Here is a 57,197-nt window from a genome sequence, read left to right on the forward strand (position 1 = left end):
AGTTGCAACTTGGTATCGTTGCCTCGACGGTCGATCACTAGGCGGCCATCGACCTTTAGCGTCTCAGCAATCTGCGGTGCCTTGTTCAAGGAATGGATACTGATGGTGTAGTCGTACAGACTCCCGGCCAGCTCCAGAACCATCGAGAAGCTGATCGTCGTGCGCTGCTCCTTGCGATACTTGAAGCAATGGATCTGTGAAAAACCGCCAAACTGCGTACGGGCCTGTAGCGCGCCGAATTTGACCACCGCACCGAGAAAAGCCAGTGCATCGACGATGTTGCTCTTCCCAGAGCCGTTGGCCCCAGCGAACACCAGCAGTGGCGATACGTCCTGCAGCACCAAATTGGCCACGCTCTTGTAGCCCTTGATATGCAATTTGCGGATATTCATTAGGTTTCCTATGGTGCATCTGGATCAATGGCGACCCACGCTTTCGCGCCGTTGTAGTCATCGCCGCCTATTACAATCATCCCTCCACCTTTGCGGCTCGCTCGTCCCAAGTTTCAAGAACGAAAGCGGCAATGGTGTGTGCTGCATGCACTGCTAACCGAGCGTGTCTAGGTTTTAATCTGTAAGGTCGCTTCACCGGACCATGTGCTGAGCTTCCATGCGTGCGCAGCGCACCGATCCCATTCACTGTGGCCATGATTCCACTAATAATCTCCTGAAGATCGCGCTCCTCTATGATCGATGCATCTAGTCCAAGATCTGCTTTAACGACCTTCCACACTGCTTGAAGGTCCTGCTTGGCTGGCATTGAGAGGTGTGAGTGTTCCTCAATATAAATTTTGAAAATCGTTTCTAATATGTTGCACGCCGCTGATACTGCTTCTCTTGGGCTTGCCACGACATTTTTCAGAGCCCGATCGAATTCAAAATCAATCACTTCTAGGTTCCGAGCCTTAACTAGCTCTGCCAGAGATTTTGTAGCAATACCTTGTCCATGGCTAAGAATTCCGCCAGAGCTATATGAGAAACCAGCTCTGGCCAGCGCGTCCTTGATTTTTTTCACCCTCAACTTATGCGCCTCAACGGCAGCTTCGGGTTGCCAAAAGGAGGCACTGGGTTCCGGGGCATCCAGATATTTTTCGACAATTCGCCCAATAATCGAAAGCGCGCGGTCGCCACTCTCCTTGTTTACTCGTCTCAACCAGTCAAGCGCCTTTACCGGCTTGCTTCCCTCGGGAGGATCGCCAGGTGCTTCTGCGTACATAAATAAGCTATCTAAGCTTGCGTGAGTTTCGGCCTCTGCTACCGCGTCAGCGACCGCAGCGAGTACGAAGGCGGGTACCGGAAACTTATTCATAATCAGAGAACTCGGCCATACAGTGGGTGATCGATTTCTTGCCGCTCCACCTCCAGCGCAGGTACTCGGCTTTGAAATCCTCCGGGGTCAATCTTTGAACCAACATCAAATAATTCTCCGCACTATGTCGCCCAGACGGGCTGGATCACCTGCGCATAGCTTCTTGACCGCTTCCAAACTCTCGATGCCCAATATCTCGCTGATGTGCCGTAAGTCGATGCCGCTGCGTTTCAACTTGACCGCAAGTGTGCGGCGTCCAGACTGTGCGCTGGCCCCCTCGATCCCGGCCATGCTGAACAGGCGTGTATAGAGTCGGCTGAGCTGGTTCGCGCTGTAGTACGTTTTACCGTCACGCTTCTGAGCGCTGATCTTCAACCCCTCGCCAGTGCGACCGGACACGAACAACGGCGAGTCAGGATCAAGTCCACGAAAGGCCATCACTCTGGTTGAAACGCCGTGACCACGCGCGAGGCGTTCGGCAAGGTGCGCGTCTATGGCATTAGTCAACTTCTTGCTGGTCCAGCACAACGGCCTGGAGCGATGGTTGTAGGCGATTTCTGCACGCACCAGGGAGTCGATCAGCACAGTGCCGGATTCTGTCAGGTAGTCGCTCACGCGAAGGCGGCAGATCTCTGTCACGGTCATGCCGGTGCCAAAGCATGTAAGCAGTAGCGCCGCATCACGACCGCCATTCTCCGGGCTGCTCACTTTGGCGACCCGTACAGCGTGTTCTAACTGCTCATCTTCGATAACGATCGCCTTGGGCATACTTCACTCTAAATGCTTATTTGCCATCAATCCTGACATAGTACGTCAACAAATAGGCCGGGGATAGCCCGGCCTGCTCGATGTATCTGGTGTACACGGAAATTTGGGATCCCCGTCCTTCTGCAGCTGCTTTCTCGTGAGTCAGTTGTGGCCTTCCACAGAAGGCCCCCAGACTTCACGCAAAGTCCGGAGGCCTATTTAACGGATATGCCGCTACGCGCAGTGAAGACGCAGCAAGATGCCGAAGGGCTGAGCGCGGCTTGAGTCGATAGCCGTCGGCAGTGGATGACCGCTTTCGACCCAAAGCAGCCGTTATCAGGGCAATGGAAATCTGAAGAGTCACGCGTGTCAAGACCTAGGCCACTGCCAAGCCTCTGGGGTCAGCCCGTCGGATGCACATGGGCAGGGGCAAGACCCACCAGATCGATGTGTGCAGCGTTCGCGTCGGCCACGATCAGGTTCTCGGCGGTGAAAGTCTTCTCGACGTTCTTGTCGATACTGATCTCGAACCGGTGGCTATGTCGTTTAACACGCTGGTTGGGCAGTTCAAGCTTTAGAACCGAGGAAAAAATTCAGCCAAACAGTTGTAGGTGCCAGCCTTCTTTCCCAGCCTTGCCTGAATAGAGCAGTGGACGGCACGCAACAAAGCGTACGGACGTTCCACTTCGCTATCTCAGCTGTGGGGAGTGAGCTTGTGACAAAGCTCCCGCAGCTGATCAAGGCCGTACGGCTTTTGTAGCCAATACACGTGATCACCGTCCAAGCTATCAGCAGCGGCATGGAACCCGGATGCCACAACCACAGGCATCAGTGGTAGCAGCGCGTGTACGTTGAGGGCTAGCTGAATCCCATCGATCGTCCCTGGCATTCTGAGGTTGGTAATCAGCAAATCGGCGTTAAAGCCGTAGCTCTGAATGTGATTCCAGGCTGAATCAGCTTCGCAAAACGCCTGGACCTCATGCCCGTCCATTTCCAAGACATCGGTCATGATCGTCTGGCTCTTGCAATCATCGACGACATCGCTGCAATCCTCATCATCGGGCAGAGCAAGAACTCCCACGGCGAACGCGATATCGGTTGCGGTCGGAACTGCCCAACCGTGTGCAGACGCCGTGCCCATGTTGTAAGCAAGGTAGATTCCTGCAGGGACTAGCACACCACCCAGTGCCGCACCTAACGGGAGCGTTGCCAGCTTTGCGTTCGACAGAGCGCCGTCCTGGATCTCTTGACGAATCTCCATTCCGACCACGAGAAAGAAGATGGTCATTAAGCCGTCATTGACCAAGAAGTGCAGCGACTGACCCACGCTAAAGGATCCGATGGTGATGGCGACTGGGGTGTGCCAGAAGGTTTCATAGGAAAGGCTGGGCGAGCTGTTGGCCCAGAGCAGTGCAGCGATAGCGGCGAGTACAAGAACGACGCCACTGAGGGCTTCGATATGACTGAATCGCTCGACCGCAGCCAATGCTCGGCTGGTGAGGATTTGCGGCCGGGGGATAACAGTCGATGCGGGCGTATTTGGCGCAGGCACGGGTATTCCTCACCGGCGGCCCGACCGATATTGGAATTTAACCTGCGGATCAGCACATCGCTTTACGCACCCAGGTGGATTGTACGCACGGGCTAATGGCTATCGCAAAGTTTAGAGAATTCCTGCTTCCTGATTCCTGCAGGAAATTGAGACAATGCAGGTCGGCCATCCGGCTGCATGCTTCTCAACGCACAGGTACACCATGGCGCTTAATTCTGATCGCCGGATTACACAAGGTCCTTGGAACGCCCGTTACAGCCAGGATCTGATTGAACACCTTCCCGTCGGGCTCTATATCTGCGATCGAAATGCCGTCGTTGTTGCTTACAACCTCAAAGCAGCAGAGATCTGGGGAGAGACCCCAGTCAAGGGTGATCCCGAGGTGAAGTTCTGCGGCGCTCACAGACTTTATGCAGGTGACGGCACCTACCTGCCCCATGACCAGACGCCAATGGTGCAGGTTCTGGCCACAGGTGAGCCCGCACTGAATGTCGATGTGATCGTTGAGCGGCGTGACGGTAGCCGTCGCAACGTTATTGCAAACGTCACGCCTCTTTTTGACGAAGGTGGACACCAGATCGGCTTCGTTAATTGCGTGCAGGACGTCACTTTCCTTAGGCAGCGTGAGGCAGAGAGGGTCCAGATGATCAGCGATCGGTTTCAGGCTCAGAAGATGGAAATCGTAGGCCAGCTCACCACGGGCATCGCGCATGACTTCAACAACATGCTGACGGCCGTAACGGGCTCGGCAAGTCTCGCTGAGCATTACCTTAAAAACGATAAGCCCGACCATGCAAAGAAGCATCTGGCCAATGCACTGCGCGCGTCCCAGACCGCGAGTGCGATGACAGCCCGGCTTATGGCTTTTTCCAGACGGCACAAGCTGGGTTCAGAAGTGATCAATGTGAATCCGTTAATCACTTCGCTAATTGAGCTTGGTCGTGGAAGCTTGGGATCAAAGGTCTTATATGAGACTGATTTGGCGTCCAACCTTTGGCTGACGAAGGTCGATCCACACCAACTGGAAAGCGCCGTGTTCAATCTGATGGTCAACGCCCGGGATGCGATGCCAGCAGGGGGCACCATTTCGATTCGCACCTCCAATGTAGATGTCAGTGAACAGATGGCTGCCAAGGGCTCCCTACTGGTAACCGGTCAATCGTGTGTGCGAATTCAGGTGTCTGACACGGGCACCGGAATGCCTGTGGCGCTTATCGAGCGGATCTTCGAACCCTTCTTTACAACCAAAGAAGAGGGAAAAGGCACAGGTCTCGGCCTGACGATGGTCTACGGGTATGTCATCCAGGCGGGAGGATGCCTTACGGTTGAGAGCCAGGAAGGCCACGGCACAACTTTTTCGCTGTTCATGCCGAGAGACGTTCTTCCAGAGGTCGACGCGGTCATCTGAGACAGAGCAGGTTTGCCCGCAATCAATCAGGCTAGCTGGCTAGGCTGGCCTTTACTTGCCAGTGTAAGAAATACGTTATCACCAATAATTGGCCTACCAAGGCATGAGACAGGTTTTGCAGATCTCGGAAGGAGATGCATAAACAAGGTTCATTATTTACCCGTAGAAAATGAGCACTGTTTGGCTGCGGTTTTGATCCAGAGCCTCGGGGGGGTGAACCGTTCCTCCGTGCGGAACGGCAGCTATCGGCCATTAGGTGCCAGTCGCAAATCCTGCGCGTAGGATATCGTCTGAGCACCTCAACCGAGAATGGAGCGAGCGTCCGATGAGTGAGGCAATTCAAACAACGGTGGTTTGCCAGGATCTAGGGGATGGCAGCGGTGACGTCATCATCGATCTCCATCCGGACGTCCTCAAAGCACTGAACATCGGTCTCGGTGACTCGTTGAGGATTGAGTTGGCCGATGGATCGCTGGTCCTAAAGCCAATCCGAGAAGTTCATGCGAAGTCATGAGGCTGGTTTCGGCCAGAAGCGGACGCTCCCGGGGAGAAGTTTTGTTGCTACCACGACAGCAACGTTTGAAAGCTATTCAGAGGCAAGTATTCCGCTTTTACACCCACGTTGGGCATAGTGTCAGAGCGGGATGAGAGCAAAATGCAGTTAATCGCTTGCCCAGACTGGATTTCCGACCATCTGTCGCTATTGTTTAAAGGAAGAGTAGGACCATTCCGAGCCCGCACGATGGCCATTCTTAGTAAGCGCGCATAAATATCGTTAACTGCAAGGATGATCAGAATGGCGGCGGAGAAGAGAGTACGATCGGTTGGCTCTGTAGCTGACGAGCTTATCAAGAAATCCAGGGAGGCGGCCCTCGCCTCTGTGCAGATATTCAATAACCCTGCGCTCACCTTCAAGTCGGAAATATTTATTGTTTTGATGATGATATCTTGGACTTATCTCCTGCACGCATTTTATCGAAAAAATGGAGTTGAATATCGATACTTCAAGATAGAAGGTGCGCGAAAGCGATTTCACAAAACTGCTAAAGGTGCTGTAAAGCATTGGGAACTCGAGAAATGTTTGAATCAACCTGAATCGCCGGTAGCCTTGAGCGCCGCTAACAATCTTCGATTTCTGATCGGTTTGAGGCATGAAATCGAACACCAAATGACAACGAAGATTGATCAGTTCTTAAGCGCTAGATTTCAGGCCTGCTGCCTAAATTATAACGAACTCATAAAATCTTTATTTGGCGCCAGCCTTGGCATAGATAAACATTTATCTTTTAGCCTTCAGTTCTCTTCTTTGAACAAGGATCAAGTTGACAGGTTATCCCAAGCAGACGGCCTCCCTGAAAATATTCGAGCCTATATAACTTCATTTGACCTGGCTTTAACCGATGAAGAATTCAATGATCCAAAATTTTCTTACCGTGTTTTCTTTGTTCCTAAAACCGCAAATCATAAAGGCCAGGCGGATCAGGTGATTGAATTTATCAAGCCAGGATCTGAAATGGCTCAAGGAATGAATACCAAGTATATTCAAATAAAAGAGACCGAGCGCCCTAAATATCTGCCTTCAAAAATTGTCGAAAAAGTTAAGAGCGCTGGCTATCCAAAATTCAATATGATGCATCATACTCAGATGTGGCAAACCAACGAGGCAAAAAAACAAGGCAAAGGTTTTGGTGTTACCGTCATGAATACATGGTACTGGTATGAGACATGGCTGGAAAAAGTGCTAGCCGAGTGTGAAATCCGAAAAGTTGAATTCCTATAAGTATACGCTGCTGTCTTCGATTAGTAGCAGTTGTTCGAATATCGTCTAGGGCTCATCTTCCGTGAAATTATCTAGATATTGGAGTAAAAATTGTTAAAGCTTCATACTCAGTTGATTTGCGTTCATCACATGAACAATGCAGACGATCTTTCTGAAATTGTGCCAGCACCTGACAGACGTGCAAATAAACCAATTGGCATTCACGAGACATCCACGAACAAAACAGCTTTTTTTCAAAAAATAATCAAACCAAAAATTGGTTCAAATACAATAACATTGGCGCTCCCCAATGAGATTACTTTAGCCATAAGCGTCGCAACCAAGGCTTTGCAGCAAGCCCAAAAAATCAAAGTGGATGTCGATCGGCTATCGGAATTCACCGATTCTATATATGACCGCAATGTAAGCCTCGCCTATGATTATCTTGAGAGTATTCAAGTGGCGACGATATTTGCATACAAGGCAGTGGAGTCGTTTTGCAATGCGGTAATTCCTGATACATACACATACAAAAAAACCACGAGCAGATCTACTGAGCATTATAGTAAAGAGCAGATAGAACGATGGATATCAACTTCTGAAAAGGTGGCGTCCATATTGCCACCAATACTGAAGTGTTCGCCACCTCAATCAGAAAATTTCTGGTCTGACTTCAAGAGTCTTGAGCGCTTAAGAAACGAAATTATACACAGCAAGTCAAGTAATACGGATGCAATACAGGAAGAGCTATTCGCGGAGCACGTATACCGATATATACAGTCCGCCATGGCTTTACTCGAACACTTCATCTCTATAGACCCATCTAATCCAATTTTTCCATTAGGTTTTGGGATGTCCATGGTGCGAGTTTTGAACGTAGAAAAGGCGGAAGATATATTGGGTAAAATCGAGGGATGAACCACCCATGGTTTCGTGGCCATTCCCGACTGACTGCTTATGGCCGTTAGCGGCATTGTAGGGCGTCCGCTTATGGCCGGTTTCTGCCTCTCACCACGAGCAGAAATCGGCCAAAAGGAGACGATCAGCCATGACCTGTAGCGGCTAATTCCAATCTGTTATGGCTTTAAAAATTAAGTAATTTCAAGCATGACTCCGTTGTAGGAATTCTTCGAATGTATATGGCCCATGCTCTGGCTCAAACGAATCTGCAAATTCCAGATGGGTGCAATAGGATTCAGCTAGGCTTTCATTTCCTTCTGATGGCATGAAGTCAACGTCCATTTCTCTCATGATTTCGAAAACGGGCGATTTGTAGGGGTTGGGTATGTACCCCTTAATAAAAGCTTGATAGAGGAATACCCACTGCCGATCTCTTTGATACACATCAAGTTCACTTAGGGTTTCGAATGCTAGTTGTAGGTTCTCTGTCCAGCCTGTTATATGCATCAATATACACATTGACAGGCAGTCTTGAGAGTTGATAACCGCCGCCTCAGCTAACGTGTTAAGAGTCAGCCCAAGTTTGCTGATGAAGTATAGAGGCCAGCACATTCCATCCGAGCGCCCATTTTTTGAGTTTTCGATTATGATTTGGTTCAGCCTTTCTTCGTAGTCAGAGTGTTGAACCTCATGTTTTTCGAAGATCATACCCAAATAGGGCAGTAGTAGCGGATAATGCCAACACAAGTTTGTCACATAGTCAGTGGTGACTCTGATCCAATCACCATCAAGCAAGTGGATTAGTTGCTGCATGGCGTATTTTAATACACTGCCATCCGGTGTTTGATTGTTTAATGAAATCGCATACTCTAAAAAGTGTATCGTATCATCCGTGTCGTACTTCTTGCCTTCGCCAACTCTTTGAGGGAGTGCGGCATGAAGTTTTGCTACCCAGTCGGTTTGTATTGCAGCGGGCAATGGTTCGACTTTGGTTTTCGATAGATTTAATGAGAATTTGAACTTTTTCAACTCACTGGCAAGCTTTTGCAAAAAGCGTTCGGCCTCCGATGAATCTTTGCAATAGCACACATAGTCATCAACATATCGGACAAATTCATATTCTTCTTCACGTAGTCTCTCGTCTACTACACCTAGTATGAGTTCGACGATGACTGTCGATGTCGCCGGTCCGATTGTAATGCCCTGAGTTTCAAGGCGTCGTGTATTCCTTTGCCACTTATCCAAATCTTTAGACCAATGCTTGTTGCCGTTGTCCTTAACCCCAAGCTGTCTTTTAGCTTCTTCCTCACCCATTCCCGCCCATTCAATAGCATGCGTATAAACAGAGTTAAAGCAGCTTGCAACATCCGTATTCACCAAGTAACGCTTGCCGAATGATGTCTGGCTTTTCTCCAGAACTTTCTCTCGAAAGCTGTCGTAGTTCATCACTACCAACCGTTTGTCAACATGAAAGTATGGTTTGATTTTGCTACTTTCGTTATCGCAGATTCCCCGCATGTGCTCCCAGTTTTCAGAGATACATTTTGCAAGCCGCCCGTACGCCTGCGGATGGGGAATTCCTAGAAGTCTGGGCACGTTGTTGTACCTAGTGGACGCATATTCAACAAAATCAAAGCCCTTTGAAGGCCTTCCTGTCTTATTGCTCTCTGGGTCCTTTGCACGTTCATCGCATGCGTCTGGCTCCTGAATGATTCGAAGTACCACTTCGGGTGTGAATCGTCTAGAATTGAAGATCGGTGGAATCTCGCCAACGCCCTGCTTTTGATTCGGGAAGTAGTTGAATCGGGTTAGCGCTTCAAACACAAATCGTTCTTCGTCCATTATGTAACCTGTCCTATTAAATGAATTAACTTGTATGGATCCATGCTCGTTTGTGTGCTGAAGGTACCGTGCCCAGGTGGATATCTGGGTTTACCTTTCAGGTGAGTAGGGTAGTCGAAGAAGCTGTTACTCGCAGCGTTGTCGACATTGCACGCCCAGGGTTTGGATCTGCTTGGAAGTAAGCAAGCAGGTGATGTTCTCATCGTGACGAAACTCGGCCGGTTGAAGGTCTGCTTCTGGCCGAAAGCAGTCTGCCCTGTACGGCAGTTTTCGGCCAAAAGCAGTCGTTTAGGACGTGCAGACAGCTGACGTTTTACTCTGGCGAAGAAGAGTGAATGGGATATCTTGTCTAGCTGTCGATCCGTACAACACCAAGGATGCCAATGCTCTGTTCACTCGTATCAAATGGTCAGCCACAAACGCCTGACCGATTAGAACTGACGGCTCCCTGGTGGAGTGTTACGAAAACAGTCTTGGCTTCGACAGCCCTATCGTTAGTGCGTGATGGGCTCATCGGACTGGATGACCCAATTCTTGATCAGCCTTACACGTTACGTCAGTTACTGCGGCATGAGGCAGGTCTGGCCGACTACGGTGAGCTTGCGCAGTATCACGCTGCTGTTACGAACAATGAGCCAGCCTGGTCGGCAGAGGAAATGATCCAACGCCTTGACGGTGCTCGACTTCGATACAACCCCGGAACCGGTTGGCGTTACTCAAATGTTGGCTACCTGCTTATTGGCAGGCTGATTGAACAGCTAACTGATCTGACACTCGATGATGCGGTGACCCAAAGGGTACTTTCTCCTTGGGGCTTGTTGAACGTTCGCTTTGCTAAAACTCGAGCTGATTTAAAAACGACCTACCTTGGAAGCACCTTAAATTATGACCCCGCGTGGGTTTATCACGGACTGTTGATCGGCCCAATTTCGCAAGCAGCGCTATTTCTGGATCGACTCCTCCGTGGAGACCTGCTCTCCACAAGCTTGCTCCAAGAAATGCAGACAGCACGAGCATTAGGCGGCCCGATTCCAGGGCGTCCATGGATTACTCCGGGCTATGGCCTTGGCGTCATGCAGGGTTCAATTGAAGGGGGATATTCCCTATGTGGGCACACAGGCTGTGGGCCAGGCAGCGTCATCGCTGTCTACCATACCTGTGCCGGCGACACATCGGCTTGCTGCGCTGCTTTTGAGGTGGATACTAGTGAAGGTGCCGTCGAAACCATTGTTGTTGGACAGCTGATGCAGTTGCTGGAGCCGTGAGCTGCAACCGGTTAAGTTCTTTTGGTGTCGATCTCATCATTCACCGGATAATCGCTTTGGGTCGATAGCTGCCCGTCGGGGCCGGCCGCTTCCGACCCAATGCTGCCGGTCAGCATCGGCAGAGTTAGGCTACAAGCTGACAGTCGCGGCCGCAATGTGACAACCAAGCCTAGTCGAAGCAATGGCCATTCGATGCTTGAGCGCTCTACGACATATCCTATCGGGAGCTACAAAGCCAACAAGATGATCGACAAGCGCGTCTGCATTACAACTGCAGACCTTGCCTAGGGTTTTATGTCCGCAGTGAACATAGGGTGATAGCCGCTGATAGCTAATTCCCGCCTAGGATCTCCGGGTCCTGCGCTTTGAATAATGTCATCCATCTTGCCAGCGAATAGGACAAACGACGATTCAGGGTAATGCCGCAGGAGGCGCTTCGCTTCATTACGAAACTCATCAGGGATGAGGGCGCTCTTTGACAACTCTCGCAAAAACGATTCTGTTTGGATCACACTTCGCGTGCGTTCACTCGGCATAGTCATCTCAGCCTGCACCTCTTTGAGTTTTTGTCCTACCTCGGTGGAATGCAGCCGAAAGAGGTGTTAAAAAATGGCCTGAGCAGTACCTTGAATGCCGCAAGCGATGAAGTATGTGGCATTTTGCATGGATAACCAGATCCGTATAAGCACCGGCAGTCTCCGACCCCCGCATCCCTGCGTATTCACTCGAAGATACCGCTCAACGTGTTTGTGCCTGAGGAGGTATTAGGGCACAAAGCTTCGTGAGGACTTCGGTCGCTTTCCCGATCAGCATCACTTCATTCTGCATGCCGGTGCTGACATCGGCCGTATTGATCTGAATTACTGTTGCACCAGACGACAGCGCAAGCCTAGGGATGTCCGCCGCAGGGGTTACGATCCCAGATGTACCCACAGATATCAGCACGTCACAGCTTTTCACTCGTGCAATCGCCGATTTCCAAACGTTCAACGGCAAGTCTTCGCCATACCAAACAACCCCAGGGCGAAGCTTTCCTTTGCATCTCTCACAGCGCGGTGGTTCGACTAGTGCTCCATCGGCTGGAAAAGTCGATGGTGGCGGAGGTATCTCTGCTGGTCGGTGGCACGCAAAGCATTTTGGCGTACCGAGGCTGCCGTGCAGGTGCAGTACACCCACCGATCCGGCTCGTTCATGTAGGTCGTCAATGTTCTGAGTGATCACGGAGACTTTACGCCCAGAGCCGGCCAGTTGACTCAACGCTAGATGCGCAGCATTGGGACTCGCTTTCGCGGCTTGGTGGCGTCGCCATAAGTACCAACCCCATATAAGAGGAGAGTTTTCGCGAAACGCCCTTGCCGTTTCCAATGTTTGCGGGTCCTGCCGAGCCCAGATCCCCGTCAATGGATCACTGTAAGTGGGAATACCACTTTCAGCTGAGATACCTGCCCCCGTAAATACTACGGCCTCGCGAGCATTCGATAGGGCTTCGACGGCGCGTTCGAAATCGGACATCTAAAAGGTCTCGCGGAATGAGCTATGCGAATGGGAACCTGATTGACGACCTGCGCCTCAGGTAGAGGGGGGCGTACATCTGGGCACTGCCAGACTGGGGAACCGCCTCTGAGATTCTCGGCCGATGGTTTTCTAGACGTTTTTTCGAGAACCAAACCTGAGATGTCTTCTTCTTTCGAAGGTCCAGCTCTCCCATTTTGTAAACCCCTCCCGAGGTACGATACACAACAGCGCTTTCTTGAGTTGCTACGCCTTGGAAGCAAATGATCTGGTCCAGGTCTTCTAAGCTCCATTTGCCAGAGCGGGTTAGATTCGGGGGACACAGCATCTGCACACGGTTGATCTCCACACCAGAAGCGGTAGTCATGTAGAGCTGAAGCTCATACGCGCAGCCAACCATTGCGGCGCGATCGCACATTCCAGTTAGGACAGAGGTAATGGTGATTAGAAAGCTCATACCTTCTAACTCAAAATGAGTCTGGGTGAATACTGTCCGTTCTGCAGGGTCAAGTACGTAAATCAATTGTTAAACCATTCCCGATTCAGTCGGTGCCACTCTATATCAGCAGTAGAAAAACATTGGGTATCGGCAGGACGCTTCTAGATTGCGCAAGGACGAACCCGCCAAGGGCGCTCGCCACGACTGAATGGTATACCCCCACGATGTGAGGCGTCAAAGCGTGGCTTTATGCTTTCTTTTGTGAGTACACGGAAGAGAGATGGGTTATCTGGAGGCTTTAGGGCAGGTGATAAGGGAGGTCCGAGTTGCGGCCGGGCTCAGTCGAGAGGGCTGTGCCCATGTCCTTAATCGAGATCATCTTGCCAAGGTCGAGCAAGGGCGCCAGGCCATTTCTGTTCTCAGGTTCAATTGTTTATGCGAGTGCCTCGGTGTCTCTCAAAGCTTGCTGCTTATGGCTGTGGAGGCACGGCTGCTGGGCATCGACTTGAAAGCATATCGGCACCAGCAAGAAAGTGATTTAACCCGATTGGTTGAAGCTGGGCTGCTTAGCAATGTGCCCAATCATCGGGCGATTCGCGGGGTACGCGGAAAAAGGGCGGACGATAATCGTTCGGCAATTCAAGCGCTTCAGGTCGCAGGGTTCGCGAAGATGGAGGTGGTTCGTAAACTAGGCGTCAGTCGCGCCACCGTCGACCGTTATTGGCTAAACCAATGAGCTATTAAACACAGCCCCTCGCCGTTCTCACTGTGAAATTTTTTTCAAAGTACTCGACCTCCAAGCCTGATCTGGCTTTGCGTACTCCATGAACAAACGCTTTCTAAGCATGTGACCTATTCAGTCATTAATTCCAGGGGCTTCAAAAAGCTCACTCAAAGCGCCCGCATTGTTTTTTTAGAATCTGAGCAAACACTGAGCGGTTTGACATAGCAGTGCTCAGCTTCGCGTCGTGTTTTCAGGGGGTTCGGTACGTGTTTCTTCAGCGTGACCGTTTGGAGCTCCTTAACGAGGTGCAACCCTCCCCCTATGGACATATTTCCAAATTCCCCGCGACTTTTTCACGGACGCCTATGGACATCGATGGAGACCCCGCAACCGCCTTAAACATTTGGTCTCCAGGGGTATGTCCATACGTCTTTACTAATCTGTATACGAGCGTTTCGATCTGGCCATTGCCCTGGGACTGCTGGCCGCCAGCGCGCAGGTGCCGACCCTCGCTCTTCAGGCCGTAGAGTGCCTGGGCGAACTGGCGCTGTCGGGCGCGATTCGGCCCGTTCAAGGTGTGTTGCCCGCCGCATTGGCCGCGCGGGAAGCGGGACATACGCTGATCGTCCCGGCGGTGAACGCCGAAGAAGCGTGTCTGGCCTCGGGCCTGCGTGTCATCGCCGTCAACAACCTGCTGGAACTGGTGGCGCATCTGAACGGGCGCACCCCGATTGCGCCTTATCAGTCCAAAGGACTCATCCTGCAAACCCGACCGTATCCGGATTTGAGCGAAGTGCAAGGCCAGACCGCCGCCAAGCGTGCGCTGCTGGTTGCTGCGGCGGGTGCGCACAATCTGTTATTCAGCGGTCCGCCCGGCACCGGCAAGACGCTTCTGGCCAGTCGCTTGCCCGGCCTGCTGCCGCCGCTGGACGAGTACGAGGCGCTGGAAGTCGCCGCCATTCAATCGGTCGCCAGCCATACGCCGCTGACCAGCTGGCCACAGCGCCCGTTTCGCCAGCCCCATCACTCGGCATCGGGACCGGCACTGGTGGGCGGCGGCAGTCGGCCTCAACCGGGGGAAATCACCCTGGCCCATCACGGGGTTCTGTTTCTGGATGAGCTGCCGGAATTTGATCGGCGGGTGCTGGAGGTGCTACGTGAGCCACTGGAGTCCGGGCATATCGTGATTTCCAGGGCCCGGGACAGGGTGCGGTTCCCGGCGCGCTTTCAATTGGTGGCGGCCATGAACCCGTGCCCCTGCGGCTATTCGGGCGAACCCACAGGGCGCTGCCGCTGCTCGACGGATCAGATTCAACGCTACCGAAACAAACTGTCCGGGCCGCTGCTGGACCGCATCGACCTGCACCTGACCGTCGCCCGGGAAACCACTTCACTGACCCCGACGCCCCAAAAGGGGGACGACAGCGCCAGCGCATCGATCCTCGTCGCCGAAGCCCGCGAGCGTCAGCAAAAACGCCAGGGGTGCGCCAACGCGTTCCTCGACCTGCCCGCCCTGCGCCAACACTGCGCACTCAGCGCCGAAGACGAAGCCTGGCTCGAAAAGGCCTGCGAACGGTTGACGCTGTCCTTACGCGCCGCGCATCGACTGCTGAAAGTCGCACGCACGCTGGCCGACCTGGAACGCGCCGATGCCATCGCCCGCTGCCACATCGCCGAAGCGTTGCAGTACCGGCCGACGACAAATTGATGAACATCGTTGCCCGTATCTCTAATGAGATACATAGTGTTCATTTTCGGGAGAAATGAAATGGCAACTCACACCTCGATGCTCCATGTTCGAATCGATGACGAACTCAAAGCTCAAGCTGCGGAAAACCTTGCCAAGTTTGGGCTGACAGTGTCCGACGCTGTGCGGATTTTACTCACGCGCGTGGCAAAGGAAGGCGCACTGCCGGCCGGCTTTACCAGCGACACTCAAGCCTACGACGCATGGTTTCGCGCCAAGGTACGTGAGGCCATGGAAGACCCCGAGCCGTCCATTCCCCACGAGCAGGTAATGGCGCAAGCACAAGCCTTGATTGACAGGAAACGCCATGGCGAAAGTTGAATGGAAAAAAGGCCGCCAGCGCGGACCTGTTGGCGATTCTCGAACATGTGGGAAATGAGAATCCGGAAGCGGCGCAAAGGTTGAAAGACGAGATTCAACAGAAAATCGCTCGTCTTTCTGACCACCCACAGCTGTATAGAACGGGACGAGTAAGGGGCACCCGCGAACTGGTCGTGTTGCCCAACTATCTGGTTATCTACCGCGAAAACACAAAAGTGATATCCATTCTGCGGATTTTGCATGCCGCCCGGCAATGGCCGCCGGGCAACCAGGCTTAATCAACGAAACCGATCAACTTCCGTGCGCAGATCCGTCGCCAGCGCGTTCAGCTCCTGGGCGGTGATGGCCAGGTTGGAGACCACTTCACGCTGCTCGCTGTTGGCCAGAGCAATGCTCTGCAGGTTGCTGCTGAGCAGGGTCGCGGTGTCGCTTTGCTCTTGCGTGGCGGTGGTGATGGCGGCGAACTGGTCACCGGCGGAGCGACTCTGTTCGTCGATCTGGGCCAGTGCGGCGGCGACCTTGGCGTTGCGGGACAAGCCTTCCTGCATCAGCGCCTTGCCCTGCTCCATGGTGCTGATGGCGTTGCCGGTTTCCTGCTGGATGCTGGCGATCATGCCAGAGATCTCGTCGGTGGCCTGACGGGTACGCGAGGCCAGGTTACGCACTTCGTCAGCGACCACGGCAAATCCGCGGCCTTGCTCACCGGCACGCGCCGCTTCGATGGCGGCGTTGAGCGCCAGCAGGTTGGTTTGCTCGGCGATCGAAGTGATGACGCTAACGATGCCGCCAATTTCCTGCGAGCGCTGACCCAAGGTGTCGATCACGGTCGCGGTACTGCTCAGCGAGCCGGCGATCTGCTCCAGCGAGGCTGACGCTTCCTGCATCGAAGCGCGACCGATTCGGGTTTGCTGAGCGTTGCCCTGTGCCAATCGCTCGGTGTGGCCCATGTTGTCGGCAATGTTCAACGCCGTGGCGCTGAACTCCTCGACGGCCCCGGCCATGCTGGAGATCTCGCCGGACTGTTGCTCCATGCCTTCGTAGGCACCACCGGACAAACCGGACAATGCCTGCGCCCGCCCGCTGACTTCCTGCGCGGCGATACGGATATGCGACACCATGGTCGACAGCGCTTCGCCCATCTTGTTGAAGCTGCCGGCCAATTGTCCGATTTCATCGTGGCTGGTCACCGTCGAACGCACGCTCAGATCGCCCCCACCCAACGCCTGGGCCTGATTGACCAGATCGGACAACGGCTTGAGCTTGCTGCGCAGCAACCAGATCGCCGCACCGACCGCGATCAGCATCGACAACAGGCTGCCAATGGCCAACTGGGTGCCAACACTCCAGGTCACTGCACTGATTTCCGCTTTCGGCATGGTCGCCATCACCGACCAGGGTCCACCCGGAAACGGCTGGACCACGGTGTAGAAATCACTGCCTGCATCCTGCCAGTAGCGGCCTTTGCCTGGATGTTTGATGAAGCCGGCCAGGGTTTTGCTCGCCTGATCCAGATCCTTCACGCCCGCCGGCGGCACCAGCCACTGATTTTGTTCATCGAGCAGCGCCAGCGAGCCGGTCGCGCCAATGCGGAAGCTTTTGAGGTTATCGAACTGCGCTTTCTGGGCGTCGGTGTAATCGAACCCTACGAACAGCACGGCGATGACTTTGCCCGCAGCATCCCGCACCGGGGAGTATTGGGTCATGTACGAGCGATCGAAAAGCAGCGCGCGGCCGACGTAGCCCTGACCCGCCAGCAGGCGCTCATAAGCAGGATGCTTGTGGTCCAGAACCGTACCCATCGCGCGGGAACCGTCCTGCTTGGTCAGGGAGGTGCTGATGCGTACGAAATCGTCGCCACTGCGCACGAATACAGTCGCCACGCCCGCCGTTATGCTGCGGAAGTCGTCGACCTCGGCGAAGTCGTTGTTCAGCGGGTTACCGTTGAGCAGCAAAGCAGGTGTCTGCAAGGACCCGACCGTGATCGACTGGTCTGCCTGCAAGGTCAGGCCGTTGGTAAAGCGCTTCTCGAACAAGCCGCTCAGGCGCTGGGTACTGTCGCGCAAGGTGCTGTGGAAGGTATTGAGCTGATCGGCCAGCAGTCTTGCCTCGCTGCCCATGTGTTCTTCCCGGATCGCCAGGTTCGCGTTATCCAGTGAGCGCAAGGCGAACAGCGTACTGCCGCTGATCACGACGGCAAGGATGACAGCCAGCGCGACACCTAGTTGGGTTGCGATACGGGCGCGAGGTTTAGACATGACGACTCCCTGACCGAAACACTGGAGTCAATCGACCCCCAGCGCATGTTCGGACTTTCAAATGAACAAGCTTGGTGAGCCGTTGCTGACGCATGACTCTGATAAGACGGATTCGGCCGACGTCGGAAATACTTGAGTCCTACACAGGGACACTACGGCCGATCAGCGGTTACAGGCTATTTCAGGATCGTCACATCCGGCAGCGACATGGCGTGCACCTCGTTCAGTAAGAAGTCGCTCAGCCGGCGCAGGCGCTCTCCGCCAGGACGCGTCCTCGGCCAGACCAGATAGTAGTTTTCACCACTGACCACCGCCGTGCGCCACGGCAAACTCAAGCGCCCTTGTGCAACGTCCTCGGCCACCATCAGCAAGTCGCCCATGGACACGCCATACCCTCGCGCTGCCGCAATCATGCCCAGCTCAAGGGTGTCGAACACCTGGCCGCCCTTGAGCGAAACCTGATCAGACAGGCCCATACGCTCCAGCCAGAAGCGCCAATCGCGCCGGTCCGGGGTTGGGTGGAGCAGTTCGGCGCTGGCCAGCCGCTGGACATCCCACGGTTTGTCTTCCAGCAATGTCGGCGCGCCCACCGGAATCAGCAGCTCGGGAAACAGGCATGTCGCTTCCCAGTCCGGCGGAAAATGCCCTCGACTGAGCAACACCGCACAGTCGAACGGCTCCTGAGTGAAATCCACATTATCGATGTCCATCCAGGCGCTGGTCAGCTGGACTTCGTTGCCCACCTGCAGATGACGAAAGCGGCTCAGCCGCGCCAACAGCCAGCGCATGGTCAGGGTGGAAGGCGCCTTCATGCGCAAGATCCCCTCTTCGGCCAGCAGCGTGCTGCATGCCCGCTCCAGCGCGGAAAACCCCTCGCGGATGCCCGGCAGCAGCGTGCGCGCCGCTTCCGTCAGTTGCAGGTTGCGACCGTTGCGCTGAAACAGCCGGCAGGCAAAGTAATCTTCCAGGGTACGGATATGCCGGCTCACGGCGCTTTGCGTAATCGAAAGCTCCTCGGCAGCACGGGTGAACGAGGCGTGACGTGCTGCCGCTTCAAATGCACGTAACGCATACAACGGCGCAAGACTTCGAGACATTCGGGGCTTCCTCTTTGCATTGCGGCGGGGCTGGACGTCACTGTAGCTCAAACTCAGCATGAGTATTAATCATGCTATGGATCGGATTTATCCCTTTGTGCGCAAACACCTTACCCACCAGAATGACCGGCTTATCGACACCTGCCCCCGAGCGCCACGACCATGCACGCACACGCCTTTAAAGAACTCTGGATCATCCTGCGTCTGGCCGGGCCGCTGATTACATCCCAGATGGCGCACATGCTCATGGTCTTCACCGACACGGTGATGATGGGTCAGCTGGGCCCGGAAGCCCTGGCCGGCGGTGGCCTGGGGGCAGCCAGCTACAACTTCATTTCTTTTTTCTGCGTCGGCGTCATGGCAGCGGTCGGCACACTGGTGGCGATTCGTCACGGCGCCAACGATGTGAAGGGCGTGACCACCCTGGCTCAAGCCGGCTTCTGGCTGGCGTGGGGCATGGCGCTGATCGCAGCGCTGATCCTCTGGAACCTCGAGCCGATTCTGCTGAAACTGGGTCAGGACGAAGCCAACGTGCACATGGCCAGCCAGTTCCTGATCACCCTCCCCCTCGCCCTCCCCGGCCTGCTGAGCTTCATGGCGCTGCGCGGCTTCACCAGTGCGCTAGGCCGGGCCGGCCCGGTCATGGCAATCAGCCTCGGCGGCGCCGCCGCCAACTTCGCACTCAACTACGCGTTCATTCACGGCCTGTTCGGTCTGCCCCATTGGGGGCTGATGGGGATTGGCCTGGTGACCGCGATTGTCACCAATGCCATGGCGATCATTCTGGCGCTGCACATTCGCTATCACCGGGCGTACGCCGCCTACCCGCTCCATGTGGGGCTGATGAACCTGTCGCGCAGTTGCCTGAAAGAGCTGTGGCGCCTGGGCTTGCCCATTGGCGGGACGTACGCGGTGGAAGTGGGCTTGTTCACCTTCGCGGCGTTCTGCATGGGGGCGATGGGCAGCGCCCAGATGGCCGCGCACCAGATCTCGCTGCAGTCGGTGTCGATGGCGTTCATGATCCCGGTGGGGATTTCCTATGCCGTCACCATGCGCATCGGTCTGCACTACGGCGCTGGCAACCTGCTGCTGGCGCGCACCGCCGGGCGCATGGGCATCGCTTTCGGCGGGCTGGTGATGCTGGCGTTCGCGTTTCTGTTCTGGCTGGCGCCCCACGCCGTCATCAGCCTGTTTCTGGATATCAACAACCCGCAATACCAGGAAACGGTGGAACTGGCGGTCAAGCTGTTGGCCATCGCGGCCTGGTTTGAACTGCTCGATGGCACGCAAACCATCGCCATGGGCGCGATCCGTGGCTTCAAGGACGCCAAGACCACGTTCCTGATCGGCTTTGCAAGCTATTGGGTCGTTGGCGCGCCCGCCGCGTGGAGTTTCGGATTTCTCGCCAACCAGGGCGCCGTCGGAGTCTGGTGGGGGCTGGCGCTGGGGCTGCTGTGCTCGGCCATTGCGCTGACCTACGCCTTCGAGCGCAAGGCCGGGCAGTTGCTGCGCAAGGAAGCATCGGGCGTGGCGGTGATGGGATAGGACGCAGGACTGCTTGGGAATCTTCTGTAGGAGCCAACTTGTTGGCGAAGCGGCTGATGCAGAGTGTGAGCGGTGAACGCTTTCGCGAACAAGTTCGCTCCTACGGCCTTCGCCCAGAATCGGCAGCCTGCACGAACACATTTGCGCCTACAGGGCCTGCGTCCCGTTCGCCTTGCCCTGCCCGAACATCAAATAGCCCATCAATTCCGGCAGCGGCAGGGGATGGCTGATCAGGTAGCCCTGCACCTGATCGCACTTGAAGCTGCGCAGTAACGCCAGTTGCTCTTCGGTTTCAACGCCTTCGGCCACCACCTCAAGGTTGAGGTTGTGCGCCAGGTTGATCATGGCGTGCACCAGCTTGCGGTTCTCTTCGCGCTGCTCCATCTCGCCAACAAAGCTTTTATCGATCTTGAGCAAGGTGATCGGCAGGCTGTTGAGGTGCACGAAAGAAGAAAACCCGGTACCGAAGTCATCCAGCGAGAACCGCACGCCCAGGCGGCCCAGCGCATCCATGGTCTGCTTGACCAGATCACTGCGGCGCATGACGGCGGTTTCCGTCAGTTCGAACTCCAGCCATTGCGCATCAATGCCACGATCGGCGATCAAACGGCTGAGCGTGGCCAGTAACTGATTGTCCTGAAACTGCCGGAACGACAGGTTGATCGCCATGTGCAGCGGCGGGATGCCCTGCTCGCGCAAGGTCTGCATGTCCCGCAGGGCGCGGGAGATCACCCAATAACCCAATGGCACGATCAGGCCACTCTGCTCAGCCAGCGGCACGAACTCGCTGGGCGGCAGCAGGCCACGCTCGGCATGACGCCAGCGCACGAGCGCTTCAAGGCCAAGAATCTTGCCGCTGTTCAGGCACAGTCGCGGCTGGTAGTGCAGCTCCAGCTCATCACGGCGCAGGGCCCGGCGCAGCTCGCTTTCGAGGTCCGCCAGGCTGCGCGCGTTGCGATTGATGCGCTCATTGAAGACGTGAAAGGTGCAGCCCTGCGTACCCTTGGCCTGCTGCATGGCGATGTGGGCATGCCACATCAGCGGATCGGCGCCGTTCTGCGCGCGGGCATGGGCGATCCCCAGGCTGCACCCGATCAGCAGGCTCTCGCCATCGACCCAATAGGGTTCGGACAACGCCTCGGTAATGCGCTCGGCCATCCATTCGGCGCGATTGGGCGCGCGGCGAGTGTCGATGAGCAGGGCAAACTCGTCGCTGCCCAGACGCGCCAGCTGATCGCCGGCTTCCAATTGACCCTTCATCCGCGCCACCACCTGCAGGATCAGGCGGTCACCCGCTTGATGACCCAAGGCATCGTTGGCGCGACGAAAGTTATCCAGATCAAGGTGTCCCAGCGCCAAACCGCGCCCGTCGAACTCGGCGAGCCGCGCGGCAAGCAGGGTTTGAAACCCCTGGCGATTGGCAATGCCGGTCAATGGATCCTGTTCGGCCAGCCGCTGAAGAGTGTTTTCCAGCAAGCCACGTTCGCGCACGTGACGCAGGCAACGGCGCATGCCGGATGTATCGAGGGTGTCACGCACCAGATAGTCGGCGACGTCCGCAGGCTCTGTGTCCGGCTCAATGTCGAGTAACAGCACGACCGGGAATTTGCACCGGGCCGCAGGGGGTTGCCGCGCCGGGGTGGCGAGCACGATGGTGTTGTGCGGGATGTCCAGTGGGTCGCCGACAGATTCCCAATCCAGCACGCAGACCAGAACAGTGGCGTCTCCCAACGGAGCCAGGCACTCGCGTAACAACGCTGACCATTCCGGCGTTTCGGCCAGAAGCAGCAAACGCAAGGGTTCGACGGGCGTAGACAAGCTAGCTCCCCACACAGACAAAGGACGTTGGCGGCCCTCAAAACAAGCACCGTCAGACGCGGAATATCACCGAGTGATGCGCAAATGTAACAAAACGGCGAAATATAGATAGCGTGCTGCATCACATGTCAGACGGTCGCTGCACAAACCGTCGAGCCTGTTAAAATGCCCGCCCATTTCGCAAGCGACTCCCCCTTCGTCATGTCCCGACTCAATCCCCGGCAACAAGAAGCCGTGAACTACGTCGGCGGCCCTCTTTTGGTGCTCGCCGGTGCGGGTTCCGGCAAGACCAGCGTGATCACGCGCAAGATCGCCCATCTGGTGCAGAACTGCGGCATTCGCGCGCAATACATCGTCGCCATGACCTTCACCAACAAAGCCGCCCGGGAGATGAAAGAGCGCGTCGGCACGTTGCTCAAGGGCGGTGAAGGCCGTGGCTTGACAGTGTCCACGTTCCACAATCTGGGCCTGAACATCATCCGCAAGGAACACGTGCGGCTCGGCTACAAGCCAGGGTTTTCGATCTTCGACGAAACAGACGTCAAAGCCCTGATGACCGACATCATGCAGAAGGAATACTCGGGCGACGACGGCGTCGACGAGATCAAGAACATGATCGGCTCGTGGAAAAACGACCTGATCCTGCCGCCCGAAGCGCTGGCCAACGCGCGCAACCCCAAGGAACAAACCGCCGCCATCGTCTACACCCACTATCAGCGCACGCTCAAGGCGTACAACGCAGTGGACTTCGACGACCTGATCCTGCTGCCCGTCAAGCTGTTCGAAGACAATCCGGACATCCTGGAAAAGTGGCAGAACAAAGTCCGCTACCTGCTGGTGGACGAATACCAGGACACCAACGCCAGCCAGTATTTAATGGTGAAGCTGCTGATCGGCACCCGCTGCCAGTTCACCGTGGTCGGTGACGACGATCAGTCGATCTACGCCTGGCGCGGCGCCCGCCCCGAAAACCTGATGCTGCTCAAGGACGATTACCCGTCGCTCAAGGTGGTGATGCTGGAGCAGAACTACCGCTCCACGAGCCGTATTCTGCGTTGCGCCAACGTGCTGATTTCCAACAATCCCCACGCGTTCGAAAAACAGCTGTGGAGCGAGATGGGCCACGGCGATGAAATCCGCGTGATCCGTTGCCGCAACGAAGACGCCGAAGCCGAGCGCGTCGCGGTCGAAATCCTCAGCCTGCACCTGCGCACCGACCGCCCCTACAGCGATTTCGCGATTCTGTATCGCGGGAACTACCAAGCCAAGCTGATCGAGCTGAAGCTGCAACACCACCAGATTCCGTATCGCCTGTCGGGCGGCAACAGCTTCTTCGGGCGTCAGGAAGTCAAAGACCTGATGGCGTACTTCCGCCTGCTGGTGAACCCGGCGGACGACAACGCCTTCTTGCGCGTGATCAACGTGCCGCGCCGGGAAATCGGCTCGACCACCCTGGAAAAACTCGGCAACTACGCCACCGAACGCAAGGTCTCGATGTACGCCGCCACCGATGAAATCGGCTTGGGCGAGCACCTGGACGGTCGATTCACCGACCGCTTGAAGCGCTTCAAGCACTGGATGGACGGCGTGCGCCAGCAGTGCGCGCAGAACGACCCGATTGCCGCCCTGCGCAGCATGGTCATGGACATCGATTACGAGAACTGGCTGCGCCAGAACAGCTCCAGCGAAAAGGCTGCCGATTACCGCATGGGCAACGTGTGGTTCTTGATCGAAGCGCTGAAAAACACGCTGGAGAAAGACGAAGAAGGTGGCATGACCATCGAAGAGGCCATCGGCAAGCTGGTCCTTCGGGACATGCTCGAGCGCCAGCAGGAAGAGGAAGACGGCGCCGAAGGCGTGCAGATGATGACGTTGCACGCGTCCAAAGGGCTTGAGTTTCCTTACGTGTTCATCATGGGCATGGAAGAAGAAATCCTGCCGCACCGCTCCAGCATCGAGGCCGATACCATCGAAGAAGAGCGCCGCCTGGCGTATGTGGGCATCACCCGCGCCCGCCAGACGCTGGCCTTCACCTTCGCCGCCAAGCGCAAGCAATACGGCGAGATCATCGATTGCTCGCCCAGCCGTTTTCTCGATGAACTGCCCCCGGACGATCTGGCCTGGGAAGGCAATGACGACACACCGACAGAAGTGAAAGCCGTTCGCGGCAATACGGCATTGGCGGATATCCGCGCCATGCTCAAAAGATAATCCTTACTGCGCACTTGCGCGCCTGAGGCCACACCGTGGAAGCACTGCACAAGAAAATACGCGAAGAGGGCATCGTCCTGTCTGATCAGGTCCTGAAGGTGGATGCGTTTCTCAACCACCAGATCGACCCGGTACTGATGCAGCAGATCGGCGACGAATTCGCTGCGCTGTTCGCAGACTCAGGCGTGACCAAGATCGTCACCATCGAAGCGTCAGGCATCGCGCCGGCGGTGATGACCGGCCTCAGGCTCGGCGTGCCGGTGATCTTCGCGCGCAAGCATCAGTCGCTGACGTTGACCGAAAACCTGCTATCCGCGACGGTGTACTCGTTCACAAAGCAGGTGGAGAGCACGGTCGCGATTTCGCCTCGTCACCTGAGTAGCAGCGATCACGTGCTGATCATCGATGACTTCCTGGCCAACGGTAAGGCCTCGCAAGCGCTGATTTCCATCATCAAACAAGCCGGTGCGACGGTGGCAGGGCTGGGGATTGTCATCGAGAAATCCTTTCAAGGCGGGCGCGCCGAACTGGATGCCCAGGGTTATCGGGTTGAATCGCTGGCGCGGGTGAAGTCATTGAAGGAGGGCGTCGTCACGTTCGTCGAGTGACAGCTCTGCACCCCTGTAGGAGCGCGCTTGCCCGCGAAGACGGCGTAACATTCGATGCATGTCTGCCAGCTGGAAAATCGTTTTCGCGGGCAAGCGCGCTCCTACATCCAGGCGCTTCGTCTGGCGGCGGCAAACAAACACTTTCGGAGAGCAGCAATGATCATTGGCGAAACCTTGAGCGTCGACGCATTTTTCGACGAGCAGACATCGACCATCAGCTATCTGGTCATCGACCGCTCCACCCTCAAAGCCGCGCTGATCGACAGCGTGCTCGATTACGACCCCAAGTCCGGCCACACCAGCACCACGTCGGCGGACCGACTGATCGCCAAGGTGCATGAGCTGGGCGTTTCAGTGGAATGGATCCTGGAAACCCACGTTCACGCCGACCACGTTTCCGCTGCGGCCTACCTGAAAGAGAAGCTGGGCGGCACGGTGGCCATCGGCAATCAGATCACCCGCGTGCAGAAAGTCTTCGGCACGCTGTTCAACGCCCAGGGCGACTTCGCCCGTGACGGCAGCCAGTTCGATCAATTGCTCGAAGACGACGCGCATTTCCAGATCGGCTCGCTGCACGCCCGCGCCATGCACACCCCTGGGCACACCCCGGCCTGCATGACGTACCTGATTGAAGCCGGCGGCGAGACGATCGCGTTCGTCGGCGACACCTTGTTCATGCCCGATTACGGCACGGCGCGCTGCGACTTTCCGGGCGCCAGCGCACGTACGCTGTATCGCTCCATTGGCAAGATCCTCAGCCTGCCGCCCCAGACGCGTCTGTTCATGTGCCACGACTACCTGCCCAATGGCCGCGAGTTGATGTACATGACCACGGTGGCCGAGCAGCGCGCTGGCAACATCCACGTTCATGAGGGGATCGACGAAGACGCGTTCGTCGAGATGCGTGAGCAACGCGACGCCACGCTGGGCATGCCCCTGCTGATCCTGCCATCGGTGCAGATCAACATGCGCGGCGGGCATTTGCCGGAACCCGAAGACAACGGCGTGCGCTACCTGAAAATCCCGATCAATGCCTTGTAAGCCGCCCCGCTCTTGAGTGAGCACGATCTGCTGGGCGCAGCGCTGGGCACGATTGTCGGCGCGATTCTCGCGCTGACCGGCGCAGGCGGCGGGATTCTCGCCGTACCGTTGCTGGTGTTCGGGCTGGGGCTGTCGATGGTTGAAGCCGCCCCGGTCGGATTGCTGGCGGTGGGGCTGGCCGCGTGGATCGGTGCACTCCTCGGGTTGCGCCAGGGCATCGTTCGCTACCGCGCGGCCGGGTTCATTGCGGTTATCGGCATCATCATGGCCCCTTTGGGGGTTTGGCTGGCCCATCAGTTGCCCAACCGCCCGCTCTCGTTAGGCTTCGCACTGGTGCTGGTCTATGCCTGCGCACGCGTTTACCGCAAGGCCGCTCACCACTTGCAGCACGGGCAACCGGCCCCGCGCATGGCATTTTTGCCGTGCGTGCTGAACCCGCGAGTGGGCCGCCTGCGCTGGACCCTGCCCTGCGCCCGATCCCTGGCGATCACCGGCATGGTGGCCGGGCTGTTGTCCGGCTTGCTGGGCGTGGGCGGCGGGTTCGTCATCATCCCCGCGCTGACCCGCTACACCGACCTGGACATGAAAAGCATTGTCGCCACGTCACTGGCCGTCATTGCGTTGGTCTCCACCGGCAGCGTTGCGACAGCGGCCGTGAGCGGCACCCTGCATTGGGCGGTGGCCATGCCGTTTGCGGCGGGCGCGGTGGCGGGGTTGATCGCGGGATTACAAGCCGCACGATTCGTCGCAGGCCCGAGGTTGCAGCAGCTGTTTGCGGTGGCCGGGTTTGTTGCGGCGGGGTTGCTGGCCTATAAAGCACTCGCCTGAATACACTGTTGGAGCGAGGCTTGCCCGCGAAGCTGAGTATGCGAGCTGCGTGACACACGCCAATCACAGCTTCGCGGGCAAGCCTCGCTCCAACAGGTTTAGCTGGCCGTTGCTCGTAACCCCGCCAGCAACAGCCGCTGATACAGTTCTTCCCGCAATCCTTGCGGCTGATCCAGTCCCATGCGCGCCAGATGCTCGGGGAATGCCGCAGGTTCCGGAGCGTCAAGCGTGGCTTTGCCCAGGTCGATGATGTCCCGTAGCTTGAATTTGTCCTTGAGCCAGTTCAGCGCCCGCAGCAAATCGCGCTCCTCGGCAGTGAAATCGCTGCCCAGCGGGTATTCGGTGAACAACGGCAAGTACTGCTCGCGAATCGCCAGCAGGCGTTCAGGGGTGTTTTGCGTGAACAGCGGATCGAGGCGGAAGCCCTTGGGCAGCTTGCCCGCTTTCTGTGCCTGATCGATCAAACCGGGCTGGAAACGTGAATCGCTGATGTTCAGCAGCGCTTCGATCACCGCTGCATCGGTCTTGCCGCGCAGATCGGCGATGCCGTACTCGGTGATGACGATGTCCCGCAGGTGCCGCGGGATTGTGGTGTGCGCATAGTCCCAGACGATATTGGAAGTCACGTCCCCGCCCGACTCACGCCAGCTGCGCAGGATCAGGAGTGAGCGGGCCCCCTCCAAAGCATGGGCCTGAGCGACAAAGTTGTACTGTCCGCCGACGCCGCTGACCACACGCCCGTCCGCCAGTTGATCGGACACCGCCGCCCCCAGGAGCGTGACGGTGAACGCGCTGTTGATGAACCGCGCATCGCGCCGCTGCAGGCGCTTGAGCTGTTCATCACCGTACAGCTCGTTGATGTAGCTGATGGCGGTCATGCCGACCTGCGCCAGCTGATCGGCGGGCAACTCCCGAAGACGCTCATAGAAACTGCGCGGCCCGACGAAGAAACCGCCGTGCACCAGCACGCCGTCCGACTGCGCCGATTCGTCGAGTACGCCGTCGTTGGCTTGTTGCTGCTGTTCGACGGTCGGGTAAACCTTGCGCCGGATAATGCCCGCATCCAGCAACACCAACAGGCCGTTGACGAACATCTCGCTGCAGCCGTACAGCCCGGTGGCGAACGGCATCACTCCGCCTTCTCGCTCGATCAACGGCTTCCAGGTCGAGATGCCGTCCAGTTGCGACAGGCAGGCCCTGTAGCTTTCATTGTCCGCCTGGCGCGCCAGCAGTGCCGCCGTCAGCGCATCGCCCATCGAACCGATGCCGATCTGCAACGTGCCGCCATCGCGCACCAGCGTGCTGGCGTACAGGCCGATAAAATGATCCTGGAAACCGACCGGCATGTTGGGCGTGGAAAACAGCGTGCTGCGCTCATCGACGTCGATCAGCAGGTCGAAGGTATCAACGCTGACCTCGGCATCGCCCGGCATGTACGGCAGATCCGTGTGGACATGCGCCAGGGTCAGGATGGTTTCCCCCGCCGCACGGCGCTTTTCGACCATGGGCAGCAGGTCCAGCGTGACATCGGGGTTGCAGCTCAGGCTTAAGAAATCAGGTCGCTGCGGGTCGCGCGCCACCAGTTGCGCGATGAGGTTCACGCCATTGGCATTGATGTCTCGCGCCGCATGGCTGTAGTTGCTGCTGACGTAGCTTTGCTGGGCCGATTCGCTGTTGAGCAAGCTGCCCGGCTGCATGAAGAACTGCTCGACGTGAACGTTGGACGCGAGCGTGTCAGCGCGCAGGTCGGTGAGGAAATCCAGCTCCGGGTAATCGCCGAACACCCGCTCCAGAAACGGCTCGAGAAACCGGCCCTGCAAGCCGTCGCCGGGGGCAGGACGCCCGAGACACAAGGCGGTGTAGATCGTCAGCTGGCGGTCGGGCAGGGTTTTGAGCCGGGCGTACAGCGCGTTGGCGAAGCGATTGGGTTTGCCCAATCCCAGTGGCATGCCCATGCGAATGTGATTTGGCAGCGACGCCAGCACGTGATCGACAGCTTGCTCAAGCGAGCAGGAATGCGGCATCCGGGCCTCTCCTGATTTGTTATTGAATGGGGGTTGGACCCGCTCAGTTTCTCCTCGTTTCGATGGAGACGAGCTTATCGTCGATGAATCGCAGATGTTGGTAGGCGCCGCCACGTGGCCCGTACACCCAATGACTGATTTTGGCGGCGTTGCGATAGGGCACGCCATTGGCTAGCCGCGCGGGGCCTTCGCTGGTTTGCGTGTCGGGGGCGCCGCATTTTTCGAGAACGGTCTGCGCCGAATCACCATTGCTGATCAGCGAAGTCCCGCAGCGCATGGTGGCGTCTGCGTCGAATGCGACCAGCAGCAAGGCCAGCAGCCACAACGACGCAGTTCTGGAGATCGACATAACGGCGGTCACAGCCCCGACATTTTCTTGATGGCGCCTTTGAGGTCTTCATCCGAGCAATCGACACACGTGCCTTTGGGCGGCATGGCATTGATGCCGGTGATGGCTTTGGCGAGGATGCCGTCCAGGCCGCCCTGGTGATCGGCGCGGTCTTTCCAGGCGGCGGTGTCTCCGATCTTGGGCGCGCCCAGCAGACCGGCACCGTGGCAGGCGTTGCAGTGCTTGGCAATGATGTCATCAGGGGTCTTGGCCGCCCCGCCACCGGCCGATGCGGTGACTTCCATGCCCGGACACGCCTTGCCCTGAATGCAGACTTGCCCGACCGGCTCGAGTCGTTTGGCGATGTCATCGTTGGTCGCGGCCTGGGCAGCCAACACCCATAACGCCAGGAATCCGGCTACCGCCAAAATCTTATTGGTATGGTTCACGCTCTCACCCTCATGGTGGCTATATCACCCCGCGGGCACGGTATACGCAGGCGCTCAAAAATTGGCGGGCGTTGCTGCGCTGATGAGCCGCGCCGGGGCATCGAACGGATTACGGAAGCGATGCGGCCGAGTGCTTTCAAAATAGTAGCTGTCGCCAGCCTCGAGCACATAGGTATCGAGACCGATGACCAGCTCCAGGCGGCCTTCCACCAGAATCCCGGTCTCCTCGCCTTCGTGGACGAGCATCTCAACGCCGGTGTCGGCGCCAGGCGGGTAGACCTCGGTCAAGAATGCAATGGCGCGGCTGGGGTGGGATTTGCCGACGAGCTTCATGGTCACCGCGCCGTCCGAGATATCGATCAGCTCGCTGGCCTTGTAAACCACTTGGGCGGGGTTTTCCGGCGCAAGCTCTTCGGAAAAGAACTCCACCATGGACATCGGTATGCCGCCGAGCACTTTTCGGAGCGAGCTGATCGAGGGGCTGACGCTGTTTTTTTCGATCATCGAAATCGTGCTGTTGGTCACGCCCGCTCGCTTGGCGAGTTCACGCTGGGACAGACCTTTGAGTTTGCGAATGGATTGCAGTCGTTCACCGACGTCCAATGCGGCAGTCCTCCTGATGATCAAATGGGGGCAAGTGGCAGTGGCCGCCATGATGGCAACAGCGTTCAGTATTTACAACACTTGCGCCGGGCAGCTGATCAGCGAGGGGACTGGCGGCCAGAAACGGCCGCTCACGGACAGGAAAGGACTGCGTCGGCGTGACCGTCAGGCCTCTGAATAGAGCCGGGGCACGCGACGCAGGTTGCAGAAGATCTGATAAGGGATCATCCCGGCGCTGGCGGCGACGTCACTGGCCAGCACGTTTTTGCCCCACAGCTCGACACGGCTGCCGAGCCCGGCCTGCGGCAGCCCGGACAGGTCGACGCAGAGCATGTCCATGGACACGCGCCCCAGCAGTTGACTGCGCTGGCCATCGATCATGACCGGCGTGCCGGTCGGCGCCTGGCGCGGGTAGCCGTCGGCATACCCCAAGGCCACGACGCCAATGCGCATGGTTCGGTCGCTCACGAATGTGCCGCCGTAACCCACCGGCTCGCCCGCGGGCAGCTCGCGCACAGAGATGACTTTCGACTCCAGGGTCATCACCGGTTGCAAGCGGTCGGCAACGGCCTGCGGCTGATCGAACGGGGTTGAGCCGTACATCATGATCCCCGGACGGACCCAATCGCTGGGGATGTTCGGCCAGGCCATGGTGGCCGGCGAGTTGCGCAGGCTGACCTCGGCGTTCAGGCCCTGACGCGCGGCTTGGAAAATCGCGACTTGCTCATCACAGCGGCTGCTGTTCAGTTCATCGGCGCGAGCGAAGTGGCTCATCAGCACGATCTTAGCCACTTTGCCGCTGGCCATCAGCCGCTGATAGGCCGCTTGATAGTCGTCGGGATGCAGGCCGACGCGGTGCATGCCGGAATCCAGCTTGAGCCACACATTCAGCGGCTTGCCGACGCTGGTGCGTTCGATAGCCTCCAGTTGCCACAACGCGTGCACGACGCACCAAAAGTCGTGTTCGACAATCAGCGCCAGCTCGTCAGCCTCGAAAAAGCCTTCCAGCAGCAGGATCGGCGCGGTGATTCCGGCCTGACGCAATTCCAGCGCCTCTTCGATGCAGGCCACCGCGAAACCATCCGCCTCGGCCTCCAGCGCCTGTGCTACGCGCACGGCTCCGTGGCCATACGCGTCGGCCTTGATCACCGCAAGGGCCTTGGCGCCGGTGGTGGATCGGGCCAGTTGGTAGTTGTGGCGCAAGGCCTGGAGATCGATTAAAGCGCGGGCTGGACGCATGGTGGGCTTCTAGGCAAAGGGCATTAGAGCTGTAGGAGCGCGCTTGCCCGCGATGGCGCCATGGCAGTCGACGGCAGTGTGGCTGACCCACCGCCATCGCGGGCAAGCGCGCTCCTACAGGGTATATGTGGCTTACGGCATCGCCGCCACAACCGTCATTTCAACCAGAATCTCCGGCTCGCACAGCTTGGACTCCACCGTGGCGCGGGCCGGGGCGAGGCCTCTTGGCAGCCACTTGTCCCACACGTTGTTCATGCCGGCGAAGTGGGCGTCGATGTCTTTCAGGTAGATGGTCACCGACAGAATGCGGCTCTTGTCGGTGCCCGCCAGGTCCAGCAGACGCTCGATATTGTTCAGGGTCTCGCGGGTCTGCTGCTCGATGTCCGCCGCCAGGTTGTCAGCCACTTGGCCAGCAAGGTAAACGGTGCCGTTGTGCGCGACGATCTGGCTGAGTCGTTCATTGGTGAGCTGGCGCTGGATTGACATTTTTTGCGATCTCCTTGGTGCTGCCATAACGAGAAATATCGAGGCCGGCGGCGCTGATCTGAGGCTTTTTGCGGGCGATCAGATCGGCCAGCAAGCGTCCGGAACCGCAGGCCATGGTCCATCCAAGCGTACCGTGGCCGGTATTGAGAAACAGGTTGCGATAAGGCGTTGCACCGACGATCGGCGTGCCGTCCGGCGTGGTCGGACGCAGCCCGGCCCAGAAACTGGCCTGGGCCAGGTCGCCGCCCCGAGGATAAAGGTCGTTGACGATCATCTCCAGCGTTTCGCGGCGGCGTGGGTTAAGCGAGAGATCAAAGCCTGCGATCTCGGCCATTCCGCCCACCCGAATACGGTTGTCGAAACGGGTGATCGCCACTTTGTAGGTTTCGTCGAGAATGGTCGAAGCCGGTGCCATGGCCGGGTCAGTGATCGGCACCGTCAGTGAATAACCCTTGAGCGGGTACACCGGCGCCTTGATGCCCAGCGGCTTGAGCAATTGCGGTGAGTAGCTGCCCAGCGCCAGCACGTAGCGGTCAGCCGTTTCGAGTTTGCCGTTGACCCACACGCCATTGATGCGGTCGCCGGCAAAGTCGATGGATTCGATGGATTGCCCGAAGCGGAATTCGACCCCCAGGCCAACCGCCATTTCCGCCAGCCGCGTGGTAAACAGCTGACAGTCGCCGGTCTGGTCGTTGGGCAGACGCAGGGCGCCGGCGAGGATATTGCTGACACTGCCCAGTGCCGGTTCGACACGGGCGATGCCGTCGCGGTCGAGCAGCTCATACGGCACGCCGGCTTGTTCCAGCACGGCGATGTCTTTGGCGGCGTTGTCGAGTTGTGCCTGCGTGCGGAACAGCTGCGTGGTCCCCAGGCAACGGCCTTCGTAGGCAATCCCGGTCTCGGCACGCAACTCGTCGAGGCAGTCGCGGCTGTATTCAGACAGGCGCACCATGCGTTCTTTGTTGACGGCATAGCGATTGGCCGTGCAGTTGCGCAGCATTTGCGCCATCCACAGGTATTGGTCGATGTCGGCCGTGGCCTTGATCGCCAGCGGCGCATGGCGCTGAAGCAGCCATTTGATGGCTTTGAGCGGCACACCCGGTGCGGCCCATGGTGATGCATAGCCCGGCGATACCTGGCCTGCATTGGCGAAACTGGTTTCCATCGCAGCGGCTGGCTGACGATCAATGACCGTCACTTCAAAGCCTTCACGTGCCAGGTAATAAGCACTGGTCGTACCGATCACGCCACTTCCAAGGACCAGAACGCGCATGTAGATCACCTCATCGCGGATATCCGCTGACGTTTGAGAGTTTCAAGCAAGGATGTGGGCAGTATAAAAAGCTAACGGCAGTGCTTTTCACTATATAAGTGCCTATATTCGGCTTTAATTCCCGACAACGACGTCTTTCGCAGAGGGGCTTTTTTATGCGTACACAGCATCAGTCCAAGCGCGAGCTGGACAAGATCGATCGCAACATCCTGCGCATCCTCCAGAGCGACGGCAGAATCTCCTTTACGGAGCTCGGCGAGCGCGTGGGTTTGTCCACCACGCCGTGCACGGAACGCGTCCGCAGGCTGGAGCGCGAAGGCATCATCATGGGTTATAACGCCCGCCTTAATCCGCAGAGCCTCAAGGCTAGCCTGCTGGTGTTCGTGGAGATCAGTCTGGATTACAAATCGGGGGACACTTTCGAGGAATTCCGCCGAGCGGTGCTCAAACTGCCCCACGTGCTGGAGTGTCACCTGGTGTCCGGCGATTTCGATTATCTGGTCAAGGCGCGGATTTCCGAGATGGCGTCTTACCGGAAACTGCTGGGGGACATCCTGCTCAAACTGCCCCATGTGCGGGAGTCCAAGAGCTACATCGTGATGGAAGAGGTGAAAGAGAGCTTGAGCTTGCCGATTCCGGAGTGAAGCCGCAGAGGTTTGCCCCGTTAAACCAACACCTGCCGGGTCGTCGCGATGTACTCGTGGACCTGCGCTTCCACCCGAGGGTGAATCAGCTCCTCAGGCCGGCGGCCATTGGGGCATGGCAGTGTCCTGGTGGTGCCGAACAGACGACAGATCAGCGGCCGCTCCTCATACACCGTGCAGCCGTTGGGCCCCAGATGCACGCAGTTGAGCTCGTCCATGGCGGCCTCTTGTTCGGCGGCGGTCTTGCGTGGCAAGCGGGCCATTTCTTCGGATGAAGTCGTCACGGGGCCGCAGCAATCATGACAGCCGGGCACGCACGCGAAGGAGGGAATCTGTCGGCGCAGGTCGCGGATTTTCTGGCTGTTGCAGCTCATGGCGTCATTACCGAAAGAAGATGGCGAGAGTTTCCCTCATCTGGACGCGATGCGACACCCGCCCGGTGTCGCAGCTTGCCCGTCGCCTGACACGCGGCTACCCTCCGTAAAATTTTTTAAACACAGTCCCGGGATAAACCACATGAACGCCCGCGTTCAGCGCCCTATCGATCAGCACGCCGCTTCCTACTACGCCGCCAGCAGCCACCCGCAGCCCGACCACCCCGCGTTGGCGGGTGATGTGACGGTGGATGTCTGCGTGGTGGGCGGCGGATTTTCAGGGCTGAACACGGCAATCGAACTGGCCGAGCGCGGTTTGAGCGTTGTGTTGCTGGAGGCCAGGAAGATTGGCTGGGGTGCCAGCGGCCGTAACGGCGGGCAGTTGATCCGTGGCGTCGGCCATCATGTCGAGCGATTCAAGGACGTCATCGGCGATGAAGGCGTTCGCCAGCTCAAGCTCATGGGGCTCGAAGCGGTGGACATCGTTCGCCAGCGCGTCGCCCGCTATGCCATCGATTGCGACCTGACCTGGGGCTATTGCGATCTGGCGAACAAACCACGGGAACTGGCCGGTTTCGCCGAAGATGCCGAAGAGTTGCGCAGCCTGGGTTACAGCCACTCGCTGCAGATGCTGAGCAAGGACGAAATGCCCAGCGTCATTGGCTCGGACCAGTATGTCGGCGGCATGATCGACATGGGCTCCGGGCACCTGCACCCGCTCAACCTGGCCCTGGGCGAAGCGGCCGTGGCGAAATCCCTGGGCGTACAGCTGTTCGAGCACTCACCGGCGACCCGCATCGAATATGGCGCGCGAGTGACCGTGCATACCGCGAACGGCACAGTACGTGCGAACACACTGGTGCTGGGCTGCAATGCGTACCTCAACGACCTCGACCCGCTGCTCAGCTCGAAAGTATTGCCTGCGGGCAGTTACATCATCGCCACCGAGCCCTTGAGCGAAGAACAGGCGCATCAGCTGTTGCCGCGCAATACGGCGGTGTGTGACCAGCAAGTGGCCGTGGATTACTTCAGGCTGTCGGCTGATCGGCGGCTGCTGTTCGGCGGCGCGTGCCATTATTCCGGCCGCGATCCGCAAGACATCGCCGGCTACATGACGCCGAAGATGCTCAAGGTTTTCCCGCAACTGGCCGGTGTGAAGATCGACTACCAATGGGGCGGCATGATCGGTATCGGCGCCAACCGCCTGCCGCAGATCGGGCGATTAAAGACGCATCCCAACGTTTTCTATGCCCAGGCGTACGCAGGCCACGGACTTAATGCCACGCACCTGGCGGGGAAATTACTGGCCGAGGCCATCAGCGGTCAGCACAGCGGTGGCTTTGAGCTGTTCAATAGAGTCCCGCACATGACCTTCCCCGGCGGCAAGCATTTGCGCTCGCCGCTGTTGGCGTTGGGGATGTTGTGGCATCGGTTGAAGGAGTTGCGTTGACACCAAACCACTGTAGGAGCGCGCTTGCCCGCGATGCGATATCCCGGTGACGATTGCATTGCCTGATACACCGCAATCGCGGGCAAGCGCGCTCCTACAACGTTTATTCCCTCCAAAACGGCTTCATCCCTTCTTCCCGCGCCACTTCAGCCGTCAGCCCGATGTCTTTCAGCTGATCAGCGTTCAGGTTCAGCAACGCCCGACGTGTTGCTCGCCGATGCTGGAACAGACTCCAGCGGCCGAGGTTGTCCGGGTAGCTCACTTTTACCGAGCGAGCCTGCCCGTCCACCAATTCCTGGCTGTAAAGCGCTAACCGCACATCACTCAACCCGTTCATTTGCCTGTCCTCATCATGCGTTTGTGTGGCTTCATGATGAGCGCCGCCGCCAACCCAATACAGATTCAAAGAAAAGATATTATTTCCATACAGAACACCCACAGTTGACATTGAATGGTGTATTTTTGCGCCATCTGTATGGGTTACAACCTAGAATCAATCGGGAGGTCATCATGACCCTGTACGTCAATCTTGCCGACCTGCTCGGTACGCGCATTGAAAATGGCTTCTATCGCCCCGGCGACCGCTTGCCCTCGGTGCGGGCACTCAGCGTTGAACACGGCGTCAGCCTGAGCACGGTGCAGCAGGCGTATCGACTGCTGGAAGACAACGGCCTGGCCTCCCCGCGCCCCAAATCCGGTTATTTTGTGCCGCCCGGTCGCAAGTCCCCGGCCCTGCCGGCTGTAGGCCGCCCGGCACAACGACCCGTGGATATTTCTCAATGGGAGCAGGTGCTGGAACTGGCAAGCGCCACGCCCAATCCGGACGTCATTCAACTGGCCCGCGGCATGCCAGACATCACCAGCCCGACCCTGCGGCCGTTGACCCAGGCCCTGGGCAAGATCAGCCGCCGCATGGACATGCCGGGGCTGTATTACGACAACATCTACGGCACCCAGGCCCTGCGCATTCAGGTGGCGCGCCTGTTGCTGGATTCCGGCACCCAGGTCGGCCCGGATGATGTGGTCATCACCACCGGCGCCCAGGAAGCGCTGTCGGTGAGCATTCGCTCGGTCTGTCAGCCCGGCGATATTGTGGCTGTGGATTCCCCCAGTTTTCACGGCGCCATGCAGGCGCTCAAAGGCTTGGGCATGAAGGCCCTTGAGATCCCGACGGACCCGATCACCGGCATCAGCATCGAAGCGCTGGAACTGGCGCTGGAGCAATGGCCGATCAAGGCCATACAGTTGACGCCCAGTTGCAACAACCCGATGGGTTACATCATGCCGGAGGAGCGCAAACGCGCCCTGCTCACCCTGGCGCAGCGGTATGACGTGGCGATCATCGAAGACGATGTGTATGGCGACATTGCCTACACCTACCCCAGACCGCGCACGATCAAATCCTTCGATCAGGACGGACGCGTCCTGCTCTGCAGTTCATTTTCCAAGACACTCGCGCCGGGGCTGCGCGTCGGTTGGGTGGCGCCCGGCCGCTATCTGGATCGGGCGCTGCACATGAAATACATCAGCACCGGCTCTACCGCGACCCAGCCGCAGTTGGCGATTGCCGAGTTTCTCAAGGACGGTCATTACGAGCCACACATGCGCAGAATGCGCACGCAGTACCAGCGCAGTCGCGACCAGATGACCGATTGGGTCACCCGATATTTCCCTGAAAGCACCCGGGTCAGTCGTCCGCAAGGCGGCTTCATGCTGTGGGTCGAATTGCCGGAGGACTTCGATTCGCTGCGGCTCAATCGCGCGCTGCAGGGCCAGGGCGTACAGATCGCGGTGGGCAGCATTTTTTCTGCCTCCGGCAAGTACAGAAACTGCCTGCGCATGAACTTCGCTGCCAAGCCGACCCCTGCGATTGAAGACGCTGTGCGCAAGGTCGGTGCGGCGGTCTCTGCGCTGATGATTCAATCGGATTGACCAGTGGTTAACTTTTTGCCGCCGGATGCGGTCATATCGCCATGATGTAACTTCTGGATAACGCCGTTGACCTACAAATGGGCCACGCCCTACTTGCTGTTTTGTGCCCTCTGCGTCAGCGGTTGCGCCCATTCCCCGCCGCCCGGCGTGCCCACTCAGGCCCTGCCCGCGGCGGATTCTTCGTTCGGACGTTCGATCATGGCGCAGGCCGCGCCTCACGAAGGCCGCTCCGGTTTCCGCTTGTTGCCCAACAGCACCGAAGCGTTCATGGCCCGTGCCGAACTGATCCGTAACGCCAAGACCAGTCTGGACCTGCAGTACTACATCGTGCACGACGGCCTCAGCACTCGGGCGTTGGTCGACGAACTGCTCAAGGCCGCCGATCGCGGCGTGCGGGTGCGCATCCTTCTGGACGACACCACCAGCGATGGTCTGGATCAGGTCATTGCGACCCTCGCCGCGCACCCGAACATCCAGATTCGGCTGTTCAATCCGCTCAACCTGGGCCGCGGCACCGGCGCCACCCGAAGCCTGGGGCGCCTGTTCGACCTGTCACTGCAGCACCGACGCATGCACAATAAACTGTGGCTGGCCGACAGCGCGGTGGCCATCGTCGGCGGGCGCAATCTGGGCGATGAGTATTTTGACGCCGAACCCAACTTGAATTTCACGGACATCGACATGCTCAGCGTCGGTCCGGTGGCCGAGCAGTTGGGTCACAGCTTCGATCAGTACTGGAACAGCGCCCTGAGCAAACCCATCGATGACTTCGTGTACTGGCAACCCGATGCGCACGACCTTGCGCAAGCGCGCGTCCGCCTGGCCGAATCGCTGGAGCAGTCCCACGCACACAACAAGGCGCTGTACGAGCGGTTGATGGCCTACAAGGACCACCCGCGGATGAAGACCTGGCTCAACGAGCTGATTTGGGCCTACAACCAGGCCCTGTGGGACGCGCCGACCAAAGTCCTGTCCCAAGGCGAACCCGATCCCCATCTGCTGCTGACCACGCAACTGGCACCGGACCTGGTGGGCGTGCATCAGGAGCTGATGTTGATCTCGGCCTACTTCGTGCCGGGGCAGCAAGGGCTGGTGTATCTCACCGGGCTGTCGGACAAGGGCGTGTCGGTCAGCCTGCTGACCAACTCACTGGAAGCCACTGACGTGCCCGCCGTGCATGGCGGCTATGCGCCGTATCGCAAGGCGTTGCTGGCCCATGGCGTGAAACTGTTTGAACTGCGTCGCCAGCCGGGGGACACGGGGAACTCCGGCGGCAGCGGCCCCAAGTTCTTCAAGCACGGGTCGTTCACCGGGGGTTCGGATTCAAGCCTGCACAGCAAGGCGATGATCTTCGACCGACAGAAGGTCTTCGTCGGCTCGTTCAATTTCGACCCGCGCTCGGTGCTGTGGAACACCGAGGTCGGCGTGCTGGTGGACAGTCCGGAACTGACCCAATACCTGCGCGAACTGGCGCTGCAAGGCATGTCGCCCGCGATCAGCTATCAGGCCAGGCTGGAAAATGACCGCGTGGTCTGGGTCACCGAGGACAACGGCAAGCTGCACACGCTGTACAAGGAACCGGGCGACTGGTGGCGCCGGTTCAACGCCTGGTTCGCCACGACCGTCGGCCTTGAGCGCATGCTCTAGGCCGCCACCGGCTCAACGCCGAATGCACGCTGACGCTGCGACAGGATCACCAGCCCGAACGCGCCCGCCGCCATCAGCAAAGGCAGCGCTTGACCGCTGATCCACTGGCTGCCCGCCCCCGCCAGCAACGGACCCAGCAGGCAGCCGATCCCCCAGAGCTGCGCCACATGGGCATTGGCCCGGACCAGTGCATCGTCGCGATACCGCTCGCCGATCAGGATCAGCGACAGGGTAAACAACCCGCCGGCGCTGGCGCCGAACAGCACCCACAGCGGCCAGATCAGCCGCGTGTCCACCAGCAGCGGGATCAACATGCTCGCGACCATCAGCGCCAGCGCACAGCCGGAGAACAGCCGCCGCCGGGACACCCGGTCCGCCAGCGCACCAATGGGCAATTGCAGCAGCGCATCGCCCACTACCACGGTGCTGACCATCGCCAACGCGATTTCCGGGGTGAAACCCTGTTGCAGGCAATACACCGGCAGCAAGGTCAGGATCATCGCTTCGAACCCGGCGAATAGGGCAATGGCCCAGGCAATCGCCGGCAGGCGCGCGCAAAAGCCCCACAGATCATTGAGCGTCACATTGGCCGAGTGAGCGCTCGGGGCGCCGGTTCGGCCCAGTAGCAACAACGGCGAGGCAGCCAGCAGGGCGGTGCCCACCCAGAAACCATAATCGGCGTCAGTGCCCACGAATCCGAGGAGTATCGGGCCCGCCAACTGGCTCAAGGCGTAGCTGCTGCCATACAACGCCACCAGCTTGCCGCGCAGGCGCTCGATCACCAGTTGGTTGATCCAGCTTTCGCCGAGGATGAAGACGATGGTCAGGATGACGCCGAGCATCAACCGCAGCACCAGCCAGATCCAGTAATTGGGCAGCAGTGCGAGTAATCCGACCGAAGCCGACCCACCCCACAGGCAGAAGCGCATCAGTGCCGGCGTGCCCAGCCATGCCGCGAGCCGACTGGCCAGGCTGGCCCCCATCAACACGCCAATGGCCGGCATCGCCGCCATGACGCCGATGGCGAACGCGCCGTAGCCCCAGGCCTCAAGCCGCAGCGACACCAGCGGCATGCTGACGCCCAGTGCCAGACCGACACTCAGCACCGACGCCAGCACGGCGAAATACGTACCCCAACGCATTACAACGCTCCTGCGATTTCAAAAGGGAAAGACGAAACAGCCGGGTTTTCGTGGGAAAACCCGGCTGTTTTATATTCTGTCATTGTGATCTGTAGGAGCGCGCTTGCCTGCAATTGCGTCTGGTCCGGCACCCACAATGCTGAATGTGCCGTCCTCATCGCGGGCAAGCGCGCTCCTACAGTTCAACAGCTAAGGCGCCTTCTTTTACAACTTGATCCAGGTCGCTTTCAGCTCAGTGTATTTATCGAACGCATGCAGCGACTTGTCACGGCCATTGCCCGACTGCTTGAAGCCACCAAACGGCGCGGTCATGTCACCGCCGTCGTATTGATTGACCCACACACTGCCGGCACGCAACGCTTTGGCGGTCAGGTGCGCCTTGGACAGGTCCGCCGTCCATACCGCGGCAGCGAGGCCATACGGCGTGTCGTTGGCAATCTGGATCGCCTCTTCGGCGCTGTCGAAGGTCAACACCGACAATACCGGGCCGAAGATCTCTTCCTGGGCGATTTTCATGGCGTTGGTCACGCCGTCGAAAATCGTCGGCTCGACGTACGTGCCACCGGTTTCCTGCATGATCCGCTTACCGCCGGCGACCAGCTTGGCGCCGTCGGTGTGACCCGATTCGATGTACGACAGCACGGTGTTCATTTGCTGGGTATCGACCAGCGCGCCCACGTTGGTGGCCGGATCCAGCGGATTGCCGGGCTTCCAGGCTTTCAGGGCCTCGATCACCATCGGCAGGAAGGTGTCTTTGATCGACCGCTCTACCAGCAGCCGTGAGCCGGCAGTGCACACCTCGCCCTGGTTGAAGGCAATGGCGCTGGCAGCCGACTCGGCGGCAGCCTGTAGATCCGGTGCGTCAGCAAACACGATGTTTGGGCTTTTACCCCCGGCCTCAAGCCATACGCGCTTCATGTTCGACTCGCCCGAATACACCAGCAGCTGCTTGGCGATCTTGGTCGACCCGGTGAACACCACGGTGTCCACGTCCATGTGCAGCGCCAGCGCTTTGCCAACCGTGTGACCGTAACCTGGCAGCACGTTGAGCACGCCAGCCGGAATGCCCGCCTCAATCGCCAGTTGTGCGACGCGGATGGCGGTCAGTGGGGATTTTTCCGACGGTTTGAGAATGACCGAGTTACCGCTGGACAGCGCCGGGCCCAGTTTCCAGGAGGCCATCAGCAGCGGGAAATTCCACGGCACGATGGCGGCCACGACGCCGATAGGCTCGCGGGTGACCAGACCTAGCTGGTCGTGCGGGGTTGCCGCTACTTCGTCGTAAATCTTGTCGATGGCCTCGCCGCTCCAGCTCAACGCTTGCGCGGAGCCCGGAATGTCGATGCCGTAGGAGTCGCTGATCGGCTTGCCCATGTCGAGGGTTTCGAGCAAGGCCAATTCTTCGATGTTTTCTTTGATCAACGCCGCAAAACGCAACATCGCCGCCTTGCGCTTGACCGGGGCCAGACGTGACCAGATGCCCGAATTGAACGTGGCGCGTGCATTTTCAACCGCGCGTTGGGCGTCAGCGGCGTCGCAACTGGAGATGTGGGCCAGGAAGCGGCCATCGACCGGGCTGATGCAATCGAACGTGGCAGCGGATGCGGAGTGCGTGTACTCGCCGCTGATAAAGGCACGGCCTTCAATTTTCAGAGCCTGGGCGCGTTGTTCCCAGTCAGCATGAGTCAGGGTCGTCATGAAACATTCCTCCTCGTGTGAATTGGCGCGTCCGTAGGTTCGTGAACCGCGCTGCAGGACCCGCCGTTATGGTGTGCCGGTTCTGGCAAAGGCGATGGGTCACCCTAAACCAGCGTTCAGCGAATTTCCAATATATTGGACGGAACCTGCGGAAACGACGCCGTTTCGTGCATTTTATTCAACAGCCAAGTGCGGCACTATCGCCCGGCCAGCCTCTCCAACCCTTGCCCTCACCGCACTCCAGGAGCCAGATAAACATGAGCATCGAAAGCATCGTCGACTTCAGCGCCGTCAGCACCGAAGCGGAACGCTATCGGCCTGCGGCGGAGAAAATCCTCAAGGGTGATCCGCAGCAGACCCTCTATAACCACTACAACAGCCCTTGCGGACAGATGAGCGCAGGCGTTTGGGAAGGCGAGCCCGGACAGTGGAAAGTCAGCTACAGCGAGCATGAATACTGCGAGATCGTGCAGGGTGTGTCGGTATTACGAGACGAAGACGGCAACTCTAAAACCCTGCGCGCGGGCGATCGCTTCGTGATCCCGGCGGGGTTTGTGGGCACGTGGGAAGTGCTGGAAGCGTGCAGGAAGATATACGTCGTGTTTGAGCAAAAGACGTAAACGCCGCCCACAAAAAAGCCCGCATCGCTGCGGGCTTTTTCGTAAGACGCGAAAATCAATTACTTGATTTTGGCTTCTTTGTAGATCACATGCTTACGAGCAACCGGATCGAATTTTTTAATTTCGATTTTATCCGGAGTCGTGCGCTTGTTCTTGTCGGTGGTGTAGAAGTGGCCGGTGTTAGCGGACGACACCAAACGGATCAATTCACGCATGATTCTCTCCCTTAAACCTTAGCGCCATCACGGCGAATTTCGGCCAGAACGACAGTAATGCCACGCTTGTCGATGATGCGCATGCCTTTGGCAGATACGCGCAGACGTACAAAACGTTTCTCTTCTTCAACCCAGAAGCGGTGATGCTGCAGGTTTGGCAGGAAACGACGACGGGTTTTGTTGTTTGCGTGGGAAATGTTATTCCCAGTCACCGGACCCTTACCGGTAACTTGACAGACTCTCGACATGCCTCAGCCCTCTAAAACCACATGCCCAACCCGGCATGGGTTGGCCGCTTAATCTCTCAGTCATTTGGCGCCAGGCGCCGCGTTTCTTCAGGGGTCTTACCGGCCACACCTACGATGAAGGCAGCGGGCCCCTAGAAAAGAGCGCTGCTTTATACCAGAAACCCTCCGGTGCAACAACAACGATGACGCTTAAAGAACAGAATCCATAGGGTTTGCCACCTGACAGAGCCAGCTGCCAAGGCTGCGGCGCAAATATACCACTCGTCGCGCCAGAGTGATTGTCCTGCGTTCAAGCATGGTCTAGGGTTACTCCCTCACCAGACTGCGCCAGCAGATGGCCCCTACTGATCAGCAGGAACATCGCCATGCGTCTCGCTTTATTGCCTATTTTGCTCGCGCCCTTTCTCGCTCCACTGATGGCAAATGCTGCCTCGGCGCTGAGTGTCTGCACTGAGGCCAGTCCGGAAGGTTTCGATGTGGTCCAGTACAACTCGCTGACCACCACCAACGCCTCGGCCGACGTACTGATGAACCGATTGGTGGACTATGACGCCCAGACCCGCAAACTGGTGCCCAGCCTTGCGGAGAGCTGGACGGTCTGGCCCGACGGCTTGACGTACGACTTCAAGCTGCGCAGTGGTGTGAAATTTCACACCACCGATTACTTCAAACCCACCCGCACCCTGGATGCCAACGACGTAGTGTTGACCTTCCAGCGCATGCTGGACCCGGCCAATCCGTGGCACAACGTCGCAGTGCAGGGTTTCCCCCACGCCCAGTCGATGCAATTGCCCGCGCTGATCAAGAAGATCGAGGCGCCAGACGCCAACACCGTGCGCTTTACCCTCGACCACCCGGACGCAACGTTCCTCGCCACGCTGAGCATGGGGTTCGCGTCGATTTATTCGTCCGAATACATGGGCCAGTTGATGAAAGCCGGCACGCCGGAGAAGCTCAACAGCCAACCTATCGGCACCGGACCGTTTATTTTCAAGCGCTTTCAGAAAGACGCCGTGGTGCGTTACCAGGCTAACCCTGACTATTTCGCGGGCAAGCCTGGGGTCGACGCGCTGATTTACGCGATCACGCCGGATGCCAACGTTCGGCTGCAGCGCATCAAGCAGAACGAGTGTCAGGTGGCGCTTTCGCCCAAACCGCTGGACATTGCAGAGGCCAATAAAGACCCTGCACTGACTGTCGAAAAGACTGACGCGTTCATGACCGCGTTCCTTGCGATCAACAGCCAGCACCCGCCGTTGGACAAACCTGAAGTGCGGCAGGCCATCAACCTGGCGTTCGACAAAGCGACTTACCTCAAAGCGGTGTTCGAAGACTCGGCTAAAGCCGCGAACGGGCCTTTCCCTCCCAACACCTGGGGTTATGCCAGTGACCTGCCGGGCTACAAACTGGACATCGCCAAGGCCAAGCAACTGCTGGCCAAGGCCGGTTTGAAGGACGGTTTCAGCACCACCATCTGGACCCGACCCACCGGCAGCACGTTGAACCCCAACCCGAACCTCGGCGCACAACTGCTGCAGGCGGACCTGGCGAAAGTCGGGATCAAGGCCGAGATCAAAGTCATTGAGTGGGGTGAGTTGATTCGCCGCGCCAAGGTCGGCGAGCACGATCTGTTGTTCATGGGCTGGGCAGGCGATAACGGTGACCCGGATAATTTCCTGACGCCGCAGTTTTCCTGCGCGGCCGTACAGTCCGGCACTAACTTTGCGCGCTACTGCAATGCTGATCTGGACAAGCTGATCAGCGACGGCAAAACCACCAGCGACCAGGACAAACGCAGCAAGATCTATCAAAAGGCGCAAGCGCTGATCCAGCAGCAGGCATTGTGGCTGCCACTGGCTCACCCCACGGCCGCCGCCCTGACGCGCAAAAGCGTGACGGGGTATTCGGTCAGCCCGTTTGGTCGCCAGGACTTCTCCAAGGTGACCGTGAAGTAAACGCACTGTAGGCCCCGCAGCAAGTGGGGGTTGTGGCACGGAGCCTGTTCGCGATTCGATATTTGGCGCCTAAAATAGGCGGCGGTTGTAACGGCCTCATCGCGAGCAAGCGCCCTCCCACGGCGGGTCGCCAAACCGCTGACGTCGGCTGACAACTTTTCATCGCGGGCTAGCACGCTCCCACAGGTCCAAGCCCGTCACATCAAACCACTCTCTGCCATCGACAGTGGATCACCGTCGCCAATGATCAGGTGATCCAGCACCGAGACGTCGACCAGCGCCAAAGCAGCCTTCAGGCGATGCGTCAGCTCCAGGTCCTCCTTGCTGGCGTCGGTAATACCTGAGGGATGGTTGTGGCAAAGAATCAAACTGGCCGCGTTGTTTGCCAGCGCACGCTTGACCACCTGCCGGGGATAAACCTGCGCCGTGTTGATGGAGCCGTAAAACAGAATTTCGAACGTCAGCACCCTGTGCCGGTTGTCCAGAAACAGGCAGCCAAACACTTCGTGGGGCTCGTGCCTGAGCAGCGCCTTGAGGTAGTTGCGCACTTGAAGGGGGTTTTGCAGCGCCGAGTCGCGCTTGATCGACTCGGCCATGTGCCGACGCGCCATTTCCATGACCGCCTGCAGCTGGGCGTATTTCGCAGGCCCCAGCCCGAGCTCGCCGCTGAAGGTCACAAGGTTGGCATCCAGTAACGCACGCAAGCTGCCGAACTGACTGAGCAGGTGCCGGGACAGGTCCACCGCACTACGCCCGGCTACCCCCGTGCGCAGGAAAATGGCCAGTAATTCCGCGTCCGACAGGCTGCCGGCACCTCGCGCCAGCAGCTTTTCCCGCGGACGTTCCGCCGCAGGCCAATCACGAATACTCATAGCACCTCCATGTGTGTGGGCGCCGCTGTTCCCGTGCGGTCGCTGTGCTATCTTAGCCCATCTTTTTTACGCGTCGGTCTGGCCTGGGGAGGCGTCTTGATTGCCGCGTGTTAACTCGACCAAAAGGCAGGCCTATGCAGCGGCTGTATCGGAAACGCATCGTTCTCGGCGTGGGCGGTGGCATCGCGGCCTATAAAAGTGCCGAGCTGGTCCGCCGCTTGCGCGACCACGGTGCAGAAGTGCGGGTGGTCATGACCAAGGGCGGCGCTGAGTTCATCACGCCGCTGACCATGCAGGCCTTGTCCGGGCATCCGGTACACATGGATTTGCTCGACCCCGCAGCCGAAGCGGCGATGGGTCACATCGAGCTGGCGAAATGGGCCGACATGGTGCTGATCGCGCCAGGCACCGCTGACCTGCTGGCGCGTCTTGCCCAGGGCATCGCCAACGACTTGCTGACCACCGTCGTGCTGGCCACTGACGCCATCGTCGCCGTCGCGCCCGCCATGAACCAGGCCATGTGGCGCGACCCTTCCGTGCAGGCCAACATCCGATTGCTTGAAGAGCGTGGCCTGCGCATGTTCGGCCCTGCCAGCGGCAGCCAGGCGTGTGGCGACATCGGCTACGGCCGTATGCTCGAGCCTAACGACCTGGCGCTCTCGGCCGCAGACTGCTTCCAGCGTTTGGCGCTGACCGGAAAGCATGTGCTGATTACCGCCGGACCCACCCAGGAAAACATCGACCCGGTGCGCTACATCACCAATCACAGCTCCGGAAAGATGGGCTTCGCGCTGGCTGAAGCCGCTGCCGAAGCCGGCGCGCGGGTCACGCTGATCACCGGCCCGGTCCATTTGCACACCCCGGATCGGGTATCGCGTATCGATGTGGTCAGCGCCCGGGACATGCTGGCAGCCTGCGAGGCGGCGATGCCCTGCGACCTGTTCATCGCGTCTGCGGCCGTTGCGGACTACCGCCCTGAAGTCGTCGCACCTCAAAAATTAAAGAAAGATCCCACGAACGGAGACGGCTTGCTGCTGCAGATGGTGCGCAACCCGGACATCCTCGCGACGATTGCTCAACGCAATGACCGCCCTTTCAGCGTGGGCTTTGCGGCTGAGACAGAACACCTGCTCGATTACGCGGCACGCAAACTCAAGGACAAGAACCTTGACCTGATCGTGGCCAATGACGTCGCCAACCCCAGCATTGGCTTCAACAGTGAGGAAAACGCCTGCAGCGTGATCGACCGGGCGCTGCACGAAACGCTTTTCACCCAAACCAGCAAGGCCAAGATCGCCCGCCAGCTGGTGACCTTTATCGCCGAACGAATGAACCAGGTTTAATCACGCATGCATGCTCTACAAGCCAAGATTCTCGATCCCCGCATTGGAAACGAATTCCCACTCCCCGCTTACGCCACTCCGGGTTCTGCCGGCCTCGACCTGCGCGCCATGCTCAAAGAGGACACCGTTCTGGAGCCTGGCCAGACGTTGCTGATCCCCACCGGCCTGTCGATCTACATCGGCAATCCCGGGCTTGCCGCTTTGATTCTGCCGCGCTCCGGGCTTGGCCATAAGCACGGCATCGTGCTGGGCAATCTGGTCGGCCTGATTGACTCTGACTACCAGGGCGAATTGATGGTGTCGTGCTGGAACCGTGGTCAGACCGCCTTCAAGATCGCCATCGGCGAGCGCCTTGCCCAGCTGGTGCTGGTGCCCGTGGTACAAGCTCACTTCGAACTGGTTGAAACGTTCGATGAGAGTCAGCGCGGCGCCGGGGGCTTTGGGCATTCAGGCAGTCACTGATCCTGCTGCCTGACCCGCGATTCGCAGCACACGAGGATTGTCAGGGTCCTCGATCCGCCGAGCAGCAACTTAATTCGATTCAGGACCGTTGAGCAGGGAGAGTTCAGGTGAAAGGCATCAAGCGCACCGCGAAGGCATTCGCTCGTACGGACAGCACGGACGTTCCGGTCAAGGATTCCAATCTGAGCGTGTCCACACCCGGCCTGATACCTGCGGTCATCGGCCTGATTGCCGCCGCCATTCTGGTGTGGCTGGGCCTGCTGAGTCAGCCGCAGCAGCAGGACCAACTGGCGCAGGCCTGGGGCAGCGCGCAAGCCAGCGCGGTCAACAAGGCCCTGCAACAGATTGGCGCCGACACCCAGGCGGCGGCCCGGGACGGCGCGCTGGCTCAAGCCCTGCAAAGCAATGATTCGGGCGCTATCGCCAGCGCTCAAACTCAGCTGCAGTTCCGCAATGGTGTGATCGGTTCACGCTTGAGCCCGCCTGGCTTCAATGACGTCGACAATCAAGGCGCCCTGCCCGTCAGCTTCGCTACGCTGGACATGCTGAACAAGGCCGCCAAAGGCACCTCGCCTGCACCCGAAGCGCGAAAAGTCGGGGACGCCTGGCTGATCTACAGCGCCGCGCCCTTGAGGACAGCGGCCAATGCGCCGGTTGCGGGTACGCTTTTGCTCGTCTACTCGGCGCAACGCCTGCTCGATGCCCTGCCGACCATGCCAGATGACGCGGGACAGATCGTCCTGAGCCAGCAATTCGGCACAAGCGCTGCGCAGCCTTTCCTCACCCGCGGGCAAGGCGACGGCAGCTCAGCGCAGAGCTTTGACACCGGCTACGCCAACTGGAAACTGCAATTCACCCCCGGCCCCGCACTGCACAGCTCGCCTGCGTACTGGATGCTGGCCGTAGCTGCGCTGGTCGCGCTGGGTGGCGTTTTATTGGGTCTGTATCTGAACGAAAGCGCGCTGAAACGCCGGGTCGCCGCTGACGCCCGACAACTGGATCAGCTCATACACGAACTCTCCGGAGGAAAAGCCGTCAAATCCTTCGGTTTAAGCTTGCCTGCCCTGAACGGACTTGCCCAAAGCCTTGCCAGATTCTCGCAACGCAATCAGCCAGTAACATCCGCTGGTTCTACTACAAGCAGTGATACGCCATCGCCAACCGACGCCTTCAGCGCCGAACGGACCGATCTGCTGTTTCAAGACACCGACATTCTCGACATCGACATTCTCGACGAAAACCTGGACTTCCTGAGATCGGAGCATCCTCACGCCATGAACAGCACAGCCTCAACAGCCCCTCAATTTCCCGACAGCATCTTCCGCGCGTACGACATTCGCGGTGTAGTCGGGGACACGCTCAGCGCTGAAACCGCTTACTGGATAGGCCGCGCCATCGGCTCCCAAAGCATCGAGCAGGGCGAACCGCACGTCTCCGTCGGCCGTGACGGCCGCCTTTCCGGGCCGGAGCTGGTTCAACAACTGATTCAAGGCCTGCACGATGCGGGCTGTCACGTCAGCGACGTAGGCCTTGTGCCAACCCCCGCGCTTTACTACGCCGCCAACGTGCTGGCAGGTAAAACCGGCGTGATGCTGACCGGTAGCCACAACCCGAAAGACTACAACGGGTTCAAGATCGTCATCGCAGGCGACACGCTCGCCAACGAGCAGATCCAGGCCCTGCACGACCGTATTAAAACCAACAATCTGCCCGAGGCAAAAGGCAGTATCGTTCAGGTCAATATCCTTGAACGCTACTTCGCCCAGATCAAGGACGACATCGTCCTGGCCCGCAAACTCAAGGTCGTGGTGGATTGCGGCAACGGCGCTGCAGGCGTCATCGCCCCACAACTGATCGAAGCGCTGGGCTGCGAAGTCATTTCGCTGTTCTCTGAAGTCGACGGTAACTTCCCCAACCACCACCCGGATCCGGGCAAGCTGGAAAACCTTCAGGACCTGATCGCCAAGGTCAATGAGACCGGCGCCGATCTGGGCTTGGCCTTCGATGGCGACGGTGACCGCGTGGGCGTTGTGACCAACAAGGGCAACGTGGTTTACCCCGACCGTTTGCTGATGCTGTTCGCCCTGGACGTGCTGAAGCGCAACCCGGGTGCCGACATCATCTTCGACGTCAAATGCACCCGCCGCCTGACGCCGCTGATCAGCCAACATGGCGGTCGTCCGGTCATGTGGAAGACCGGCCATTCCTTGATCAAAAAGGAAATGAAGAAAAGCGGTGCGCTGCTGGCTGGCGAGATGAGCGGCCACATCTTCTTCAAGGAGCGCTGGTTCGGCTTCGACGACGGCATCTACAGCGCGGCCCGCCTGCTGGAAATCCTCAGCCAGGAATCCCAGAGCGCCGAAGACCTGTTCGAGACCTTCCCCAACGACATCTCGACGCCTGAAATCAACATCAAGGTCACCGACGTCACCAAGTTCACAATCATCGAAGCGCTGGAAAAAGACGCACAGTGGGGCGATGCCAAGCTGACCACCATTGATGGCGTGCGCGTGGACTATCCGAAAGGCTGGGGCCTGGTACGCGCTTCCAACACCACCCCCGTGCTGGTATTGCGCTTCGAAGCTGAAACCGAAGAAGAGCTGCAGCGCATCAAGGACGTGTTCCATGCTGAGCTGAAAAAAGTTGCACCGGATCTCGAACTTCCTTTTTGATCAACCTTTTTGAGTGGAGCCCAAATGACCCTCGAACGTGATGCCGCCACCAATGCCGCCAAGGTCCTTTCCGAAGCCTTGCCTTACATCCGACGGTTTGTCGGCAAGACATTGGTCATCAAATACGGCGGCAACGCCATGGAGAGCGAGGAGCTGAAAACCGGCTTCGCGCGCGACATCGTGTTAATGAAAGCTGTAGGCATCAACCCGGTGGTGGTGCACGGCGGGGGTCCGCAAATCGGTGATCTGCTCAAACGCTTGTCGATCGAGAGCCACTTCATCGATGGCATGCGCGTCACTGACGCCCAGACCATGGATGTGGTGGAAATGGTGCTGGGCGGCCAGGTCAACAAGGAGATCGTCAATCTGATCAACCGTCACGGCGGCAGCGCCATCGGCCTGACCGGCAAGGACGCCAACCTGATCCGGGCCCGGCGTCTGACTGTGACGCGCCAGACGCCTGAGATGACCAAGCCGGAAATCATCGACATCGGCCAGGTCGGTGAAGTGGTCGGCATCAACACCGACCTGCTGAACATGCTGGTCAAAGGCGATTTCATTCCGGTCATTGCGCCTATCGGCGTAGGCGCCGACGGTGAGTCCTACAACATCAACGCCGACCTGGTCGCGGGCAAAGTCGCCGAGGCCCTGAAAGCCGAGAAGCTGATGCTCCTGACCAATATCGCCGGGCTTATGGACAAGAATGGCGAGGTCCTGACCGGGCTCACGACGGAACAGGTCAATGGGCTGATCGCCGACGGCACGATCTACGGCGGCATGCTGCCGAAGATCAAATGCGCGCTGGAGGCCGTTCAGGGTGGGGTGACAACGTCGCACATCATTGACGGCCGCGTACCGAACGCAGTGTTGCTCGAGATCTTCACCGACACCGGCGTAGGCACCTTGATCAGCAATCGCAAGCGTCACTGATCGCAGCCACATGACCAAGGCCTCGTCCGCTTAACGGACGGGGCCTTTTTTTGGGCATTTTTCAGGATTGCCCACGGAGCGTTCGGACCCTTCCCACCTCAGGTTTCGACATCAATGACAGTCGCTCCGCTGCGCTTCGTGCAACGTGGATTCTCGATTAAAACTTGAGAATTTCTGATGTCGTTGCCCACTACCCACTCACCGCAGCCCCAGGCTACGGAAGACGCCCTGGACTTTCTTCTTCCGGGCACCCCGCCAGACCTTCCCGCGCCGATAGCGCCCGAACGGCTGGATTCCTTTGTCTCGTCGCAATCCCTGACGGACCAAGCCGTACTTGAAGGTGTAGGCCCTTTCGACGGCGTGCATGACATTGAAGGTCTGTTCTTCATTAAGCTCGACGGCCGTGTGTTTGAAGTGCAGTTCGATCCCGATAAATTCCGCTATAACATCGTCTCGCCGCATTCAATTGAGCAACATAACGGCACAAGCCAATCTGGCGAGCACGCCTCTAGGCCGGTGCTCAGTGATTGGCATCCGCAGTATCAGGCAGACAGTAAAGAGTGGGTGCTGCTGCCGGCTTCGCAGCACTCTGACGCTGACGCCAGCGAAGCTGACCGGACTCGTTTCACGATACTGCCTTACCGGGTGGACGGCCTGTTGAGGCGCGAGGACCTGGACACTGTCGTGAGCACGGTCGAGCGGTTTTTACTGCGGCGCGTCATCGCACAATCAGAGGCTGTCGCGCCGGCTCGGACCCTCCTGTCATTGCTGGCATCACCGCACCTGACGGCTCTGGCCGTGTCGCCCGGCAATGCGGGGCCGAGCAGAAAAACGCTGGATGACACCCTGGACGCCATGCTCACTTCTACAATTGCCGATCAGTTGGCCGAGGAGCTTCTGTGGGCGCTTGAATGGTACGGCGGTGAGGATGGCGAGATCACCGATCCCGCGATTCGGCAACAACTGGTCTGGGCAGCCCTCATGCTGGAGCTGGACCCGCCTGGGCGGCAGCAGGAAGGCCACGTCGCCGATTGCGACCTGCAAGGCCCTGACAATTGGGGACTGACGTATCCCCAACGCCGCGCGCGACTCATGGCAGCGGTGTCGTCAAAAACAGATATCCCGGAGATGGCGTTGCACATCCTGGGGCCGGCCATCCCCGACTTCATGGTTCATGACGTCGATGAAGACATGCAGTACGGCTCCGCGCCTTGGGTGAATTTCGCTCACGGCGTCGCCCTGGCGAATACGCTTCAACCTGGGTCGCTAATGACGCTGACGTTCGATGAGTTGATCGAACTGCCGTTGAAACTTGGCAAACGCGCCGCTGATGATGAGCTGAAACTTATCGCCGCCATGCGAGCGCTGCCATGCGTCATCTGGGCCCGCGCTCATGGGATTTTACAACCCGCCGCTGGGAGCAGTGGATCGCCGACGGAACTGCAAATCGCTACCCGAGCGCTGGACAACCACCTGACGCAGGCGACCAAGGCAGTGGAAGATGTGACACGTGAGGCACCGGATCGCAGCAAGATAGCGTACAAAAAGCTGCAAGCGCTATTTGGGGTCAACTACGCGCAGTTCCTGCAGTACAAAGACATGCATGGTGCGTCCCTTTGGAAACAGATTTATATCACGCTCAAAAATCCGTCCCCACAAAAGTCCGTTGGTCCGTTTCTGCTGATCGACGTTTTCTCCGCAGGAAAAATGATCAATGGGATGGACGAATACCAACCCTTTGCTTCACTTCATGAACAGGAGGAGGCCAATCAGAAATTCAGCATCATCGCGAACATGTTAAGAGGCATAGACATACCCGCGATGTTTGAGGCCGCGTTTGACACCTACGAGGCTAAGGCGAAGTCGGGCTACGCCTTTCTCATCGAAAACCTGCTGTCGAGACTGCCCCGGAGCGATAGAAAAGCGCTGCAAAATGGTCGGGTCAGTATCCACACGCTACGCATTTGGACGGGCAAGCTGGCGGGCTCGGAAAAGGAGCAGCACCGGGTTCAAAAGCGAGGTCGATTCGGTTTCATCATCGAGTGCCAACACCTGGGAGATACTTTTTTCTACGAGATGTTCCCCATTCTCGGACTGTTCGTGCGTCACGCTAAACTGGCGATTCCTACAACTCGCCCCGCGGAGTACCCATCAATTTTGCCCTCCGCGCTTAAGATAACGGCAGGCACTCAGGTGGCAATCGACTGGAGCGCCTATCAAACATTGGCAGTCCCGCGACCTGCCCAGAGCTCGCTGGTCATCAGTGAAAAAATTCTTGATTTTGCCTCACCTGGCGCTCCGGGCGAAGCGGAGCCAGTTCTGCTGACGTCGATTCGCTTAAAGCACATTGCGTTTGCCGTGGCCAACGAACACGTATTCTTCAATCCGCAAGACAGTCGCGAGCGTCACCGCCAACGAACGTATTCCGAAGTGATTGAAGCGACCTATCCACTGGTACTACGTGCCCTCGAACCACTTGTGCCTGGTTTGGCCTGTACCAATGCGATAATGACCAACGAGACGCCTTTGGCCATCTGCGCATTAGAGGGCGTGCCCCTTATCGGACCGGCGTTCAAGTTTTTGCGAGGGGCGGTGCAGATAACGATCAAGACGGGTCAATTGGCAATACTCGGGGCGCTGCCGAAATTCGGGGCGCTGACGAACTCGGCCTTGCTTTACGGGCGTGTGCGTTACGGACCAACACTCCTCGTTTCCGCGCTGCCAGCCTTCGGCAGCGGCTTGATCACCCGAACCTTGGGCGCTGGGGCCATAGGCGTGCAAGCGCTCCACACGCTTGCCACTCGAATGAAAAGGTACGTAAACAGCGTCGCCGGCAGGGCCAGTGGCTACAACCTCATCGCCAGCATTCCTTCTGTGTCAGCGCCCGGGGCATGGCGCCCGCTTGGTGCATTCGATGCGCTGGGACAGGTGAACGGCTTGACGCACGTTCCTTTTCGCACAATCCCGAGGCAGTCGTCCGGCACGGGTAGCGCTCATTACCTGATCACGCCCGGCACTGGGTTGCCCTTCGGCCCCCGCCTGGTTCAGAAAAGCTCCTTCACTCCACCGCGGCGTATCAACGGCCAGCCGGGCTATGCGTTGTCTGGGCGAGGCGCAATGGCCAGTCCGATAACCAGTTCCAACAGCGGGAAAATGGGTGAGGCCATTGAAGCTACGGCCGATGTTGGCGCGGTTCTGGAAAAGCATGGCATCGCCGCAGATGCCGGTCAGCTTGAGACGATTGAGATGTGGCTGAAAGAGGGCGCGCCCGTATTCCTTTACGAAACAAGCACTGGCCGCAAGAGCCTTGTCCTGCACGTGGTAGACGAAAAGATTTTTCAGGATTTGTTCACGGACGCGAAGGTGTACTTCTCTCGGCACTACAACCATCAGACCCTTGGGACCTGGAAGGTGCCGCCAGCTATTGAGGAGCAGATCAGACAGGTGAAGCTCGACGAACTGCTCGCCGGGCGCAGCCATTTATCCTCGGACCGACTGTCCAACGTGCGCGAGGCCATTATGGAAGGTCAACACTTGCCGCCGATCAAGGTGCGACCGCCCTCTCACGGGCTCTACTCGGTGGTTGATGGTAATCACCGACTGGAAGTTGCACGAAACCTGGGGCTCGAGACCGTGCCTGTTCAGATAGTGGATGCGTAGGCCGTTCGCCGGCAACTACTGCCCAACGAGCTTTTGCAACCGGGCACGGTCCTTGGCAAAGGCTGCATCGGCCTGCTGTCGCGCCGTTTGATAGCGCACGATATCGTCGTTCAGGTTTTTCTGCTGATCGCGCAGGTCGTCCATCTGGTCCAGCAAAGCCTTGGGCACTTGCCGCCCCGCACGCTCTTGATCAGCCGCCTGCCCCTGAAGCGTGGACTGCTGAAGCGCCAGGGCCTGGAGGTTACCTCGGGCCACGGCGATCAAGGCGTCGAGCTCGGCAAGGCGGCGCGTTCTGGCGCGATCGATGTCGGGGACACTGCTGTAGAGATGCGTGAGTTGGGCATCGGCGTCGGCCTGCAATTTCGCCGCCTGTGCCTGACGAATTTCATCGGCGGTCGGCGCAGGTGGAATCACCTGAATCACCCGGCCACGCTGATTCAAGACCTCATAGCCCTTGCCCACGTATTCTGGCGGCACACCTTGCGTGTCCAGCACGGTCACGCCACGACCGTCAACGTAGCGATACAGCACGACGGTCGGGCTATCAGCGGCCTGTAGCGTTGCGATATTGCCCAGCGAAAGACAAAAAACGACTGCGCCCAGCTTGAGCATAAAACGACATCCTCTGGCGGCTCAGATGCCGTACTGAGCCCGGTATGCTTCAACGGCGGGCAAATGCTGCTTGAGTTGCGGATTGTCGGCCAGGTATTCGAGCACCTGATCAAGCGACACGATGCTGACCACGGCCATGCCGAAGTCACGCTCGACCTCTTGAATGGCCGACAGCTCACCGTTTCCGCGCTCTTGGCGATTCAAGGCAATCAACACCCCGGCGGCTGTGGCGCCGTGGTGATTGATGATCTGCATGACCTCACGAATCGCCGTACCGGCAGTGATCACATCATCGATGATCAGCACATTGCCTTCCAGCGCAGCGCCAACGAGGCTGCCACCTTCACCGTGATCCTTGGCTTCCTTGCGGTTGAAACACCACGGCAAGTCGCGATCATGATGTTCGGCCAATGCCACGGCTGTCGCGGCCGCCAAGGGAATACCCTTGTACGCCGGCCCAAACAGGACGTCGAAGGAAATACCACTTTCAACCACAGCCGACGCATAGAAGCGACCCAGCTGCGCCAGGGCCGAACCGCTGTTGAAAAGACCGGCATTGAAGAAGTAAGGACTGGTGCGTCCAGACTTTAACGTGAACGCACCGAAACGCAGAACCCCACGTTCGATGGCAAAACGAATGAAATCGCGTTGATACGCCTGCATGAAAAAAGCCCCGAATACCACGGATTTAGCTAATTAGGTAGAGCTCGGGTATCATACACGCACGTGATTTTTGGGGCCATTTATGCGGATCATCAGTGTGAACGTAAATGGCATTCAAGCCGCAGTCGAGCGTGGTTTGCTCAGTTGGCTGCAAGCTCAGAATGCCGACGTCATCTGCCTTCAGGACACCCGCGCCTCCGCCTTCGAACTGGACGACCCAGCCTTCCAACTGGATGGCTACTTCCTTTATGCCTGCGAGGCTGAAGTGCCCGCACAAGGCGGCGTGGCTTTGTACTCGCGGTTGCAGCCAAAGGCGGTTATCAACGGTCTGGGGTTTGAAACAGCCGACCGTTACGGGCGTTACCTGCAAGCAGATTTCGACAAAGTCAGTATTGCCACCTTGCTGCTTCCCTCCGGGATGAACGGCGATGAAGACTTGAATCAGAAATTCAAGCTCATGGACGATTTCGGCAAGTACCTCGACAAGCAGCGGCGTAAACGTCGCGAGTACATTTATTGTGGCTCGCTCTACGTTGCGCAGCAGAAGCTGGACATCAAAAACTGGCGTGACAGCCAGCAGTCTCCGGGCTTCCTGGCGCCAGAACGCGCCTGGATGGATGAGATCGTTGGCAACATGGGTTATGTGGATGCGCTGCGAGAAGTCAGTCGCGAAGGCGATCAGTACAGCTGGTGGCCCGATAACGAACAGGCCGAGATGCTCAATCTGGG

The 57,197-nt window shown here is 58.3% G+C and carries 52 protein-coding genes (2 of these 52 cut by a window edge); 26 read left to right on the forward strand and 26 right to left on the reverse strand.

Going from position 1 to position 57,197, the window contains the following annotated elements; genetic code table 11:
* From ABQX22_RS07390 to ABQX22_RS07405, 4 genes are all read right to left on the reverse strand, one after another.
* Positions 1-392: the beginning of an AAA family ATPase gene (locus ABQX22_RS07390; RefSeq protein ID WP_244160269.1), read on the reverse strand. Its footprint begins 508 nt before the window's first position; 392 of the gene's 900 nt are visible here — the first part of the coding sequence; its start codon is at positions 390-392; its stop codon lies beyond the left edge, outside the window.
* 76 nt (positions 393-468) lie between these two features.
* Positions 469-1,308, reverse strand: coding sequence for an abortive infection family protein (locus ABQX22_RS07395; protein WP_065986025.1), 840 nt, complete (start codon positions 1,306-1,308; stop codon positions 469-471).
* A gap of 105 nt (positions 1,309-1,413) precedes the next feature.
* Positions 1,414-2,076, reverse strand: coding sequence for a site-specific integrase (locus ABQX22_RS07400; RefSeq protein ID WP_349798012.1), 663 nt, complete (start codon positions 2,074-2,076; stop codon positions 1,414-1,416).
* A gap of 673 nt (positions 2,077-2,749) precedes the next feature.
* A complete protein-coding gene (locus ABQX22_RS07405) occupies positions 2,750-3,607 on the reverse strand; it encodes a Na+/H+ antiporter NhaA (RefSeq protein ID WP_349798014.1) in 858 nt (285 codons plus the stop codon).
* Between the two features lie 202 nt (positions 3,608-3,809).
* On the opposite strand from ABQX22_RS07405, the gene ABQX22_RS07410 reads away from it, so the two are divergent.
* The 4 genes from ABQX22_RS07410 to ABQX22_RS07425 all read left to right on the forward strand — a co-directional run bounded on the left by ABQX22_RS07410 (position 3,810) and on the right by ABQX22_RS07425 (position 7,692).
* Positions 3,810-5,015, forward strand: a complete 1,206-nt coding sequence (locus tag ABQX22_RS07410) for an ATP-binding protein (protein WP_349798016.1) — start codon at positions 3,810-3,812, stop codon at positions 5,013-5,015.
* 325 nt (positions 5,016-5,340) lie between these two features.
* Positions 5,341-5,529 (forward strand): AbrB family transcriptional regulator, encoded by a 189-nt coding sequence (locus ABQX22_RS07415; protein WP_065988268.1) that lies wholly within the window; start codon positions 5,341-5,343, stop codon positions 5,527-5,529.
* Positions 5,530-5,811: 282 nt separating this feature from the next.
* Positions 5,812-6,795, forward strand: a complete 984-nt coding sequence (locus tag ABQX22_RS07420; RefSeq protein WP_244160328.1) for a DUF3644 domain-containing protein — start codon at positions 5,812-5,814, stop codon at positions 6,793-6,795.
* A 129-nt stretch (positions 6,796-6,924) separates the two neighbouring features.
* Positions 6,925-7,692, forward strand: a complete 768-nt coding sequence (locus ABQX22_RS07425) for a hypothetical protein (protein WP_349798019.1) — start codon at positions 6,925-6,927, stop codon at positions 7,690-7,692.
* Positions 7,693-7,875: 183 nt separating this feature from the next.
* On the opposite strand, the gene drt4 is transcribed toward ABQX22_RS07425, so the two are convergent.
* Positions 7,876-9,516 (reverse strand): antiviral reverse transcriptase Drt4, encoded by a 1,641-nt coding sequence (gene drt4 / locus ABQX22_RS07430; RefSeq protein WP_349798021.1) that lies wholly within the window; start codon positions 9,514-9,516, stop codon positions 7,876-7,878.
* Between the two features lie 383 nt (positions 9,517-9,899).
* Between drt4 and ABQX22_RS07435 the strand changes: the two genes are divergently transcribed.
* Complete coding sequence (locus ABQX22_RS07435; RefSeq protein WP_349798023.1) at positions 9,900-10,781, forward strand: serine hydrolase domain-containing protein; 882 nt, start codon at positions 9,900-9,902, stop codon at positions 10,779-10,781.
* Between the two features lie 284 nt (positions 10,782-11,065).
* On the opposite strand, the gene ABQX22_RS07440 is transcribed toward ABQX22_RS07435, so the two are convergent.
* Together ABQX22_RS07440 and ABQX22_RS26895 are read right to left on the reverse strand one after the other, a co-directional pair.
* A complete protein-coding gene (locus ABQX22_RS07440) occupies positions 11,066-11,323 on the reverse strand; it encodes a BPSL0761 family protein (RefSeq protein WP_065988263.1) in 258 nt (85 codons plus the stop codon).
* A gap of 196 nt (positions 11,324-11,519) precedes the next feature.
* Complete coding sequence (locus ABQX22_RS26895; protein WP_441005249.1) at positions 11,520-12,293, reverse strand: SIR2 family NAD-dependent protein deacylase; 774 nt, start codon at positions 12,291-12,293, stop codon at positions 11,520-11,522.
* Between the two features lie 719 nt (positions 12,294-13,012).
* On the opposite strand from ABQX22_RS26895, the gene ABQX22_RS07445 reads away from it, so the two are divergent.
* From ABQX22_RS07445 to ABQX22_RS07460, 4 genes are all read left to right on the forward strand, one after another.
* On the forward strand, positions 13,013-13,468 hold the full coding sequence (locus tag ABQX22_RS07445; RefSeq protein WP_065988261.1) for a helix-turn-helix domain-containing protein: 456 nt from the start codon (positions 13,013-13,015) through the stop codon (positions 13,466-13,468).
* 448 nt (positions 13,469-13,916) lie between these two features.
* Entirely contained in the window at positions 13,917-15,164 is a 1,248-nt protein-coding gene (locus tag ABQX22_RS07450; protein ID WP_349798150.1) for a YifB family Mg chelatase-like AAA ATPase, read from the forward strand.
* Positions 15,165-15,224: 60 nt separating this feature from the next.
* On the forward strand, positions 15,225-15,524 hold the full coding sequence (gene relB / locus ABQX22_RS07455) for a type II toxin-antitoxin system RelB family antitoxin (protein ID WP_349798025.1): 300 nt from the start codon (positions 15,225-15,227) through the stop codon (positions 15,522-15,524).
* A complete protein-coding gene (locus ABQX22_RS07460; RefSeq protein ID WP_349798027.1) occupies positions 15,521-15,802 on the forward strand; it encodes a type II toxin-antitoxin system RelE/ParE family toxin in 282 nt (93 codons plus the stop codon). The genes relB and ABQX22_RS07460 overlap by 4 nt, the downstream gene beginning before the upstream one ends.
* Here ABQX22_RS07460 and ABQX22_RS07465 read toward each other — a convergent pair whose 3' ends face one another.
* Positions 15,803-17,779 (reverse strand): methyl-accepting chemotaxis protein, encoded by a 1,977-nt coding sequence (locus tag ABQX22_RS07465; RefSeq protein ID WP_349798029.1) that lies wholly within the window; start codon positions 17,777-17,779, stop codon positions 15,803-15,805.
* Between the two features lie 176 nt (positions 17,780-17,955).
* Positions 17,956-18,876, reverse strand: a complete 921-nt coding sequence (locus tag ABQX22_RS07470) for a LysR substrate-binding domain-containing protein (RefSeq protein ID WP_349798031.1) — start codon at positions 18,874-18,876, stop codon at positions 17,956-17,958.
* A gap of 162 nt (positions 18,877-19,038) precedes the next feature.
* On the opposite strand from ABQX22_RS07470, the gene ABQX22_RS07475 reads away from it, so the two are divergent.
* Positions 19,039-20,421, forward strand: a complete 1,383-nt coding sequence (locus tag ABQX22_RS07475) for a NorM family multidrug efflux MATE transporter (protein ID WP_349798033.1) — start codon at positions 19,039-19,041, stop codon at positions 20,419-20,421.
* Between the two features lie 147 nt (positions 20,422-20,568).
* Here ABQX22_RS07475 and ABQX22_RS07480 read toward each other — a convergent pair whose 3' ends face one another.
* Positions 20,569-22,239: a putative bifunctional diguanylate cyclase/phosphodiesterase gene (locus ABQX22_RS07480; RefSeq protein ID WP_349798035.1), complete on the reverse strand. Its 1,671-nt coding sequence runs from the start codon at positions 22,237-22,239 to the stop codon at positions 20,569-20,571.
* Positions 22,240-22,404: 165 nt separating this feature from the next.
* On the opposite strand from ABQX22_RS07480, the gene rep reads away from it, so the two are divergent.
* From rep to ABQX22_RS07500, 4 genes are all read left to right on the forward strand, one after another.
* The gene (gene rep / locus ABQX22_RS07485) at positions 22,405-24,450 is read left to right on the forward strand and encodes a DNA helicase Rep (RefSeq protein WP_441005250.1); all 2,046 of its coding nucleotides are present in this window, start codon (positions 22,405-22,407) and stop codon (positions 24,448-24,450) included.
* Positions 24,451-24,485: 35 nt separating this feature from the next.
* On the forward strand, positions 24,486-25,058 hold the full coding sequence (locus tag ABQX22_RS07490; RefSeq protein ID WP_349798037.1) for a xanthine phosphoribosyltransferase: 573 nt from the start codon (positions 24,486-24,488) through the stop codon (positions 25,056-25,058).
* Between the two features lie 156 nt (positions 25,059-25,214).
* A complete protein-coding gene (locus ABQX22_RS07495) occupies positions 25,215-26,099 on the forward strand; it encodes an MBL fold metallo-hydrolase (protein WP_349798039.1) in 885 nt (294 codons plus the stop codon).
* A gap of 12 nt (positions 26,100-26,111) precedes the next feature.
* Positions 26,112-26,927 (forward strand): sulfite exporter TauE/SafE family protein, encoded by an 816-nt coding sequence (locus ABQX22_RS07500; RefSeq protein WP_349798041.1) that lies wholly within the window; start codon positions 26,112-26,114, stop codon positions 26,925-26,927.
* A 98-nt stretch (positions 26,928-27,025) separates the two neighbouring features.
* Here the strand turns inward: ABQX22_RS07500 and ABQX22_RS07505 are convergent, their stop codons facing one another.
* From ABQX22_RS07505 to dadA, 7 genes are all read right to left on the reverse strand, one after another.
* Positions 27,026-28,951 carry an acetyl-CoA hydrolase/transferase C-terminal domain-containing protein gene (locus ABQX22_RS07505; RefSeq protein ID WP_349798043.1) on the reverse strand — a complete coding sequence of 642 codons (1,926 nt, stop codon included), beginning with the start codon at positions 28,949-28,951 and terminating at the stop codon, positions 27,026-27,028.
* A 43-nt stretch (positions 28,952-28,994) separates the two neighbouring features.
* Positions 28,995-29,312, reverse strand: coding sequence for a DUF2845 domain-containing protein (locus ABQX22_RS07510; protein WP_349798045.1), 318 nt, complete (start codon positions 29,310-29,312; stop codon positions 28,995-28,997).
* Entirely contained in the window at positions 29,309-29,728 is a 420-nt protein-coding gene (locus ABQX22_RS07515) for a c-type cytochrome (protein WP_349798047.1), read from the reverse strand. Before ABQX22_RS07515 ends, ABQX22_RS07510 begins: the two co-directional genes overlap by 4 nt.
* Before the next feature lie 54 nt (positions 29,729-29,782).
* Complete coding sequence (locus ABQX22_RS07520) at positions 29,783-30,382, reverse strand: cupin domain-containing protein (protein WP_441005251.1); 600 nt, start codon at positions 30,380-30,382, stop codon at positions 29,783-29,785.
* Positions 30,383-30,496: 114 nt separating this feature from the next.
* Positions 30,497-31,570: an alanine racemase gene (gene alr, locus ABQX22_RS07525; protein WP_349798049.1), complete on the reverse strand. Its 1,074-nt coding sequence runs from the start codon at positions 31,568-31,570 to the stop codon at positions 30,497-30,499.
* A gap of 132 nt (positions 31,571-31,702) precedes the next feature.
* A complete protein-coding gene (locus ABQX22_RS07530) occupies positions 31,703-32,056 on the reverse strand; it encodes a RidA family protein (RefSeq protein WP_349798051.1) in 354 nt (117 codons plus the stop codon).
* Complete coding sequence (gene dadA / locus ABQX22_RS07535; RefSeq protein ID WP_349798053.1) at positions 32,028-33,329, reverse strand: D-amino acid dehydrogenase; 1,302 nt, start codon at positions 33,327-33,329, stop codon at positions 32,028-32,030. The genes ABQX22_RS07530 and dadA overlap by 29 nt, the downstream gene beginning before the upstream one ends.
* Positions 33,330-33,484: 155 nt before the next feature.
* Here dadA and dadR point away from each other — a divergent pair, with 155 nt between their 5' ends.
* Entirely contained in the window at positions 33,485-33,973 is a 489-nt protein-coding gene (gene dadR / locus ABQX22_RS07540; RefSeq protein WP_349798055.1) for a transcriptional regulator DadR, read from the forward strand.
* Positions 33,974-33,993: 20 nt separating this feature from the next.
* Here the strand turns inward: dadR and ABQX22_RS07545 are convergent, their stop codons facing one another.
* Positions 33,994-34,347, reverse strand: coding sequence for a YkgJ family cysteine cluster protein (locus ABQX22_RS07545; RefSeq protein WP_349798057.1), 354 nt, complete (start codon positions 34,345-34,347; stop codon positions 33,994-33,996).
* Between the two features lie 142 nt (positions 34,348-34,489).
* Here ABQX22_RS07545 and ABQX22_RS07550 point away from each other — a divergent pair, with 142 nt between their 5' ends.
* Positions 34,490-35,797 carry an NAD(P)/FAD-dependent oxidoreductase gene (locus ABQX22_RS07550; RefSeq protein WP_349798059.1) on the forward strand — a complete coding sequence of 436 codons (1,308 nt, stop codon included), beginning with the start codon at positions 34,490-34,492 and terminating at the stop codon, positions 35,795-35,797.
* A gap of 103 nt (positions 35,798-35,900) precedes the next feature.
* Here the strand turns inward: ABQX22_RS07550 and ABQX22_RS07555 are convergent, their stop codons facing one another.
* Complete coding sequence (locus tag ABQX22_RS07555) at positions 35,901-36,134, reverse strand: DUF1127 domain-containing protein (RefSeq protein ID WP_349798061.1); 234 nt, start codon at positions 36,132-36,134, stop codon at positions 35,901-35,903.
* A 173-nt stretch (positions 36,135-36,307) separates the two neighbouring features.
* On the opposite strand from ABQX22_RS07555, the gene ABQX22_RS07560 reads away from it, so the two are divergent.
* Both ABQX22_RS07560 and ABQX22_RS07565 read left to right on the forward strand, forming a co-directional pair.
* Complete coding sequence (locus ABQX22_RS07560) at positions 36,308-37,729, forward strand: aminotransferase-like domain-containing protein (protein WP_349798063.1); 1,422 nt, start codon at positions 36,308-36,310, stop codon at positions 37,727-37,729.
* 66 nt (positions 37,730-37,795) lie between these two features.
* Entirely contained in the window at positions 37,796-39,376 is a 1,581-nt protein-coding gene (locus ABQX22_RS07565; RefSeq protein WP_349798065.1) for a phospholipase D family protein, read from the forward strand.
* On the opposite strand, the gene ABQX22_RS07570 is transcribed toward ABQX22_RS07565, so the two are convergent.
* A complete protein-coding gene (locus tag ABQX22_RS07570) occupies positions 39,373-40,518 on the reverse strand; it encodes an MFS transporter (RefSeq protein WP_349798067.1) in 1,146 nt (381 codons plus the stop codon). The genes ABQX22_RS07565 and ABQX22_RS07570 overlap by 4 nt on opposite strands.
* A gap of 204 nt (positions 40,519-40,722) precedes the next feature.
* Positions 40,723-42,216, reverse strand: coding sequence for an aldehyde dehydrogenase (locus ABQX22_RS07575; protein ID WP_349798069.1), 1,494 nt, complete (start codon positions 42,214-42,216; stop codon positions 40,723-40,725).
* A gap of 257 nt (positions 42,217-42,473) precedes the next feature.
* Between ABQX22_RS07575 and ABQX22_RS07580 the strand changes: the two genes are divergently transcribed.
* Positions 42,474-42,836 carry a cupin domain-containing protein gene (locus ABQX22_RS07580; protein ID WP_349798071.1) on the forward strand — a complete coding sequence of 121 codons (363 nt, stop codon included), beginning with the start codon at positions 42,474-42,476 and terminating at the stop codon, positions 42,834-42,836.
* A 59-nt stretch (positions 42,837-42,895) separates the two neighbouring features.
* On the opposite strand, the gene rpmG is transcribed toward ABQX22_RS07580, so the two are convergent.
* Complete coding sequence (gene rpmG / locus ABQX22_RS07585) at positions 42,896-43,051, reverse strand: 50S ribosomal protein L33 (RefSeq protein WP_219063048.1); 156 nt, start codon at positions 43,049-43,051, stop codon at positions 42,896-42,898.
* Positions 43,052-43,062: 11 nt separating this feature from the next.
* Complete coding sequence (gene rpmB / locus ABQX22_RS07590; RefSeq protein WP_349798074.1) at positions 43,063-43,299, reverse strand: 50S ribosomal protein L28; 237 nt, start codon at positions 43,297-43,299, stop codon at positions 43,063-43,065.
* 365 nt (positions 43,300-43,664) lie between these two features.
* Between rpmB and ABQX22_RS07595 the strand changes: the two genes are divergently transcribed.
* Positions 43,665-45,254 carry an ABC transporter substrate-binding protein gene (locus ABQX22_RS07595; protein WP_349798076.1) on the forward strand — a complete coding sequence of 530 codons (1,590 nt, stop codon included), beginning with the start codon at positions 43,665-43,667 and terminating at the stop codon, positions 45,252-45,254.
* Positions 45,255-45,451: 197 nt separating this feature from the next.
* Here ABQX22_RS07595 and radC read toward each other — a convergent pair whose 3' ends face one another.
* On the reverse strand, positions 45,452-46,126 hold the full coding sequence (radC, locus tag ABQX22_RS07600) for a RadC family protein (RefSeq protein WP_349798078.1): 675 nt from the start codon (positions 46,124-46,126) through the stop codon (positions 45,452-45,454).
* Between the two features lie 134 nt (positions 46,127-46,260).
* Here radC and coaBC point away from each other — a divergent pair, with 134 nt between their 5' ends.
* The 5 genes from coaBC to ABQX22_RS07625 all read left to right on the forward strand — a co-directional run bounded on the left by coaBC (position 46,261) and on the right by ABQX22_RS07625 (position 55,193).
* Positions 46,261-47,469 carry a bifunctional phosphopantothenoylcysteine decarboxylase/phosphopantothenate--cysteine ligase CoaBC gene (gene coaBC, locus ABQX22_RS07605; RefSeq protein WP_349798080.1) on the forward strand — a complete coding sequence of 403 codons (1,209 nt, stop codon included), beginning with the start codon at positions 46,261-46,263 and terminating at the stop codon, positions 47,467-47,469.
* A gap of 6 nt (positions 47,470-47,475) precedes the next feature.
* The gene (dut, locus tag ABQX22_RS07610; protein ID WP_349798081.1) at positions 47,476-47,931 is read left to right on the forward strand and encodes a dUTP diphosphatase; all 456 of its coding nucleotides are present in this window, start codon (positions 47,476-47,478) and stop codon (positions 47,929-47,931) included.
* A 1,274-nt stretch (positions 47,932-49,205) separates the two neighbouring features.
* Positions 49,206-50,603 carry a phosphomannomutase/phosphoglucomutase gene (locus tag ABQX22_RS07615; protein ID WP_349798156.1) on the forward strand — a complete coding sequence of 466 codons (1,398 nt, stop codon included), beginning with the start codon at positions 49,206-49,208 and terminating at the stop codon, positions 50,601-50,603.
* 24 nt (positions 50,604-50,627) lie between these two features.
* Positions 50,628-51,533, forward strand: coding sequence for an acetylglutamate kinase (gene argB / locus ABQX22_RS07620; protein WP_349798083.1), 906 nt, complete (start codon positions 50,628-50,630; stop codon positions 51,531-51,533).
* A 177-nt stretch (positions 51,534-51,710) separates the two neighbouring features.
* Positions 51,711-55,193 (forward strand): ParB/RepB/Spo0J family partition protein, encoded by a 3,483-nt coding sequence (locus ABQX22_RS07625; protein WP_349798085.1) that lies wholly within the window; start codon positions 51,711-51,713, stop codon positions 55,191-55,193.
* Positions 55,194-55,208: 15 nt separating this feature from the next.
* Here ABQX22_RS07625 and ABQX22_RS07630 read toward each other — a convergent pair whose 3' ends face one another.
* On the reverse strand, positions 55,209-55,805 hold the full coding sequence (locus tag ABQX22_RS07630; protein ID WP_349798087.1) for a hypothetical protein: 597 nt from the start codon (positions 55,803-55,805) through the stop codon (positions 55,209-55,211).
* 21 nt (positions 55,806-55,826) lie between these two features.
* The gene (gene pyrE / locus ABQX22_RS07635; RefSeq protein WP_349798088.1) at positions 55,827-56,468 is read right to left on the reverse strand and encodes an orotate phosphoribosyltransferase; all 642 of its coding nucleotides are present in this window, start codon (positions 56,466-56,468) and stop codon (positions 55,827-55,829) included.
* An 82-nt stretch (positions 56,469-56,550) separates the two neighbouring features.
* Here pyrE and ABQX22_RS07640 point away from each other — a divergent pair, with 82 nt between their 5' ends.
* A protein-coding gene (locus ABQX22_RS07640) for an exodeoxyribonuclease III (protein WP_065988229.1) crosses the window boundary here: on the forward strand, positions 56,551-57,197 show its 5' portion. It continues 133 nt past the right edge of the window; the window shows 647 of its 780 coding nt (coding positions 1-647); it begins with the start codon at positions 56,551-56,553; its stop codon lies beyond the right edge, outside the window.

Source organism: Xanthomonas sp. WHRI 1810A, from assembly GCF_040202885.1.
Lineage (GTDB): Bacteria > Pseudomonadota > Gammaproteobacteria > Pseudomonadales > Pseudomonadaceae > Aquipseudomonas.

Bases quoted from the DNA above. Each gene is read 5' to 3' on its own strand.
- ABQX22_RS07495 (WP_349798039.1), top strand. From the start codon at position 25,215: ATGATCATTGGCGAAACCTTGAGCGTCGACGCATTTTTCGACGAGCAG.
- ABQX22_RS07615 (WP_349798156.1), top strand. From the start codon at position 49,206: ATGAACAGCACAGCCTCAACAGCCCCTCAATTTCCCGACAGCATCTTC.
- ABQX22_RS07520 (WP_441005251.1), bottom strand. From the start codon at position 30,382: ATGGCGGCCACTGCCACTTGCCCCCATTTGATCATCAGGAGGACTGCC.
- ABQX22_RS07545 (WP_349798057.1), bottom strand. From the start codon at position 34,347: ATGAGCTGCAACAGCCAGAAAATCCGCGACCTGCGCCGACAGATTCCC.
- argB (WP_349798083.1), top strand. From the start codon at position 50,628: ATGACCCTCGAACGTGATGCCGCCACCAATGCCGCCAAGGTCCTTTCC.
- rpmB (WP_349798074.1), bottom strand. From the start codon at position 43,299: ATGTCGAGAGTCTGTCAAGTTACCGGTAAGGGTCCGGTGACTGGGAAT.
- ABQX22_RS07550 (WP_349798059.1), top strand. From the start codon at position 34,490: ATGAACGCCCGCGTTCAGCGCCCTATCGATCAGCACGCCGCTTCCTAC.
- ABQX22_RS07575 (WP_349798069.1), bottom strand. From the start codon at position 42,216: ATGACGACCCTGACTCATGCTGACTGGGAACAACGCGCCCAGGCTCTG.
- ABQX22_RS07530 (WP_349798051.1), bottom strand. From the start codon at position 32,056: ATGTCAATCCAGCGCCAGCTCACCAATGAACGACTCAGCCAGATCGTC.
- ABQX22_RS07625 (WP_349798085.1), top strand. From the start codon at position 51,711: ATGTCGTTGCCCACTACCCACTCACCGCAGCCCCAGGCTACGGAAGAC.
- pyrE (WP_349798088.1), bottom strand. From the start codon at position 56,468: ATGCAGGCGTATCAACGCGATTTCATTCGTTTTGCCATCGAACGTGGG.
- ABQX22_RS07595 (WP_349798076.1), top strand. From the start codon at position 43,665: ATGCGTCTCGCTTTATTGCCTATTTTGCTCGCGCCCTTTCTCGCTCCA.
- ABQX22_RS07475 (WP_349798033.1), top strand. From the start codon at position 19,039: ATGCACGCACACGCCTTTAAAGAACTCTGGATCATCCTGCGTCTGGCC.
- rep (WP_441005250.1), top strand. From the start codon at position 22,405: ATGCCCGCCCATTTCGCAAGCGACTCCCCCTTCGTCATGTCCCGACTC.
- ABQX22_RS26895 (WP_441005249.1), bottom strand. From the start codon at position 12,293: ATGTCCGATTTCGAACGCGCCGTCGAAGCCCTATCGAATGCTCGCGAG.
- ABQX22_RS07445 (WP_065988261.1), top strand. From the start codon at position 13,013: ATGGGTTATCTGGAGGCTTTAGGGCAGGTGATAAGGGAGGTCCGAGTT.
- ABQX22_RS07465 (WP_349798029.1), bottom strand. From the start codon at position 17,779: ATGTCTAAACCTCGCGCCCGTATCGCAACCCAACTAGGTGTCGCGCTG.
- ABQX22_RS07410 (WP_349798016.1), top strand. From the start codon at position 3,810: ATGGCGCTTAATTCTGATCGCCGGATTACACAAGGTCCTTGGAACGCC.
- ABQX22_RS07570 (WP_349798067.1), bottom strand. From the start codon at position 40,518: ATGCGTTGGGGTACGTATTTCGCCGTGCTGGCGTCGGTGCTGAGTGTC.
- dadA (WP_349798053.1), bottom strand. From the start codon at position 33,329: ATGCGCGTTCTGGTCCTTGGAAGTGGCGTGATCGGTACGACCAGTGCT.
- drt4 (WP_349798021.1), bottom strand. From the start codon at position 9,516: ATGGACGAAGAACGATTTGTGTTTGAAGCGCTAACCCGATTCAACTAC.
- ABQX22_RS07555 (WP_349798061.1), bottom strand. From the start codon at position 36,134: ATGAACGGGTTGAGTGATGTGCGGTTAGCGCTTTACAGCCAGGAATTG.
- ABQX22_RS07400 (WP_349798012.1), bottom strand. From the start codon at position 2,076: ATGCCCAAGGCGATCGTTATCGAAGATGAGCAGTTAGAACACGCTGTA.
- ABQX22_RS07505 (WP_349798043.1), bottom strand. From the start codon at position 28,951: ATGCCGCATTCCTGCTCGCTTGAGCAAGCTGTCGATCACGTGCTGGCG.
- ABQX22_RS07630 (WP_349798087.1), bottom strand. From the start codon at position 55,805: ATGCTCAAGCTGGGCGCAGTCGTTTTTTGTCTTTCGCTGGGCAATATC.
- relB (WP_349798025.1), top strand. From the start codon at position 15,225: ATGGCAACTCACACCTCGATGCTCCATGTTCGAATCGATGACGAACTC.
- ABQX22_RS07435 (WP_349798023.1), top strand. From the start codon at position 9,900: ATGCTCTGTTCACTCGTATCAAATGGTCAGCCACAAACGCCTGACCGA.
- dut (WP_349798081.1), top strand. From the start codon at position 47,476: ATGCATGCTCTACAAGCCAAGATTCTCGATCCCCGCATTGGAAACGAA.
- ABQX22_RS07395 (WP_065986025.1), bottom strand. From the start codon at position 1,308: ATGAATAAGTTTCCGGTACCCGCCTTCGTACTCGCTGCGGTCGCTGAC.
- alr (WP_349798049.1), bottom strand. From the start codon at position 31,570: ATGCGTCCAGCCCGCGCTTTAATCGATCTCCAGGCCTTGCGCCACAAC.
- rpmG (WP_219063048.1), bottom strand. From the start codon at position 43,051: ATGCGTGAATTGATCCGTTTGGTGTCGTCCGCTAACACCGGCCACTTC.
- coaBC (WP_349798080.1), top strand. From the start codon at position 46,261: ATGCAGCGGCTGTATCGGAAACGCATCGTTCTCGGCGTGGGCGGTGGC.
- ABQX22_RS07425 (WP_349798019.1), top strand. From the start codon at position 6,925: ATGAACAATGCAGACGATCTTTCTGAAATTGTGCCAGCACCTGACAGA.
- dadR (WP_349798055.1), top strand. From the start codon at position 33,485: ATGCGTACACAGCATCAGTCCAAGCGCGAGCTGGACAAGATCGATCGC.
- ABQX22_RS07560 (WP_349798063.1), top strand. From the start codon at position 36,308: ATGACCCTGTACGTCAATCTTGCCGACCTGCTCGGTACGCGCATTGAA.
- ABQX22_RS07415 (WP_065988268.1), top strand. From the start codon at position 5,341: ATGAGTGAGGCAATTCAAACAACGGTGGTTTGCCAGGATCTAGGGGAT.
- ABQX22_RS07440 (WP_065988263.1), bottom strand. From the start codon at position 11,323: ATGACTATGCCGAGTGAACGCACGCGAAGTGTGATCCAAACAGAATCG.
- ABQX22_RS07580 (WP_349798071.1), top strand. From the start codon at position 42,474: ATGAGCATCGAAAGCATCGTCGACTTCAGCGCCGTCAGCACCGAAGCG.
- radC (WP_349798078.1), bottom strand. From the start codon at position 46,126: ATGAGTATTCGTGATTGGCCTGCGGCGGAACGTCCGCGGGAAAAGCTG.
- ABQX22_RS07470 (WP_349798031.1), bottom strand. From the start codon at position 18,876: ATGTCTCGAAGTCTTGCGCCGTTGTATGCGTTACGTGCATTTGAAGCG.
- ABQX22_RS07420 (WP_244160328.1), top strand. From the start codon at position 5,812: ATGGCGGCGGAGAAGAGAGTACGATCGGTTGGCTCTGTAGCTGACGAG.